The sequence below is a fragment of the Bradyrhizobium sp. AC87j1 genome, from assembly GCF_002936975.1.
Classification (GTDB): Bacteria; Pseudomonadota; Alphaproteobacteria; order Rhizobiales; family Xanthobacteraceae; genus Bradyrhizobium; species Bradyrhizobium shewense.
Window position 1 is genome coordinate 228,349 of record NZ_PTFE01000001.1, and the last position, 57,671, is coordinate 286,019.

At 59.7% G+C, this 57,671-nt stretch carries 46 protein-coding genes (2 of these 46 only partly in view); 35 read left to right on the plus strand and 11 right to left on the minus strand.

Features of this window, described 5'->3' with window-relative positions; genetic code table 11:
* Nucleotides 1-1,065: the 5' portion of a 4Fe-4S binding protein gene (locus CV770_RS01035; protein WP_104461031.1), read on the minus strand. 906 nt of this gene lie to the left of the window's left edge; only the first 1,065 of its 1,971 coding nucleotides appear in the window; the start codon lies at nucleotides 1,063-1,065; its stop codon lies beyond the left edge, outside the window.
* 158 nt (nucleotides 1,066-1,223) lie between these two features.
* Between CV770_RS01035 and CV770_RS01040 the strand changes: the two genes are divergently transcribed.
* From CV770_RS01040 to CV770_RS01090, 10 genes are all read left to right on the plus strand, one after another.
* A complete protein-coding gene (locus tag CV770_RS01040; RefSeq protein ID WP_502693581.1) occupies nucleotides 1,224-1,970 on the plus strand; it encodes a biotin/lipoate--protein ligase family protein in 747 nt (248 codons plus the stop codon).
* Nucleotides 1,967-2,506: a DUF6505 family protein gene (locus tag CV770_RS01045; protein WP_104461032.1), complete on the plus strand. Its 540-nt coding sequence runs from the start codon at nucleotides 1,967-1,969 to the stop codon at nucleotides 2,504-2,506. The genes CV770_RS01040 and CV770_RS01045 overlap by 4 nt, the downstream gene beginning before the upstream one ends.
* Nucleotides 2,503-3,510: a DUF6352 family protein gene (locus CV770_RS01050; RefSeq protein WP_104461033.1), complete on the plus strand. Its 1,008-nt coding sequence runs from the start codon at nucleotides 2,503-2,505 to the stop codon at nucleotides 3,508-3,510. The genes CV770_RS01045 and CV770_RS01050 overlap by 4 nt, the downstream gene beginning before the upstream one ends.
* Nucleotides 3,507-4,022, plus strand: a complete 516-nt coding sequence (locus tag CV770_RS01055; protein ID WP_104461034.1) for a DUF3305 domain-containing protein — start codon at nucleotides 3,507-3,509, stop codon at nucleotides 4,020-4,022. The genes CV770_RS01050 and CV770_RS01055 overlap by 4 nt, the downstream gene beginning before the upstream one ends.
* The gene (locus CV770_RS01060) at nucleotides 4,019-4,630 is read left to right on the plus strand and encodes a DUF3306 domain-containing protein (RefSeq protein WP_104461035.1); all 612 of its coding nucleotides are present in this window, start codon (nucleotides 4,019-4,021) and stop codon (nucleotides 4,628-4,630) included. Before CV770_RS01055 ends, CV770_RS01060 begins: the two co-directional genes overlap by 4 nt.
* A 136-nt stretch (nucleotides 4,631-4,766) precedes the next feature.
* Nucleotides 4,767-5,546, plus strand: coding sequence for a molecular chaperone TorD family protein (locus CV770_RS01065; protein ID WP_104461036.1), 780 nt, complete (start codon nucleotides 4,767-4,769; stop codon nucleotides 5,544-5,546).
* Nucleotides 5,547-5,575: 29 nt separating this feature from the next.
* The gene (locus CV770_RS01070) at nucleotides 5,576-5,785 is read left to right on the plus strand and encodes a twin-arginine translocation signal domain-containing protein (RefSeq protein ID WP_091952442.1); all 210 of its coding nucleotides are present in this window, start codon (nucleotides 5,576-5,578) and stop codon (nucleotides 5,783-5,785) included.
* A 14-nt stretch (nucleotides 5,786-5,799) separates the two neighbouring features.
* Nucleotides 5,800-8,742, plus strand: a complete 2,943-nt coding sequence (locus tag CV770_RS42370; protein ID WP_201759644.1) for a formate dehydrogenase subunit alpha — start codon at nucleotides 5,800-5,802, stop codon at nucleotides 8,740-8,742.
* Nucleotides 8,743-8,754: 12 nt separating this feature from the next.
* A complete protein-coding gene (fdh3B, locus tag CV770_RS01085) occupies nucleotides 8,755-9,351 on the plus strand; it encodes a formate dehydrogenase FDH3 subunit beta (protein ID WP_007592757.1) in 597 nt (198 codons plus the stop codon).
* 39 nt (nucleotides 9,352-9,390) lie between these two features.
* A complete protein-coding gene (locus CV770_RS01090; protein WP_091952440.1) occupies nucleotides 9,391-10,392 on the plus strand; it encodes a formate dehydrogenase subunit gamma in 1,002 nt (333 codons plus the stop codon).
* A gap of 30 nt (nucleotides 10,393-10,422) precedes the next feature.
* Here the strand turns inward: CV770_RS01090 and CV770_RS01095 are convergent, their stop codons facing one another.
* Together CV770_RS01095 and CV770_RS01100 are read right to left on the minus strand one after the other, a co-directional pair.
* Nucleotides 10,423-10,626, minus strand: a complete 204-nt coding sequence (locus tag CV770_RS01095) for a hypothetical protein (protein WP_245323125.1) — start codon at nucleotides 10,624-10,626, stop codon at nucleotides 10,423-10,425.
* Between the two features lie 860 nt (nucleotides 10,627-11,486).
* Entirely contained in the window at nucleotides 11,487-11,702 is a 216-nt protein-coding gene (locus CV770_RS01100) for a hypothetical protein (RefSeq protein ID WP_091952435.1), read from the minus strand.
* A 939-nt stretch (nucleotides 11,703-12,641) separates the two neighbouring features.
* Here CV770_RS01100 and CV770_RS01110 point away from each other — a divergent pair.
* On the plus strand, nucleotides 12,642-13,937 hold the full coding sequence (locus CV770_RS01110) for a PqqD family peptide modification chaperone (RefSeq protein WP_245453638.1): 1,296 nt from the start codon (nucleotides 12,642-12,644) through the stop codon (nucleotides 13,935-13,937).
* Complete coding sequence (locus CV770_RS01115; RefSeq protein WP_245323122.1) at nucleotides 13,924-15,000, plus strand: nucleotidyltransferase family protein; 1,077 nt, start codon at nucleotides 13,924-13,926, stop codon at nucleotides 14,998-15,000. The genes CV770_RS01110 and CV770_RS01115 overlap by 14 nt, the downstream gene beginning before the upstream one ends.
* Nucleotides 15,001-15,135: 135 nt before the next feature.
* On the opposite strand, the gene CV770_RS01120 is transcribed toward CV770_RS01115, so the two are convergent.
* Nucleotides 15,136-15,519, minus strand: a complete 384-nt coding sequence (locus CV770_RS01120) for an H-NS histone family protein (protein WP_028143632.1) — start codon at nucleotides 15,517-15,519, stop codon at nucleotides 15,136-15,138.
* A gap of 697 nt (nucleotides 15,520-16,216) precedes the next feature.
* On the opposite strand from CV770_RS01120, the gene CV770_RS01125 reads away from it, so the two are divergent.
* Nucleotides 16,217-16,582: an H-NS histone family protein gene (locus CV770_RS01125; RefSeq protein ID WP_028143633.1), complete on the plus strand. Its 366-nt coding sequence runs from the start codon at nucleotides 16,217-16,219 to the stop codon at nucleotides 16,580-16,582.
* Nucleotides 16,583-16,637: 55 nt separating this feature from the next.
* Here CV770_RS01125 and CV770_RS01130 read toward each other — a convergent pair whose 3' ends face one another.
* The 3 genes from CV770_RS01130 to CV770_RS01140 form a co-directional block, all read right to left on the minus strand.
* Complete coding sequence (locus tag CV770_RS01130; protein ID WP_245453639.1) at nucleotides 16,638-18,107, minus strand: exopolysaccharide biosynthesis polyprenyl glycosylphosphotransferase; 1,470 nt, start codon at nucleotides 18,105-18,107, stop codon at nucleotides 16,638-16,640.
* Between the two features lie 107 nt (nucleotides 18,108-18,214).
* Entirely contained in the window at nucleotides 18,215-20,227 is a 2,013-nt protein-coding gene (locus CV770_RS01135; protein WP_104461039.1) for a hypothetical protein, read from the minus strand.
* A gap of 75 nt (nucleotides 20,228-20,302) precedes the next feature.
* Nucleotides 20,303-22,642: an AAA family ATPase gene (locus CV770_RS01140; protein WP_104461072.1), complete on the minus strand. Its 2,340-nt coding sequence runs from the start codon at nucleotides 22,640-22,642 to the stop codon at nucleotides 20,303-20,305.
* Between the two features lie 344 nt (nucleotides 22,643-22,986).
* On the opposite strand from CV770_RS01140, the gene rfbC reads away from it, so the two are divergent.
* The 9 genes from rfbC (at nucleotide 22,987) to CV770_RS01185 (ending at nucleotide 38,570) form a co-directional block, all read left to right on the plus strand.
* Nucleotides 22,987-23,544: a dTDP-4-dehydrorhamnose 3,5-epimerase gene (gene rfbC, locus CV770_RS01145; RefSeq protein ID WP_104461040.1), complete on the plus strand. Its 558-nt coding sequence runs from the start codon at nucleotides 22,987-22,989 to the stop codon at nucleotides 23,542-23,544.
* 14 nt (nucleotides 23,545-23,558) lie between these two features.
* Complete coding sequence (gene rfbB / locus CV770_RS01150; RefSeq protein ID WP_104461041.1) at nucleotides 23,559-24,617, plus strand: dTDP-glucose 4,6-dehydratase; 1,059 nt, start codon at nucleotides 23,559-23,561, stop codon at nucleotides 24,615-24,617.
* 7 nt (nucleotides 24,618-24,624) lie between these two features.
* Nucleotides 24,625-25,614 (plus strand): dTDP-4-dehydrorhamnose reductase, encoded by a 990-nt coding sequence (gene rfbD / locus CV770_RS01155; protein ID WP_104461073.1) that lies wholly within the window; start codon nucleotides 24,625-24,627, stop codon nucleotides 25,612-25,614.
* Nucleotides 25,523-26,410, plus strand: a complete 888-nt coding sequence (gene rfbA, locus CV770_RS01160; RefSeq protein WP_038948917.1) for a glucose-1-phosphate thymidylyltransferase RfbA — start codon at nucleotides 25,523-25,525, stop codon at nucleotides 26,408-26,410. The genes rfbD and rfbA overlap by 92 nt, the downstream gene beginning before the upstream one ends.
* A 113-nt stretch (nucleotides 26,411-26,523) precedes the next feature.
* Nucleotides 26,524-33,420 (plus strand): DUF4082 domain-containing protein, encoded by a 6,897-nt coding sequence (locus tag CV770_RS01165; RefSeq protein WP_245453640.1) that lies wholly within the window; start codon nucleotides 26,524-26,526, stop codon nucleotides 33,418-33,420.
* An 11-nt stretch (nucleotides 33,421-33,431) separates the two neighbouring features.
* On the plus strand, nucleotides 33,432-33,752 hold the full coding sequence (locus tag CV770_RS01170) for a hypothetical protein (RefSeq protein ID WP_038948915.1): 321 nt from the start codon (nucleotides 33,432-33,434) through the stop codon (nucleotides 33,750-33,752).
* Nucleotide 33,753: 1 nt separating this feature from the next.
* A complete protein-coding gene (locus CV770_RS01175; protein ID WP_502693580.1) occupies nucleotides 33,754-35,949 on the plus strand; it encodes a peptidase domain-containing ABC transporter in 2,196 nt (731 codons plus the stop codon).
* Nucleotides 35,946-37,373, plus strand: a complete 1,428-nt coding sequence (locus tag CV770_RS01180) for an HlyD family type I secretion periplasmic adaptor subunit (RefSeq protein WP_244429136.1) — start codon at nucleotides 35,946-35,948, stop codon at nucleotides 37,371-37,373. Before CV770_RS01175 ends, CV770_RS01180 begins: the two co-directional genes overlap by 4 nt.
* Before the next feature lie 24 nt (nucleotides 37,374-37,397).
* Nucleotides 37,398-38,570: a hypothetical protein gene (locus tag CV770_RS01185; RefSeq protein ID WP_245453647.1), complete on the plus strand. Its 1,173-nt coding sequence runs from the start codon at nucleotides 37,398-37,400 to the stop codon at nucleotides 38,568-38,570.
* A gap of 16 nt (nucleotides 38,571-38,586) precedes the next feature.
* Here CV770_RS01185 and CV770_RS01190 read toward each other — a convergent pair whose 3' ends face one another.
* Nucleotides 38,587-39,474 (minus strand): glycosyltransferase family 2 protein, encoded by an 888-nt coding sequence (locus tag CV770_RS01190; protein WP_049806586.1) that lies wholly within the window; start codon nucleotides 39,472-39,474, stop codon nucleotides 38,587-38,589.
* Nucleotides 39,475-39,667: 193 nt separating this feature from the next.
* On the opposite strand from CV770_RS01190, the gene CV770_RS01195 reads away from it, so the two are divergent.
* From CV770_RS01195 to CV770_RS01245, 11 genes are all read left to right on the plus strand, one after another.
* The gene (locus CV770_RS01195; protein WP_104461043.1) at nucleotides 39,668-40,462 is read left to right on the plus strand and encodes a WecB/TagA/CpsF family glycosyltransferase; all 795 of its coding nucleotides are present in this window, start codon (nucleotides 39,668-39,670) and stop codon (nucleotides 40,460-40,462) included.
* Between the two features lie 3 nt (nucleotides 40,463-40,465).
* Nucleotides 40,466-41,590, plus strand: coding sequence for a non-hydrolyzing UDP-N-acetylglucosamine 2-epimerase (wecB, locus tag CV770_RS01200; RefSeq protein ID WP_038948908.1), 1,125 nt, complete (start codon nucleotides 40,466-40,468; stop codon nucleotides 41,588-41,590).
* A complete protein-coding gene (gene wecC / locus CV770_RS01205) occupies nucleotides 41,583-42,845 on the plus strand; it encodes a UDP-N-acetyl-D-mannosamine dehydrogenase (protein ID WP_038948907.1) in 1,263 nt (420 codons plus the stop codon). Before wecB ends, wecC begins: the two co-directional genes overlap by 8 nt.
* Nucleotides 42,846-42,885: 40 nt before the next feature.
* A complete protein-coding gene (locus CV770_RS01210; RefSeq protein WP_038948905.1) occupies nucleotides 42,886-43,950 on the plus strand; it encodes a Gfo/Idh/MocA family protein in 1,065 nt (354 codons plus the stop codon).
* A gap of 52 nt (nucleotides 43,951-44,002) precedes the next feature.
* Nucleotides 44,003-45,478 carry an oligosaccharide flippase family protein gene (locus CV770_RS01215; protein WP_201759645.1) on the plus strand — a complete coding sequence of 492 codons (1,476 nt, stop codon included), beginning with the start codon at nucleotides 44,003-44,005 and terminating at the stop codon, nucleotides 45,476-45,478.
* A 35-nt stretch (nucleotides 45,479-45,513) separates the two neighbouring features.
* Nucleotides 45,514-46,032 (plus strand): acyltransferase, encoded by a 519-nt coding sequence (locus tag CV770_RS01220; RefSeq protein WP_038948903.1) that lies wholly within the window; start codon nucleotides 45,514-45,516, stop codon nucleotides 46,030-46,032.
* A gap of 98 nt (nucleotides 46,033-46,130) precedes the next feature.
* Nucleotides 46,131-47,309, plus strand: a complete 1,179-nt coding sequence (locus CV770_RS01225) for a DegT/DnrJ/EryC1/StrS family aminotransferase (RefSeq protein ID WP_104461044.1) — start codon at nucleotides 46,131-46,133, stop codon at nucleotides 47,307-47,309.
* Nucleotides 47,282-48,307 carry an NAD-dependent epimerase/dehydratase family protein gene (locus CV770_RS01230; RefSeq protein WP_179731099.1) on the plus strand — a complete coding sequence of 342 codons (1,026 nt, stop codon included), beginning with the start codon at nucleotides 47,282-47,284 and terminating at the stop codon, nucleotides 48,305-48,307. Before CV770_RS01225 ends, CV770_RS01230 begins: the two co-directional genes overlap by 28 nt.
* Nucleotides 48,247-49,443, plus strand: coding sequence for a DegT/DnrJ/EryC1/StrS family aminotransferase (locus tag CV770_RS01235; RefSeq protein ID WP_104461045.1), 1,197 nt, complete (start codon nucleotides 48,247-48,249; stop codon nucleotides 49,441-49,443). The genes CV770_RS01230 and CV770_RS01235 overlap by 61 nt, the downstream gene beginning before the upstream one ends.
* The gene (locus CV770_RS01240; protein ID WP_104461046.1) at nucleotides 49,440-50,930 is read left to right on the plus strand and encodes a class I SAM-dependent methyltransferase; all 1,491 of its coding nucleotides are present in this window, start codon (nucleotides 49,440-49,442) and stop codon (nucleotides 50,928-50,930) included. The genes CV770_RS01235 and CV770_RS01240 overlap by 4 nt, the downstream gene beginning before the upstream one ends.
* Nucleotides 50,927-51,682, plus strand: a complete 756-nt coding sequence (locus CV770_RS01245; RefSeq protein ID WP_245453641.1) for a class I SAM-dependent methyltransferase — start codon at nucleotides 50,927-50,929, stop codon at nucleotides 51,680-51,682. Before CV770_RS01240 ends, CV770_RS01245 begins: the two co-directional genes overlap by 4 nt.
* Before the next feature lie 56 nt (nucleotides 51,683-51,738).
* Here the strand turns inward: CV770_RS01245 and CV770_RS01250 are convergent, their stop codons facing one another.
* Complete coding sequence (locus CV770_RS01250; protein WP_245453642.1) at nucleotides 51,739-53,034, minus strand: glycosyltransferase family 4 protein; 1,296 nt, start codon at nucleotides 53,032-53,034, stop codon at nucleotides 51,739-51,741.
* 436 nt (nucleotides 53,035-53,470) lie between these two features.
* Here CV770_RS01250 and CV770_RS01255 point away from each other — a divergent pair, with 436 nt between their 5' ends.
* Complete coding sequence (locus tag CV770_RS01255) at nucleotides 53,471-54,448, plus strand: glycosyltransferase (protein ID WP_049806583.1); 978 nt, start codon at nucleotides 53,471-53,473, stop codon at nucleotides 54,446-54,448.
* Between the two features lie 76 nt (nucleotides 54,449-54,524).
* Here the strand turns inward: CV770_RS01255 and CV770_RS01260 are convergent, their stop codons facing one another.
* Complete coding sequence (locus CV770_RS01260) at nucleotides 54,525-55,796, minus strand: hypothetical protein (protein WP_038948893.1); 1,272 nt, start codon at nucleotides 55,794-55,796, stop codon at nucleotides 54,525-54,527.
* Entirely contained in the window at nucleotides 55,793-56,584 is a 792-nt protein-coding gene (locus CV770_RS01265; RefSeq protein ID WP_104461048.1) for an FkbM family methyltransferase, read from the minus strand. The genes CV770_RS01260 and CV770_RS01265 overlap by 4 nt, the downstream gene beginning before the upstream one ends.
* Before the next feature lie 136 nt (nucleotides 56,585-56,720).
* Here CV770_RS01265 and CV770_RS01270 point away from each other — a divergent pair, with 136 nt between their 5' ends.
* Nucleotides 56,721-57,671 carry the 5' portion of a glycosyltransferase family 2 protein gene (locus tag CV770_RS01270; protein WP_038948891.1) on the plus strand. Its footprint extends 123 nt past the window's final position, so the window shows 951 of its 1,074 coding nt (coding positions 1-951); its start codon is at nucleotides 56,721-56,723; the stop codon falls past the right edge of the window.

Sequence of the window (57,671 nt, forward strand, 5' to 3'; positions counted from 1 at the left end):
CAGGGCATCGATCAACGGGGTGCCGTGCGGGCTGTCATGAAAGAGCAGTACTGCATTCGTGCCACCGGCCTTGTGGTACGTGAGCAGCATGGCTCGAATTCTCTGTAGCTGCGTATCGGCGGGCGGAAGCGCATAGGATGCCGCGCCGGTCGGGCAGGCGGCAGCGCATTGGCCGCAGCCCGCGCAGATGTTCGGATCAATTTCGACGTGATTGCCGGCGGGCGTGATCGCCCCGGTCGGGCAGAGATCGAGGCAGCGATGGCACCCCGTGCGGTTCGAGCGCGAATGGGCGCAAAGACCGGGCGTAACGTCAACATATCTCGGCTTGTCGAAGCTGCCGACGAGATCACGCGCGGTCAGCACGGCGCGAAGCACCGCGGCGGGATCGTTGGGATCTGCGCGAAGATAGCCGTCGCGCAGCTCGTGGGCAGGAAACAGCGGCATTCCGCCGGAAAGGTCGAGCACGATGTCGCAGCGCGAGGTGACCCCGCTTCGCGGTGCGTCCAGCACGAAGCGATCGCGCGAAGAGGGGCGGGGACGCGCATAATCGTCGATCGCAAGCTCGAAGGCGCCGAAATGTCCCTTCGCGGAGCGGATCGTGCCCTTCACGATCGGGAAGACCGTTGCAGCGGGTGGCACCATCTCATCGAGTTGCTTCAGCATCACCGTGACGTCGAGGTGATCCGCAAGCAGGCGGCCTGCCTCGATCGCAGCCTCATCGCGCCCGTAGACCAGGACCACGCCCTCGCTCGACAAGGTGACGAGCGGATAATCCGGGCCCGGAATGGAGGCGGATGCGAGCAGGGCGGCCATTTTCGCACCGGCCCGTACGCCGTCTCGCGACCATCCGGCCGTTTCGCGAATGTTGACGAAGCTGATCGCATCAGGCCGTTCGCCGGCCTCCTCGGCAAACTGCGCCGCCTGCTGCGTGCAAGCCACCGTCAGCGCGCCGCCAGCGGCGGCCGCGTTACGGAAGTGATCGAGCTCGGCGCCGCAGAGATGGCGAAAGCCTTTGATCTCGCTGTTGGGGCATCCTCGCCGGATCGTGGCCACGTCGAGACGCATCGTGTCTTCGCACGAGCAGATCAGGACGGTCTTCGATGGCTGTTCCAGGTCGACCCCTCCGCCATTCGGACGCCGACGACGGACTCGCGCCGGCCCTTCGCCTCGTATAGACATTATCCACCGGGAAGAAAAGGAAAGCGGAGGACGGCCTGCCGTCGATCCCAGTGAGCCACGTTTCCCTGGCGGAACCGATCGACCTCCCGCCGCCGTTCACATTGGTGCGGTTGCGCGAGAGTGGCGACGCTTTTGCCCACGCATGCCGCATTGCACCGGAGAGTGGCGCCGGCACGCTCGTCTATGTCGGGCGCTTTGACCTGGCGGAGTTCGCCGTGGTGCTCGAGCCGGCCGAGCCGCTGCGGAGCGCGCGGCGCGCGCTCTACGCCGGCATGGTTGCGCTCACCGATGCCCTGCGCGCCTACGCGCCGCCGAGCCAGCCGATCGCGATCGGCTGGCCGGACGCCGTCAGGATCAACGGAGGCCTGGTCGGCGGCGGCCGCATGGGATGGCCTTCCGCGGCCATCGAGGAGGAGCCGCCCCCATGGCTGGTGTTCGGCGCGATGATCCGGACGGTCGCCATGAATGACGACGAGCCGGGCGTTCATCCCCTCGCTTCGGCACTCGACCAGGAAGGTTTTGGGGAGGCCGGCGCGGCGCAGATCACGGAGAGCTTTGCCCGGCACCTGATGCTGGCATTCGATGGCTGGCAGGCGGACGGTTTTGACGGCGTCGCGCGCGAATATCTTTCCCGCATGCCCCGTGAACGGCAGACCGTTCAGCGCATCGACGATCGCGGCGATCTGCTGACGCGCCGGATTGGGGCGGGCGCGATCGAACGTGGCGACCTCGTGCAAGCGCTCGCGGCACCATCCTGGCTCGATCCGGTACGCGGAGGGCCGCGGCTGTGAAGCTCCTGCGTACCATCGCGCTCGATCCCTCCGACACCTTCGTGTTCGACGTGGCGGCGGAGCCGGGTGAATGGGCCGTCTCCGGCGCTTTCCGCTTCTGGGATCGCGGTGGCGGAAAGCTCGAAGGCAAGGAGCGCGCGGCGTTTCGCGGCGGTTTCCTCGGGGTGCAATCCTGGGGCTGGTCGACGCTGGCCCAGATCGTTCCGGCGACCGAGGAGGATTACCGCAGCCTGGTCGACCTCCTCGCCAGGCAACTCGTCGATCGTCTCGGAGCGCCGGACGTGGCGACCGCGAAGACGGCCGCGGAAGAGGAGGTGGCGTTTTCGCAGTCGCTCTGCAGCCATCCGATCAGCTCCCTTGTTGCGGTGCACCGGGCCGTAAGCGACGGCGAGGTTCGCGAGTCCTTCCGCCGACTGCAACTGCGCGAAGGGCAGGGGCACGGCAAGGCGTTCTCGTTCATGGAAATGGAGGACGACATCGAGCCTGACGGCAATCTCAAGCTTGTGGATCTGGGCCGGAGGCCAACCGCCAGATGAACGATTTCTGGATTGCCTGCGGCCATCATCTGCTCGATCGCGACGAGGGCGGTGGGCTCCGCGTTACCGACGAATTCCTCAAGGCCTATTTTGCCCGTCCCGAGCTGATGCCGCCGGAGGATGCGTGTCCGGTCGAACGCCGGCTGCACCGGGAATTGCTCTCCGATCCGCGCCAACCGGTCAGCGCCGGCGAAATCGCCGGTATTGCCGATCCCGACGCCCGGGAGAACTGGCAGTTCGTGCTGGCCTTTCGCGATCTCCTGTTGCGGCATCCGACGCTCGAAGCCGCTTATCTTGCAACGGTGCGCGCAGGCGCGAACGATCTGCCGCCGCTGTTCGTCAATCAGCTCGTGCACGTTATCCTGCGCAATGCGCTCGACGGTTGCGACGATCCGTTCGTGCTGCGCGCGGCCGAACTGTTCTTCCGGGCCCAGCGGATTCTGCCGCATGAGCAGGCCCTGCTGCTCGGCGACGAGGAGATCGTCGGCGGAATTAGCCCAACTCCGGTGCTCTCGCTGATGTCGATGCTGGGCGCCACGACCGATGCGGTGGTCGACGTGTTGAGCGAGGAGAATGTCGGGGCCTATTGGCAGCGCAGCGACCAGTTCGACATGGCCCTTGACCTCACGGCCGGCGGACGCGGACCAGCCGCGCTGGCGCAGGCGATGACGCGCTGGATCTCCCATCTGCTTGGCATCGACGTCGTGATCGAGCCGCTGCGCGCGTTGCAGGATGCGAAGCTTAGCTGGTATGTCGGGCTTGATGCCGACGCCACCAGGCTCGGCGACGGCCTCTGGCATGGCGAGAAACTCGATCAGCCCAGCGCCGATCGATTACTCGCATTGTTCCGGCTGACCTTTGCGGATTCAAGCCGCGCGCTCGACGATGTCAGGGACGAGCCGGTCTACCTGATTTTGTCGATGACGGCGGATCAGAAGCTGCGGTTGAAGCCGCAGAATCTGCTGACCGGGTTACCGGTGAAACGCCTGGAGATGGTGACATGAGCCCGGCAGCGCTGCCATTGTTGTCCATTACCATCGGCGTCGTGGTCGAGCGGCGCAAGGCTGACTCGCCCTGGGTCGATTTCGTCTGGCGTGGGATCGCCGTCCTGCCGGACGAGCCGGCCACAAGACCCTGGAGCGTGCTTCGCGAGCAGGACGGCACGACGCTGTTCTATGCCGGAAGCGCGACCATCGATCTCTATCCGTCCGAGACGGCGCGCTATCGCGACAATCTCGCCTCCGGCAGTCCGAGCATCTGGATTGTGCTGTCGCCCACGGAAGGCGCCTGGCCCTATGCCATCACCGCGATTACCGCCGATCCCGCGGAGGGCGAGGGGTTTACCGAAGCCGCCGACAATCTCGTCGAGGCCGTGCCGATGCCGGAGGTGCTGCGCGAAGTCATTGAAAGGTTCGTGGCCGAGCACCATGTGGAGCGGGAATTCGTCAAACGCGAGCGGCGTCGCGCCGACCCGGAGGCGCTGGCGCGCCGCGAACATGAAGGCGGACAGGAATGAGCGACGAGGAGTTCCTTGCACGCTGGTCACGCCGCAAGCGTGAGTCGCAGGCGGAACCGGCGAAGCCTGTCGGGGCGCAGCCCACGCTAGGGTCCGAGGCCAAGGACGACGAGAGCGAGGTCGATCTCTCGAGCCTGCCGTCGATCGACGAGATCAACGCTGCGACCGACGTCACCGCCTTCCTGAGCAAGGGTATTCCGCAGGAGTTGAGCCGTGCGGCCCTTCGCCGCGCCTGGGCGGCCGATCCCGCCATTCGCGACTTCATCGGGCTCGCGGAGAATGCGTGGGACTTCAACGATCCGACCGCGATGCCGGGTTTTGGGCCGCTCGATTGCTCCTCGGAGGAACTGGCCGCACTCGTCGATCGCATCGTCGGCGGGGTGCGCGAGGCAGTCCGGTCTCTCCCCGAGGCGTCGATTGAAACCGCGGATTCTTCAGCGCAATTGCATCAAGCCGATACGACAGCCGTATCCGACGTCGTCGAGCCGCCGGTCGAGACGGAATGCCCGGTGATCCCTGTTGCAACGCAAGCGACGGTGGCGGAGAGATCTGCGGAGTTTGCCGAGCCCGTCAGGCCGCGTACGCACGGTGGTGCACTGCCGCACTGAGTAGCGCGACCAAAGACTATAGGCTTGGGCTATGGCGGGCGATTGACGGTTCGTGGAACCGGGATTACGCTTCTCCTTAGTGCTTTGTTAGAAAAGCGAAAATCAAGCAGACGGGACTCTTGGATGGGAGGTCCACGTGCGTGATGACGGGCTTGATCGCGCGATCGATGCCGCAGGCGGCATCGCCCAGCTTGCGCGCAAAATCGGCATCAGTCAGCCGTCCGTCTCGAACTGGACTCGCGTGCCCGCACAACGGGTGATTGCGGTCGAAACCGCCACCGGCGTTCCTCGCAACGATCTGCGGCCCGATCTCTACAGCGAACAAGCCGTTTCCTCAGAGCTCGTCGATCCCGTCGATGCTGCGCGTGCGCGGGAGTACGCGCTGCTGGCAATGCTGCTGTCCGCGCCGCCGTCGAAACCTTTGCTCGACCAGCTCGCCGCATTGACCGGTGACGCGACGCCGCTCGGGCGCGCGCACGCGATGCTGGCCGACGCCGCCTCGAGCGCCGTCGCAGCGAAGGTCGAGCGCGAATATTTCGATCTGTTCGTGGGGCTCGGTCGCGGCGAATTGCTGCCTTACGCCTCCTATTATCTCACCGGTTTCCTCAATGAACGGCCATTGTCGCGCCTGCGTGCGGACCTGGCGGGGCTCGGCATCGAGCGGGTTGCCAACAATTCCGAACCCGAGGATTCCGCCGCCATCCTGTGCGAGATCATGTCGGGCCTTGCCGACGGACAGTTCGGCGTCTCGCCCGATGCCCAGCGCGCCTTCTTCGAAAAACATGTGTCGCCCTGGATGGGGCGGCTGTTCGCCGACATCGAGAGCGCCGGGAACGCCCGTTTCTATCGGACGGTCGGCGCGCTCGGTCGCACCTTCATCGGGATCGAGACGGAAGCATTCACATTCGCCAACTGATCGACGCGCGTCGGTCCGGGAGAAACGCGATGAGTGAGGAAACCAAAGCCAGGGTCGGACGCCGCGATTTCTTGCGCAAGGTCGGCATCGGCACGGTCGGCGCCGGCGCGACGCTCGCGACGCCGCTGGTCGGCTCCGCGCAAGCGGACAGCGAGAACGACGATGAGAAGCGCAAGGCGCGCTACAAGGAATCCGACCACGTGAAGGCCTATTACCGCGTCAATCGCTACCCGGCTTGAGAGGGAGGCCGCCCGTGCTTATCAAGCGAACTCACCAGCGTTCCGATCGCCGCGGCTCCGTCGCGAACACCCTGGCAAGCCAGACTATCGGTCTCGATCGCCGCGCCTTCCTCCGCCGGTCCGGTCTTGCGGGTGGCGCGCTCGCAGCACTTGGCACCCTGCCGGTTTCAGGCGTGCGCAAGGCGGAAGCGGCCGTGGCGGGTCCGCTGACCGCCGGCGCCGCCGTCAAGAAGAGCATCTGCACGCATTGCTCGGTCGGATGCACCGTGACCGCGGAGGTATTGAACGGGGTCTGGATCGGCCAGGAGCCGACCTGGGAGTCCCCCATCAATCGCGGATCTCATTGCGCGAAGGGCGCTTCCGTGCGCGAGCTGGTGCACAGCGAGCGGCGTCTGCGCTATCCGATGAAGCTCGTGAACGGGCAATGGACGCGCGTCTCCTGGGACACCGCGATCAACGAGATCGGCGACAAGATCCTCGAGGTTCGCGAAAAATCCGGACCGGATTCCGTCTATTGGCTCGGCTCGGCCAAGATGACCAATGAAGGCTCGTATCTGTTCCGCAAGCTCGGGGCGTTCTGGGGCACCAATAACACCGACCATCAGGCACGAATCTGCCATTCCACCACCGTCACCGGCGTCGCCAACACCTGGGGCTACGGCGCGATGACCAATAGCTACAACGATATTCGCAATGCCAAGACCCAGATGATCATGGGTGGCAATCCGGCCGAGGCGCATCCGGTTTCGTTGCAGCACCTGCTCGAGGGCAAGGAGCTGCAAAAGGCCAACTTCATCGTCATCGATCCGCGCATGACGCGCACCGCCGCGCACGCGACGGAATTCGTGCGGATGCGTCCGGGCACCGACATTCCGGTGCTCTATGGCATCATGTGGCACATCCTCCAGAACGGCTGGGAGGACAAGGAATTCATCAAGCAGCGCGTCTACGGCTTCGACGATCTCCGCAAGGAGGTGGAGAAATGGAATCCGCAAGAGGTCGAGCGCGTCACCGGCATTCCCGGCGAACAGCTCAAGCGGGTGGCCAAGATGTTCGCCACCGAGAAGCCGTCGACGCTGATCTGGGCCATGGGCCAGACCCAGAAGACCGTCGGCACCGCCAATGTGCGGGCGAGCTGCATCCTGCTGCTCATGACCGGCAATGTCGGCGGGCAGGGCATGGGCGCCAACATCTTCCGCGGCCACGACAATGTGCAGGGCGCGACCGACGTCGGGCTCGATATTGTGACGTTGCCGTTCTACTACGGCCTTGCCGAGGGCGCCTGGAAGCACTGGTCGCGGGTCTGGGAGGTCGACTACGAGTTCCTGAAGTCGCGCTTTGATTCCAAGCAGATCATGGAAACTCCCGGCATTCCGCTGACTCGCTGGTTCGAGGCGGTCACGCTGCCGAAAGATCAAATCGCTCAGAAGGACAACGTGCGGGCCGTGTTCGTTCAGGGACACGCCAGCAACAGCATCACGCGCATTCCGGAGTCTCTCAAGGGCCTGAAGGCGCTGGATCTGCTTGTCATTGCCGACCCGCATCCCACGACCTGGGCGTCGCTGGCGGTGGAGGCTGGCCGCAAGGATGGCATCTACATTCTTCCGGTGGCCACGCAATTCGAGTGCAAGGGATCGCGCGTCGCCTCGAACCGCTCGCTGCAATGGGGCGAGCAGATCGTGAAGCCGATCTTCGAATCCAAGGACGACCTCGAGGTCATCTATCTGGTGGCCAGGAAGCTCGGCTTCGCCGACCAGATGTTCAAGAAGATCAAGGTCGAGAACAACCTGCCTGAAGCAGAAGATGTGCTGCGCGAGATGAACCGCGGCAGCTGGTCGACCGGCTATTGCGGCCAGTCGCCGGAGCGGCTCAAGGCGCACATGAAGAACCAGGCGAAGTTCGACATGCTGACGATGCGCGCGCCCAAGGACGATCCCGAGGTCGGCGGCGATTATTACGGCCTGCCGTGGCCGTGCTGGGGCTCGCCGGAAGTCAGGCATCCCGGCACGCCGCTGCTCTACAACACCAATCTCGCGGTGATGGACGGCGGCGGCACGTTCCGACCACGCTTCGGTATCGAGCGCGAGGAGAAGCTGCCGGACGGAACCACGCGCAAGGTCAGCATGCTGGCCGAAAAATCCTATTCCAAGGATTCCGAGATCCAGGACGGCTATCCCGAATTTACGCTGGCGAGCTTGAAGAAGCTCGGCTGGGACAGCGATCTCACCGAAGCGGAGATGGCCACGATCATGAAGGTCAATCCGACCACTCCGGATTCGGTGTCGTGGTCGCTCGATCTTTCGGGCGGCATCCAGCGGGTTGCGCTCAAGCATGGCTGCGTGCCTTATGGCAACGGCAAGGCTCGCATGAACGCCTTCGGCCTGCCTGATCCGATTCCGGTCCATCGCGAGCCGATCTACACGCCACGCGTCGACCTTGTCGAGAAATATCCGACGCTGCCCGATGCCAAGCAGTTCCGCATGCCCAATATCGGCTTCTCGGTGCAGAAGGCTGCCGTGGAGAAGGGGATTGCCAAGCAGTTCCCGCTCATCCTCTCCTCGGGCCGTCTGGTCGAGTATGAGGGCGGTGGCGAGGAGACGCGTACCAATCCGTGGCTTGCCGAACTGCAGCAGGACATGTTCATCGAGATCAATCCGGCCGATGCTGCCGATCGCGGCGTCAAGGACGGCGGCTGGGTCTGGGTCACGGGCGCGGAGAACAATTCCAGGGCGAGGATGAAGGCGCTCGTCACCGAGCGCGTCGGCAAGGGCGTCGCCTGGATGCCTTTCCATTTCGGCGGCTGGCTGGGAGGCAAGGATCTTCGCAGCGCCTACCCGAAGGGGACCGATCCGATCGTTCTTGGCGAAAGCGCGAACACCATCACCACCTACGGATACGATCCCGCGACCGGTATGCAGGAGCCCAAGGTCACGCTTTGCCAGATCGCGGCGGCATAAGGAGCAACGACGATGGCACGTATGAAATTCCTCTGCGACGCCGACCGTTGCATCGAATGCAACGCCTGCGTCACTGCTTGCAAGAACGAGCATGAGGTGCCCTGGGGCATCAACCGGCGCCGCGTGGTCACCATCAATGACGGCAAGCCGGGCGAGCGCTCGATCTCGATGGCCTGCATGCATTGCACCGACGCGCCCTGCGCGGCGGTGTGCCCGGTGAACTGCTTCTACACCACCGCCGATGGCGTGGTGCTGCATTCCAAGGATCTGTGCATCGGCTGCGGGTATTGCTTCTACGCCTGTCCGTTCGGCGCGCCGCAATATCCGAAGGTCGGAAACTTCGGCTCGCGCGGCAAGATGGACAAATGCACCTACTGCGCCGGCGGCCCGGAGGCCGACGGAAGCAAGGAGGAATACGAGAAGTACGGCGCCAATCGCCTCGCCGAGGGCAAGCTGCCGCTGTGTGCCGAAATGTGCTCGACCAAGTCGTTACTTGCGGGCGACGGCGAGATCATTGCCCAGATCTACAAGGAGCGCGTCATGAAGCGCGGCTACGGCTCGGGCGCGTGGGGCTGGAAGACCGCGTATCGCGAGACAATCGAGTCCTGAAATGGACAGCCGAAGGGCGCACAACACCGGGAGGACGTGATGGCGTCATTTGAAAGGATCATTCGCCTGGCTTTCAGCGCGTGCGCGCTGCTCCTCTTGGTCATGGCGGCGCCCGCAAGTGCTCAGCAGGTCAATCCGACCGCGAGTGCGGTCAAGGAGCAGCAGCTTTTGCAGGAGCTCAACCGGATCCAGGGTCGCGTCAGCATTCCCGATCAGCGGTCGGGCGTTCTCGAGCAACCGCAGGGGCGGGAATGGCGTGAGTTCCGCAACGTGACATTGCGCTGGGTCGGGGGCATTGCCATCCTTGGCATGATCGCGATCATTGTGATCTTCTATCTCACCGTCGGGATGGTACGTCTCCAAGCCGGACGGTCGGGCCGCACCATCGTGCGCTTCAACATGTTTGAACGCTTCGTGCACTGGATGACTGCGAGTTGCTTCATTGTCCTGGCTATTTCCGGGCTGAACATCACGTTCGGCCGGCCATTGCTGCTGCCGCTGATCGGCTTCGAAGCTTTCTCCGAATGGTCGCAATGGGCAAAGTACGCCCACAACTATCTGAGCTTCCCGTTCACCATCGGCGTCGTCCTGATCTTCCTGATGTGGATCGGCGGCAATATCCCGAACAAGGTGGATGTCGATTGGGCCAGGCGCGGCGGCGGCCTGATCGGTCACGATCATCCGCCGGCCTATCGCTTCAATGCCGGCCAGAAGATGATCTACTGGATCGTCGTGATCGGCGGCGGTCTGGTTGCAATCACGGGGTACGCGCTGATGTTCCCGTTCTATATGACCGGGATTGAGGCCATGCAGATGGCCCAGATCGTCCACTCCATCGTGGCCGTATTGTTTGTCGCGGCGATGATCGGGCACATCTATATTGGCACCATCGGAATGGAAGGTGCGTTCGAGGCGATGGGCTCAGGCGAGGTCGACGTCAACTGGGCGCGCGAACACCACAGCCTCTGGCTCGACGAGGAGAAGGCGCGAACCGGACCGAACGACGGACGGCCGCAACCCGCAACCGCGGCGGCCGAGTAAAACGGGACAGCTGAGAGCGGACGGTGCGCTCTACTGAGCCGGTTCTTTCGCAAACAGGACAGAGCGGTCCTGCATCTCCTGTTCGGGGAGCTTGCCCGCCTGAGCCGTCTGCATTTCCTGGATGGATGGCATGCCTCTCTGACCGAAATGGAACAGTGCGTGCGATCTGAGCACGCCAGTGGCCGTACCGGCGAGAACCAAGGCTGCAATGAGCGAGAGCATGAGGCGTTTCATGCGCATCTCCGTCTGCCATGTCCACCCAGCACGACGGATACACGTATATTGCCCTGCGCAATGTGAGCCACTTCACAGCCAGCGGTTCCAAAGTCGTCGATGTGTTCCGTCCAACGAAGCCGGAAGTATGAAGCGAGGAAACTGGAAAGCTCGATCGGACTCGCGCTAACGCGCTCTGCGCCGACTGTTGTGATGCGGCTTTAGTCGTGATGAAAGCCGGAATCAGGGTTCAAGCCTGCGATGTATGCCGCTGTGCAAGTGGCGCGTATGGCCTCCGCTCTCGTGGGCGCGATGTGTGCGCCGGTAGATCAAAGAAAGTCCATCGAAGGCAAGTGGAGCCGGCGCCTGTCGAAAGCGGGCTAGAGAGGACACGGCACGCTTGCGGTGAATAGGCCTTGCGCATCCATGCTGGGCTTTGATTCAGCCAGCATGGCGATCAGAATTGCACTGACTTGGGAATCGTTCGCGTGCGATATCTCGTTGCTCGGGGCCTTCGTGCACGCGACGCCGATTGCCGTCTGTCTCCCGAGCGCCGTGCTTCCGCCCCTCGTACTCTCTCCCGGAGCCGCCTCAATTGAGCGAGCAGGTTAACGAGCTCGATCGCTGTATGATGCAGAACAGCCAGGCTGCAAACCCCACTACTCACTATAACACCCCAACAGGCCTTGCCGAATCCGTGACGGGAAGATCGAATTTGTGACGACGTGCCAATAACTTTTAAGCAATGGATCCCGGAGCCGTCCGTTCGCTTTACGACGATACGCAGAAATATTTTCGAGCACTCTAGTGCATTGCACCAAAATGCTCGCATCGGAAAAGGGAATTTGGACGCGCTCTATGAAACGGCCTTGGCATTTGCATCAGCGCGAAGGAGCCGCACGAAGGATATCCACCGTCCGGACGATTGACTCTTCGACCCAGGCCTCGCGGGCGAACCAGTTATGATTGGCCTCACAGATTGGGCAACGGGTATTGCCGAAAAACACAATGCTCCGCAGGAAAGTCTCGCGATCGGATTTGATGCCGGTAGGAATCGCGCGACCCGTTTGCGGACACTCGACCATGACCATACCCATGTGAGCCTCCCAGAAACATACTGCTGAAAAAGGGGCCGGTCGGCTGGAGTGCGCTCTCGTCGGTGCGGGTTTACTTGGGGGGCATCGCACCCGGGGTCGTTGTCGAGCAAAGGGCGGCTTGCTCGTGACGACGCTTCTCCAACCGACCGGATTCCTGCTTGGCGAATTCTCGAGATACCGCCGGCTTTGATTCCGGCAGGCCTATGAAATGAGGCTTCGGCTTCAACCGAAGGCTTCTGGGAGGCCCCTCACAATTAGCATGTCCAAATCCCTGCGGCTTCGTGCCAAATATTCTGCTCGCAACGAAGCCAATATCTTCCTCTTGACGGACAGATCAGCCAACCGGATCACTGGTCTCACTCCCCCCTCACGCAATTCGTTAACATTATCTTTTTACATTTATTGCGCAATTAAATTCGTGTTGTCGGTCCGGTTTGCGACTCTAGACCGATTTATTTTGCGGGCTGTCGCGGCGGGATGTCGTCATCGAAAAGGTCGGGCCCTTCGCACGATCAGCCCATCCCTCGCCACCTGCCATCAGTTCGGTGCGCGCCGCCATTTAGCTTTCGTAACGGGTGGCTAGGTTCGGTTCAAATATGAAATAAATTTTGATTATATGGTACTGCTGTAAATATCGTTGTTAATTGCCGCCGATCACGTAAGCTAAGCTCGTCCAGGTTTCGTTCGGCTGGAGGAGACAATGTGGGATTTAACTCTTAGCGAGTACGATTTCGCCCCCGATGCGCCGCAGTTGGCCCAGATGCGTGCCGAATTGGTAGGTATTGGCGAGAAGGAGCGCATTCTGCGAGAACGCAGTGCCGATCGCGAAGCCTATCGGTACCTCCTGGATGCTCATCGGTCGAGCGCGAGCGCGCTTTCTTTGAGAGCAGGTGTTGAACATTTCTCCGGAGGGAGGGGGTAGGGGCGGCCAGCTGTGGCATGCCGGACCGGATTGTCTTTCGAAACGAGACCGATTGGGTCACTTGCGCCCGGCAGACGGGAATTGCCGCGCCGCGGACGGTTCAGATTGAACTTCGTGGCTCCGCGACGCTAGCATCCCGGGCGCTGTCGTCGCCTCGTCGCAACGAGGCAGATTTCTTCACATTGGTTGGAGCCGTGCTGGAAAGATCGTCGGCAGAGATGGTGTTGAGACCAGCTTCGGATGCAGTGTTCGCGCTGCTGGACGGTCGATCAATGCTCTTCAGCGAAGCAGGGCAGAAGATCTTTGAACTGGACCGAGTAGGGGCATTCATCTGGTGTAAGCTGGCGCAAGGCGCCTCTCTTGAAGACACTTGTAAGGGGCTTGAGACGCTAGGTATTGACGAGCAGACCGCGCGCCAGTTCACCCGACAGGTCGTAGATGTCTGGATCGATCGAGCGTTGCTCGAGGTCGACTGGCGAATGCCGACCGATTTTGCCTTCTCAGCGATACTAGGCCGGCACCGAATAGGGGTCCGGGCTGCAAATCGGGATCTCTTGAGGCGGCTGTGTTCGCTGTTTTGTGTTTCGGACCAGAACGCCGGCGGCGACGACGACATTGCGATCGAGGCAATGATGCTGGACGAGCAAGTGCTCTTGCGCGGAGAGGATTCCAGCATCTCCAGATGTCAAGTCGAAGCGCTTGCCCCAACGATCAAAGCTCACATCACCGAGCGGCTTATTCGAAGCGATCGCTGGACCTTCTCCCTTCATGCCGCTTCTCTTGTGAAGGACGGTATGGGCCTATTGTTGTGCGGCCAACCGGGAGCTGGAAAGTCTACCCTCACATTGCAGCTGGTGGATGCCGGACTTCGGTACGCCGGCGATGACGTTGCGCTGGTGGGCGCTGACGGAGCGATCTGCGGCATCCCGTTTGCTCTCACCCTCAAGGAGGGATCGTGGGACTTGCTCTCGCGACTACATGGCGGCCGGTACGACGCGACGCATTGCCGCTCCGACGGTGTTCTGGTGCGATACGTACCCATTGCGGATGCGTACCACCAAAGCTTTTCCGCAAGCTGGATCATCTTCTTGAACCGTGTCGCGAGTGGTCCGGCCGAACTAACCGCGATAGATCAACTGGATTCGATGAAGCGGCTCATCGACAACGGATTTGCTGCTGACGGGAGACTTTCGCAGGCCGGCTTTTTCGCTTTGAAGCGGATCGTCGCGGGCGCGCCATCGCTTCAACTCACCTATTGCGAGGCCGTGGACGCTCGCCGCGTGCTTATGGATCTATGCAATGGCAAGGCATAGCGCGGCGCTGACGAGCCTTTGCAATTGCCTGCAAGGCATGCCACCTGTCGATGTCGAATGGACGTCCGTAATCGGGCTCGCAAATCAGACTCTGACGACACCGGCGCTCATCGATTTTGTCGACAAATTTGCACCGATCCTGTCGGAGGACGTCTGCGGGTATATTCGCCAGATCCACGGCCGAAACGTGCTGCGCAACAATCGGCTCGTCGCTCAACTCGAAGAAGCCGTCGTTGCGATGAACGACCTGGGAATTACGCCAATCATGCTCAAGGGGGCATCGACGCTGGTGACCGCACCTGAAGAGCGACGAGGCGTTCGGCTAATGTCCGACCTGGACATTATGGTTATGCCGGACGAAGCCAGAATGGCAGTCTCCGCTCTATGCGCAATTGGCTACGATGTTGACTATGAGACCCCTCCCGAAAGCCACAGATGGCATGTCGAGCTGAATCGCTCGCAGGATGTCGGGACCATCGACCTGCAGCGGGCAGCTCCAGGTCCTGCGTACCTCTACCGGAGCTTCGGGCACCCGCTGAACCATTGTGTGCCCGCGCCGCTGGGGCGCGGACGCGTGTATATCCCCGCGCCTACCTACCGGGCGCTCATGTTGATCATCCATGATCAATTTCAAGACTACGGTTATTGGCTGGGCGACCTCGACCTGCGGCACCTTGTTGAATTGCGCGATATGAGCAATTCTGCCGAGGGCCTGGATTGGAAAGAGCTTGCCTCTCTTGTTTCGGGCGAATTGATGAAGAACGCGGTTGAAACCCAGCTGTTTGCTCTTGCTGAGTTGCTTGGCGTCGAGATTCCGCAAGAGTTGCGCTCTCGGCTGATTCCCCGTCTGCAGTTCATGCGACAGTTGATGCAAGCACGATTTCCGGCCACACGCGTGCCCTTCCTCGCAATGATGATGCTGGATCTCGGAAACTACCGGAAGGTGGCGAATGACCCCATCCAACCCACTGCGCGCCGGCGTGGATTGTGGTCCCTGCCGAGGATGGGAACCCTGCAGTTTCTGTTGAAGGCGGCCGTCGCGGTGCGCACAGGGAAGGCCTAAAATCACAAGCTCCTCCGTTAGGGAGGCGGCTCCGAAGCGAACGCTTTCAATTGGCCGCGTTCCGAGCGAGTGCCAGCTTCCGGATCCGTGAATCTAACGATTTCGCGCATGCGGGGATTTGCAGTGGCAAGGCTATCAATGCCCCTGACCACCAGCATTCTGGTTGGAGGCTTCACCGTTCTCGTGAATCCTGAACTCCTCCAATGTGTGTCCTGATTGTAGCGCGGCGACCAGCCAGCGCGGCTGTTTGCCACGCCCAGACCAAGTCTCTGTCGGTTTGAGCGGGTTGAAGTATTTCGGAACGACCTTTGGATATTTGCGGCGGGGAGGCTGGCCTAGGCCCATCTCTGCCGCCCCGCTTTCGGGCCCACCGACCTGTTCCGGTTGATTGAGTTGCGCCAGGCGCTTCTCCAGCTCCCGCTTTTCGGCCGTGATCTTTTCAGCAAGAATCTTTGTTAGCTCCTCGTGGAGGAGCCATAGTTCTTCAAAATCCATGGCTTCGAGATCTTGCCTGCGCATAGCATTCTCGTCACCGTTCAACCCACGCTCCCGACTACCTTGTCACTCCAGGCCGAGTATCGTTTTCGAGCGGCAAATACGGATAGGTCCAAGGCTGGTCTTTCAAATTGGCGTGACAATAAATAATAATATATTATTTAATTATTTATTGCGAGGATTATTTTTATTAGTTTTTAATGCGGTCCGGCGAGAAACATTTAGATGTTATCGATTGCCCTCTGGGGCGCCTTCAGGAAGCGATCAGCCGGTTCATCGCTCCCGCGGCAAGATCGATTGATATCCAGGCTTTAAAGCCGCAAATCCGGCTGCGATGGCTCGCGCTGAGGGTATCGCAGTCGTAAGCTCCAGGTTGCCGAGGGTTCATGGTCGTATTTTACTAAGAACGAAGCAGTGCGGCCTCGCGTGCCGTTCATATTTGTCGAAAGTGCGGCATGGCAGATTGATCCCAGGCCCGGCTTAGCGTGTCGTTCTTCACTTGAGTCGGGGCATCGGTGCACGTAAGGCGCGTAATGTTACTTTGGTCGCTATTAAATTGAGCGGATAAGTTCATTTTTTTGTCTTGATTAGAACCGGCGGCGCAGTTATGTGGAGCACGAACTTGCCGTTCGGTTCCACATATTTTTGTTTAAGCTGACTACTTGGTTCTTGATTAGCCGACCGGGACAATATTAAATGGGCGCAACTACAGGATGCTAGCATGTCGACCAAGAAGCTCGAACTAGAAGCGATGTCTCTGGACGATCTATGGTCGCTTCATGAGGAAATTAGCGGCATTTTGTCGGATCGGATTAAGGCGGAAAAGCAGGAACTGGAGAAGCGCCTGGCGGTTCTCGGAGGGGGAATGGCCGTGTTCGAAACAGGCGGGCCGGCCGTCTCCCCGACCGGCAAGCAGAGGCGCAAATATCCGCGCGTGCTGCCTAAATATCGCAACCCCCAGACTTCTGAAACCTGGTCAGGACGTGGCAAGCGGCCGCGGTGGTTGGTTGCTGCCATGAAATCCGGCCGACGGATCGAGGAGTTTCGCATAGGGGCAGCGACTCCGAAGCTTCGGCAGCGGGCGTGAAGCGTCGCCGCGCCAGCGGGCTGGCGCACCTTGGCGCTTTGAGCGGGGATCGCGCCTAGTAGGCGTTGCGGCCCCGCAAGACCTCCATCGGAGTCTGCAACACGATTGCGAGATCCAGCCGAAGACTCCAATTGTCGATGTACCAGAGATCGTATTGTACACGTGCTTCGATCATGGACGCTGTGGGTGTTGCACCGCGGCAGCCGTGGATCTGGGCCCATCCGGTCAGTCCTGGCCTGACCCTGCGGCGAAACGCGTAGTTTCGCACGAGCTTGTCAAATTCCCCGTCGTGGGCCAAGGCATGGGGACGCGGACCCACCAGCGACATGCTGCCGTCAAGAACATTTAGCAACTGTGGCAGTTCATCGAAGCTTGACCGCCGCAACCATTTGCCGACGCGGGTGACACGTCGATCGGCGTGGTGAGCCTGAAGGATCACGGGCCCGTCCTCGAGCACATGCATGGTCCGGAACTTGCGGATCAAGAAGGTCCGGCCGTTGAAGCCACAGCGTTTCTGCCGAAAGAATATGGGGCCTGGAGAATCCAGTTTGATCGCGACCGCGGCCAACGCAAGCAGCGGCGCAAGTATCGCCAACCCGAGTCCCGCGCCAATAATATCAATCATCCGCTTCGTCGCGCATTCCAGCCGTGTGAGGGGGCCGGGCTGAAGTTCTACACAAACGGCGCTTCCAAGACTTCGCGTATGATGTCGAAGCAATTCGGATGGTGTGCCGACCGGCACAAACATGATCGGGAACGGCAATACCCGTAAATCGGCAATGAGGGCCCGAAGTTCGTGCCATCGTTCCGGCTTAGCTTCCACCACCACCTGCTCAAGCTGGCAACTGCGAATGTAATCGATCACGCGGGCGGTGAGCCGCCTTCGACAGACAGGACCAAAGCCCATTGGAGGCAAGCTGAACCGTCCCTTGACGCAATAACCGTGCATGGCGAGCGCTTCAGATAACCCCGCGTTCTTCGATAGTGGTTGATCGCTGATCAGAACAATATTTGTCTCGGCGAACTTTCTGCCGCTGAGTCCCCTTCCGAGAAGCGCCTTGACTCCCCACCGCTCGGCCATAAGCAAGCCGAGGCCCAAGACGGCGAAAAGCGGGGCTGCTTGCTGAGAAGACTCCGGGCGAACCGCAAAGCCGGACACGGCCCAAATGAAGAGCAGCAACGACGTCCAAGCCATACAGACGGCGCGTATTTGGTTTCGGAGGGCGAGGAGCTCAACTGGCTGATAAAGGCCCTGGGCCTTCAGCACGCAAACGAGATAAGCCGCGCTGACCAGCGCCAAGCCAGTTGCAGCGCTCAAGTCGCCTGCGGCTTGTCCATTTTTAGCCTGATGCAGCAATGTAGAAGCGACGCTCGCAAACAAAATGGTCGCAATATCCGCGCAGAGCGCCACGTATTCAACCGAGTCATAACGGAGAGGCCATTTCTGATGGCGGGACACTGCCGGCCCGGGACTGACCCGATCCGTAACCCCCCGATCGGGGAAATGTCGGTTCACGAAGTTCATTCTCGGACACCAGTGAGTTAATATTTAATATATTATTAATTAACTGAATTTATCAAGAAAAAAATCCCGGCCTTGGCTATCTAACGTTCCGTGACGCTCAGAGGAATTTACCGAGATCCCTGTCGGGAGTTCCGCGCGTGTATCTTGTCGAGGTACGAGGGATCCAGCTCTGAAATCAGGCTCTCGAGATAGACCTTCCCGTCGGCCGAAGCCGACCGGTATGCGGCCGCAAGCACTGGGCTCACGATAGGCTGATGCGTAACGACGAGGAGGACGTCTCGTTTGATCAAGTCACGGAACTCGAAGTCCCGTAGCACTGCATCTGTAGCAAGCGCGACGGACAGCCTCAACGGAAGCAGATCCAACTCATTGGGCGCGGTGTACCACGACATCTTGAGCATCGCTGCCGTGCTAGACTGAGCCAAATTGTGCTTCGATGCGGCTGCGAGCAAGAGCCAAATGTCGCCGCGGAGCGGCGAAGAGCGCAATGCACGAGCAAACGCTTTTGAAGCCGCTGGAGAATCCGTCTTTTGTTCGTCCGCAGCTGGTGCCGAATCCAAGCTGGATCTCACTTCTCCCCGGAGAGATAAATCTTCACGTGCTGCCGCAACTGAAACCGGTTTCGAGATCCCGTACGGCCGTGGTGCTATTGTCGATAGGGCTGTCGACAAAGACGATTGACCACCGAGATACCACTCGGGAGGGACCATCCATACTGCCTGCATGATCAGCGCGATTCCAAGCAGCATCAGGGCAGCGCGGGGCCAAATGGCGGTTAATGATGACGCGAACTTTGGAGGCGACGCCGGAGCCGGACCTGCCATCCGCTCCGAAGGCGCCTTCCATTCCGCGGACATGGCGTCTCGGCCCGCGCCGGGGAGGCTTTGAGCGAACGCCAGTCCAAAAAGCGCAGCGACCAAAAGCGACGCGCCCAAACCCAGAATTCCGTGGTCGGCAAACGCTAGCATCGTCAGCGCCATCGTAGCGCCGGCGCCCAGGGCCGGGTACACGTAATCGTGAGCTCGAGAAAGGGAACGCCTGACCAGAATGCAGGCGCCGAGCATTGCTATAATTACGAGACCGCAAAGGAAGGCCCAGCCCATATCTATAACGATGGCTGCGGCGGCGGTTGGCCGTTCTCGCGTGGCGCCGGTTCCAACGTCGCGATAAATCGGCAAGAGGACCGCCGAAGCGCCCGCACCGGATCCTGCCGGCGCGACGTCCTGCAGCATCCGTTCTGTCGCGATCTGGCTGCTCGTTGACAAGGCGATTGTCAGATCGGTGTTCGTTCTGAACGGAATGACCGTGACGCTGGCAATAGAGAATATTGCGGCTGTTGCGAAAATGCCGGCGGTACCCCACAAGCCCAAGAACCACCTGCGAATAGCGAATACCGATAGCAAGATTCCTGATCCGAGGAGGGCAGAAACGACGGCGGTGGAGTTGGCCCGGCTGAGCAGCGCGGCCAGGCAGACGATCATTGCGATGATGGCCGCGAACAGAGCAGGGAGCGGGGCTGGCGCGATTGTTCCGGGCCGACTGTGCCGTCGTAGCTGATCGACCGCTCGTATTGCCGTCGCCCAGGAGAGCAAAACGCCGAGCACAGCGACGGTTGAGCCATCGGGCCCGGCGATACCAGTTGTTTCCTTACCGAACCACATAGCAGTGGCTATCGTGGCTATCGACAGGAGAATATGAAGGACTTGCGCCGCGCGGTATCGATCAAGCGCGATGACCGCGGTGAGGAGGGCCGCGGCGAGCACTGCACAATACTGCGAGAGCGAGACCATAGTAGCCCTGGTATCGACTGTGACTATTTCGGCGAGCGACTCGTTCAGGGCGGCCGATGCAGTGGCCCAAATGGGATTGCCGAATGTGCCCATGGGCATCGGCACTGCCTGTAATGCCATCCAGAGCGCCGGAGCCACGAGTACAACGACGAGACCGGGCCGGAGCAGCTTGGAGAGCCCGAGGGAGGTGGACGATGGAAAGATCGCTACAACTAGTGCGGCCGTTGCAAGTACGAAGGATGCCAACACCCAGCTTTGCAGGCTTTCCGGCATCGCGAGCGCCGCGGTAATCGCCACTAACTCGGCCAACATGACAAGGCGGATAATCATGTGAACCTCATCGTGTAGTGCGGCCACTCCGCCGATCCACTGGCCGGAGAACGCGGAGGCCGCTACGAGACGCCCTCAAGAGCCGGAAAGTCCATAACGGATGTAGTGGCTGTCATGATAATAGTAGCTCCGATGACCGTCATATCGAGCCATTGCCTTGGTATCGGTTTTGCTGAGTACTGCCCCAATCAGCGACTCGTGAATGTTGGGTGCTGTGTGCAGTGCGTGCTGCACGACATCTATTTTGGTACGGCCCCATTCAACAACCAGAATGTAGCAGTCAATGAGAGATGAAGTGGCTCGGACATCAACCAACGGGGTCAGGGGAGGAAGGTCGACGATGACGTAGTCATAGTCAGCTCGCAAACGGTCGAACAGCTTGCTTATCGCGTCCGCGCAGAGAATTTCGCTGGTGTGAAGCAGGGGTCCCCGCCGCACAGCGGGCAGAAATGCAAGGTTGGTTGTCGGATCCCGCCAAATGGCGTCCGCGAGGGACCGGGTTCCGTTTGCAACTTCGATGATTCCGCTGACAGCCTTGGGCGCAAAGGTAGCTGTTAGTGAGGGATTCCTAAGGTCGCAGTCGACGATGATGGCTCTCTTGCCGGTGTGCCCGATCAATTGCGCGAGCGAGGCCGCAATCGTAGTCTTCCCCTCATTCGGGAGGGCCGAGGTAATGCCGATGACCTGGGAGCAGATTTTCGCTGGATTGTGGTCGATGGCCAGCTTGATAGAACGAATTGCCTCCGTATATCGAGATAGCGGCATCCCGACTACGGTCCGGTGAATTGCGGTTGGAGACGAAACTATCCGCTGCTGGTTATCATCATCGGTTTTCAGGAGTCGAACTGACGGCTTCGGAGACTTGCGGGCCGGTAACAACGGGACCAAAGATAGGCAAGGCAATTCCAACACAGTTTCCAGCTGGGAGGAGGTACGAAAGACGCGGTCCATGAGGTCTCTGAGGAGCGCCAAGCCGATGCCCACTCCAAGACCGCCAAGGATGCCCAGCGCCAGTACCAGCCTTGTCTTTGGCTTGCTTTTGCTTGGCGGCGGCGAAGCGGGAAAAAGGAGCCGCGTTTCTGAGACAGGAAATGTCTCCTGCTGTGCGGAGCCCATGTAACGCTGCAAGAAGGTCTCGTACAGGCTACGCAAGCCCTTCGCCCGGCTATCTAGATCCTTGATAGTCAACTCGGCAGAATTGACTGAACGAGACTGCGAAACGGCCTTGGACAGCTGCTTTTCGACTTCTTCCTGGCGCTGTTTGGCGAGTTCGAATTCGCTTCGGCTGACTTCGGCAAGTCTCCTGACTTCGTCGAAAATGGAGACACGAAATTCTCGCGCGCGGTTCCGGACATTGACGACTGCCAGGTGGTCGCGACCGACCCTGGCGGACAACTCGGCCTCGCGTCTCATGAGTTCTAGATACTGCTGGCGCAGCCCCGTGATGATCTGACTGTTCAGCGCATCGGCCCCGACGGCATCCAGATTGGCCATCGAGGCCGGATTTTTCGGATCGGACGAAGTAAGGAGAGTTTGATAGCGAGCCAATTTGGCCGTGGCCTCAGAGGTCTGGGCGCGTGCGGCAGCCAATCGATTGTTGATCTCCGTGATCTGTTGCTCGTCGATGGGCTTTCCATCCAGAGAAACAATATTGTTCTGGGCCTTGTAGACGTCGACGGCCCGTTGTGCAGTGAGGGCCTGGTCACCAAGGTCGCGCAGCCTCTCCTGCAGCCAGCTTGTTGCCCTGCGATTTGCGTCGAACTTTGCGTTGAGCTGGTCCGCAACATAGGCCTTGGCTACGGCGTTGACGATCTCCGCGGCCCGAACCGCGTTGCTCGAATTGAAACTGATCTCAATTATGTTGCTGTACCCGATACGTCCCGCTGAAAGCCGGCTGAGAAATGCGTCTACTATAGAGTCCGATGGTTCGCCCTGCGTATCCGAGGGCCCTTCCTTCTTCGGTCCATTCGAGGCGAATGATCGGATTCGCTGCCAGAGCGACTGTAGAGATGGCCCCGACGCCTTAAAGTCCGGATCGTCCGTCAGTTTCAACTGGTCGATTACCGCAACCGCAATTGCCCTTGATCTCAGGAGCTGAAGCTGGGTCTCGATCTGACTGAGATCGAATGCCGGCTCGGCGACGAGCGATTGCTGCTGGACAAACTGGGGCCTTGGATTGGCTAACAGGATCTGAACCTGCGCCGTATAGGTTGGAGATACCAGCCGGAGATAGAGCACGCTGGCCGCAGTGATGAGCCCAGCAGTGACAAGGATCACGAGATATTGGCGTCGCAGAAGCCCGATAGCGAAATTGATGACGTCGTTGATCCCTCCGCTGTCTGCCTGGACGGGTTGAGCAAGCCCGTTCACCGCCAGCCGCAGTTTATCCGTGTGTTGAAGATTGTTCTGGAGCATCACGTACCTATCCGACTGAGCCACGTTGAGGCCGCCCGCCCGCAGACCAGCGTTTAAAGGACGTACGGGCGGCGAGGGATTATATACCTTATAAAAATCTTCTTGCCAAATTAAATGAATCATATATTAATTGAAAGGAGAGTGAAAATAAATTAGCGCGTCAGTTTTGGTCGAATGCGGGAAAACAGTAAGGTATTTCAATTGCTTGCGGTCTATCCAGTGTTTTATCAAAAATAATGCGATGGTTAGAGGCGGGCCGGCCTGGCAAAGAATTAATTCCATCGGGGATTATGCGCCCCGCATGGAAAATCCGATTCTGAAGTGAGGGCCGGCAGGAGTACCTAATGCTGGAACTGCGATCCTTGGCGATCCCTGATGTCAAAGTAGTTCGAACAGATCGGTTTGCCGACGGCCGCGGCTACTTCTGTGAGACATTCCAGCGATCAGCTTTTGCCGAAAAGGGTATCCTCCACGACTTCCTGCAGGACAATCAGTCCAGCTCAGACCGGATCGGCACGGTGCGTGGCCTGCACTTCCAGCGACCGCCCTTCGCCCAGGCGAAACTCATACGGGTGTTGAACGGGGCCATTCTCGATATTGCCGTCGATCTCCGGCGGTCATCGCCCAACTTCGGCAAGCATATCGCCATCCAGTTGGATAGTGAAAGCGGTGAGCAGGTGTTCATTCCGAAGGGGTTCGCGCATGGCTTCTGTACGCTGCAACCCAAGACCGTCGTCTTGTACAAGGTCGACCAGGTCTACGCCCCGAGCTACGACGGCGGCGTCTATTGGGCTGATCCGACGCTAGCGATCAAGTGGCCCGTGACAATCTCTCAGGCTCAGGTGTCGCCAAAGGACCAAACCCTTCCTGCGTTTAATCAGCTTGGTTTCGCTTTTGAGTAGTGGAGACGAGTAGAATGCGTATCCTGGTGACCGGCGGAGCGGGCTTTATCGGTTCTGCGGTGTGTCGCCGTCTGGTGTTGCAGACTGGTGCCGCAGTCATCAACGTCGACAAGTTGACATACGCAGCCAACCCAGCCGCGCTGGCGAGCATCGAGACGCGGGAATCTTATGCGTTCCTGCAGTCCGACATCTGCGATCGCGAGGTTATGGATCTCGCATTCGCCGATTACGAGCCGGATGCGGTTATACATCTGGCCGCAGAAAGCCACGTCGACCGTTCGATCACCCGGCCCGACGCCTTCGTCAACACCAATATAGTTGGCACCTACACGCTGTTGGAGGCCGCCAGGACCTATTACGAGCACCTGCCGCTTCTGAGACGCAAGAAATTCCGCTTCATCCATGTATCGACGGACGAAGTCTACGGTTCACTAGGGCCCGACGACTTGTTTCGCGAGGACACGCCCTACAGGCCCAGTTCGCCGTATTCGGCCAGCAAGGCCGCCTCGGACCACCTCGCGCTCGCGTGGTTTCGAACCTACGGTCTGCCGGTCATCGTATCGAATTGCTCGAACAACTACGGGCCGTACCAGTTCCCGGAAAAGCTCATTCCGCTGACAATCCTCAATGCGATCGACCGGAAGCCTCTACCAGTCTATGGCGACGGCAGAAATATTCGCGACTGGCTTCACGTCGATGATCATGCCACCGGCTTGATAAGACTGCTGTACGATGGGAAACCGGGCGAGAAGTACAATCTTGGAGGAGATAGCCAGCGATCCAACTTGGAGGTCGTCACCCAGATTTGCGACGTGCTGGATCGATTGTCGCCGGGCGCGGGAGCGAGACGATCTCTTGTTACGTTCGTGCCGGATCGTCCGGGACACGATGCGCGCTATGCGATCGACGCGTCGAAGGCACATCGCGAACTTGGCTGGGAACCGACGAGAACCTTTGAAGAGGGGCTGGCCGAAACCGTCGGATGGTATCTCAAGAATCGCGCATGGTGGGAGCGTGCGCGCTGCGGTGTCTATGACGGCGCGCGTCTGGGTCTCCTGGCTGCCCAACACTGAGGTGAAGATGACAGATCGACCCATCCTCATCGCCGGACGGAATGGTCAGTTGGCAAGGTGTCTTCTTGATCTCGGTGCAATGCGCGGTCTGCCTGTGGTGGCCCTCGGGCGTCGAGAGCTCGATCTGGAGGACCGCGAGGGGATCGACAAGCTCATCGCGTCGGTCGGGCCGACTGCGATCATCAATACGGCAGCCTACACCGCGGTAGATCAGGCCGAATCCGAAGCAGCGAAAGCGTTCAGCATCAACCGCGACGGCGCGGCGGCGCTGGCAGATGTCGCGTGGCAGATGAACATTCCACTCATCCATCTCTCGACCGACTATGTGTTCGACGGTGCGAAACCGGATGCCTACGACGAAAGTGACATTCCCGCGCCGTTGAATGTCTACGGCGCGTCGAAGCTCGCCGGCGAGGCTGCTGTTTTGGCCGCGCACCCGCTCGCAACCGTGATCAGGAGCTCGTGGATTTACTCTCCCCATGGCAGCAACTTCGTTCGAACGATGCTGCGGCTATGTGAGAGCCAGCCCATTGTGAGGGTTGTTCGGGACCAACATGGAAATCCGACCTATGCATTCGACCTCGCGGAGGCCGTGCTTCGGATCGCAGAACGGTCAGTAACGGACGATCGCAGGGCGACGGCCGGCATCTTCCACCTTGCTGGCGGAGGCGAGACGAACTGGTATGACTTTGCGCAGGCGATCTTCGACGCGCGCTCCCGTCGCGGAGAGCGGATTCCGGCGCTCGAGGCGATCTCGACGGAAGAGTTTCCGACCGCTGCGCGTCGGCCTCGAAACTCGCGCCTCGACTCATCCAAGGCCGAACGCGTGTTCGGGATTCGATTGGCGCCCTGGCGCCATTCGCTCGAAGCCTGTCTCGATCAGCTAGCCGGAGAAGGAGAAACCAATGCTGAAGGGAATCGTGCTTGCTGGCGGCAGCGGAACGCGCCTCTATCCGATCACGCGCGTCGTCAGCAAGCAGTTGCTCCCGATCTATGACAAGCCCATGATCTATTATCCCCTGTCGACTCTGATGTTGGCAGGGATCCGCGAAATTCTGATTATCACCACGCCGTCCGACCGGTGTCAGTTCGAGCGGTTGCTGGGCGACGGGAGCCAATGGGGCATTCGGCTCAGCTACGCCGAACAAGCCCGTCCCGCCGGTCTCGCGGACGCCTTCATCGTTGGTGCCGATTTCATCGGAAGCGATCGTGTGGCGATGGTGCTTGGGGACAATATCTTCTTCGGCGATGGCCTGAGTGAACTGCTTGCCAAGGCGGCGGGACGTGAAGAAGGAGCCACGGTTTTCGCTTATCACGTGCGAGACCCAGAACGATATGGCGTGGTCGCGTTTGATGAGGCGGACCGCCCTGTCTCGATCGAGGAGAAACCCAAACGACCGGCTTCGAACTGGGCAATTACGGGGCTCTATTTTTTCGACAACCGGGTTGTCCGCTACGCTCGTCGCGTCGAGCCATCGCCCCGCGGAGAGCTCGAGATTACCGATCTTCAGATGCGCTACCTTTCGGCCAGCGCGCTGCACGTCGAGCGCATGGGGCGGGGGTTTGCCTGGCTGGATACCGGCACGTTCGAGTCTCTCGTCGACGCAGGGATGTTCGTGCAAACCCTAGAAAAGCGGCAGGGAATGAAGATTGCTTGCCTCGAGGAGGTCGCCTTCAGACTCGGCTTCATCAATCGTGATCAGGTGCTAGCGCTCGCGCAGCCGCTGGAGAAGAGCGGTTATGGCAAATATCTGAACGAAATCACTCGGCTGCCGCATTACGCTTCGCAATAATAGCGGTACCAAGCCGATAATTATAAATCACCTGAATGATGTGCACATTGAATTGACGGACGGTTTAAAATAGAATTAAATCGATAAGGTTCGTTTAATTAATCGGTTTAGCCATGCTTGTGCAAAAGGCGAACGTCTTTGGTCGGGGAGCCCGGGCCGTTTTCCCAGGGGAACTTACCCCCGCCTTTTGGCCAGAATCGGCGTTCTGGAATGCGTTCGATGGCCCCGATCCATCCGTCCTCTGGAGCCAACCGTTTGCTGATCCCTCGGCGAGCGAGGATTCGCGTCTGCCGCTTCCAGTTGGGGACGCCGGTTTCGCCCGCGCGTCGTCTGGGGCCCGCTCGGGCGATCTGCCAGACTTGCGCGGCGCCTTGCCCCGTCTCTTCCCATCTTTCCAGTCGCGATTGTCTGCTCTGCTGTCTTCGACGTCTTTGACGAGCCGCCATCAGGGCTTGGTCCCGACGATCTCAACTGTGGAAAATGAGCGGACGCCGCCGACATCATCATCGGTTTCGACGCCGAGCTCCACCCACTGGACCAATTCGAGCGACGGGGTCTGGAATGCCGCTACGAACTGGAGCGCCGGCGTCCCAGGGGTCATTGACTCCGCGGTGCTCGATGCGGCGGGAGCGTATGTCGTCACCAGCACTGCCCGTGTTGATATTGGGAGCCTGGTCGTTGATGCAGGCGCGACGCTTTCGATCGGTGCCGGGTCGCCCTTTGTCGTCGAAGGCGATGTACTGAACAACGGGACTGTCGAAGTTGGGGCGTTCCTTGGCAATCGCATTGCTACAGGGGACTTTAAGGGCGACGTCAAAGGCACGGGATCTTTCGAAATTGCAGACAAGGCGATCCTGGAGATCGGAGCTTCGGTTTCGGGGCAGTTCTTGAATGGATCGTTCTCCGGCATAACCGTGTCGTTCGACACGGAAGCTGGCACGCTGGTCCTCGATCAGTCGGCCAGGTTCCACGGGTTGATCGCAGGTTCGTCCCCGGGGGCGCCGCTTTCGCCGGGGAACCTCATCGACCTGAAGGATCTACCCTTCACATCCTCGATGTCGGCAACCGTCCACTACGACAACAGTTCGAATATCAGCGTGGTCGATTTCAGCAACGGTGCCGCAAGTGCCACCTTGCTGTTTTCGGGGATGGACCTGAATTGGAATTTCAAGAGCGATGGGCAGGGAGGCACTATTGTCTCCGATCCACCCACGAATCCCACCGTACTGGAAAACCAGAAGCCAGGCACGCCGAGAAGTGTCTGGGAGATCCAGCCAGGCGATAATTCGACCCTGACCCAGGGATTTGCGACAGCAATCAGCACCAATGTCGGCGGGACGGTCCAATTCAAGATCAACAATCTGACGGGCAACCCGAACTATCACGTCGATGTTTACCGGCTAGGCTATTACGGCGGCGATGGTGCCAGGCTGGTTACGAGCCTGCAGCATCAGGCCGGAGCCGCGGTCGTCCAACCCGCTGCACTACGTGATCCGTCGACCGGTCTCGTCGATGCCGGCAACTGGAGCGTAACCGATTCCTGGAGCGTGCCAACCGATGCGGCCTCGGGCGTCTACATCGCCAACGTCATCAACGGCACCGAGATATTCCAGATCCCGTTCATCATACGGAACGACGCGTCGCACAGCGATATCGTTCTGCAGACGAGTGATGAGGACTGGCAAGCCTACAACGGTTGGGGAGGGGCCAACCTTTATTTCGGAAACGGACCGGGCGTCAACGGATCGGCCTACGCGGTCAGTTACAATCGCCCGCTGGTGACGCGTGACGGCACTGGAACCTTCTCCGAGGGGGGAGACTCTCCGTTCACGGCTGAGATTGCGGCCATCTATTGGCTCGAGCAGAACGGTTACGATGTTTCTTACATTTCCGGAATCGATGCTGCGACAAACGGCTCGTTGTTGCTCAATCACAAAGTCTTCATGGACGCGGGGCATGACGAGTACTGGACCGAAGCTCAGCGCGCCAACGTAGAGGCCGCAGCGCACGCTGGTGTGAACCTTGCGTTTCTCACAGCCAACGAAATTTTCTGGAAAACAAGATTGGCACCCAGCATCGATGGCAGTGGAACAGCCAACCGCACGCTCATCAGCTACAAGGATACGCACGCAAATGCGCTGATTGATCCATCAGGACAGGCGACCGGCAACTACTCTGACCCGCGGTTCGGTGCTCCTCTTCCCTCGAATGAATTGACCGGTACATTGTTTGCGGTCAACGCATTCCGGTACGATACGATCACGATACCGTACTCGATGACCCAGTTGCGCTTCTGGCGCAATACGGCCGTCGCGCAAACCTCACCCGGACAGACCGCCTCGCTCGTACCCGGCCTATTGGGCGTTGAATGGGACGTCGCGCCGGACAACGGATTCCGTCCGGCGGGGTTGGTCAGTGTCTCGTCTTCGACAGTCAATGTGGACGGAAAGTATCTGCTTGATTACGGCAACACGTTCGGAGCAGGCACGGCGACCCACAATCTCGTGCTGCATCGGGATCCCGTTAGTGGCGCACTGATATTCTCAGCCGGTTCAATCAACTGGCCGTGGGCGCTTGCCAGCGACCACGACGGACCTGCGACTCCAGTGGACCCAAATGTCCAGCAGGCGATGGTCAACCTCTTCGCCGACATGGGGGTTCAGCCGGCGACGCTGCAGGCGAACCTGGTGGCCGCGATCCGGTCCACAGACACTACGGCGCCGACCTCTGCGATCAGCAATCTCTCGGCTACCAGCGTTGTCGAAGGGCAATCGATCACGGTGACGGGTACGGCTGCTGACGCGGCTGGAAAGATTGCCGGCGTCGAAATCTCCACGGATGGTGGAACAACCTGGCATCCAACCAACAGCAACGTCGGCGCGGCGAACGTGACGTGGTCATATACGTTCATCACAGGCGCCCAGGGGACATATAGTCTCAAGACCAGGGCGATCGACGACAGCCTGAACCTGCAAACACCTGGTACGGGCACGACCTACACGGTCACGCCGTCTTCCAGCCTGTCGCTCTTCAGTCCGACCGACACGCCTGCGGTGATTTCAAACGGCGATTCCGGCGCAGTTGAAGTCGGCCTCAAATTCGTTCCTACCGCGTCGGGCAAGATCACCGGCATTCGGTTCTACAAGGCGCCTGATAATACCGGCACCCACATCGGCGATCTCTGGACCACCAACGGCACGCTACTCGCGAGCGCCACCTTTAGCAACGAAACAGCGAGCGGCTGGCAGCAGGTTGATTTCGCGACGCCTGTCAATGTTCAAGCGGGCGTCACGTATGTCGCCTCCTATCACACCAACACCGGCCACTATTCCTCGACGGACTTCTATTTCATCGACTATGACGGCATTACGAAAGGTGCGCTCACCGCGCCCGGTAGCAGCCTCAACGGCGTCTATGCCTACGGCAGTAGCCCGACTTTCCCCAGCAACGTCTCCTCTATCGACGCCGCGAATTACTGGGTGGACGTCGTCTTCAGCGATTCAGGCCAGACGTCGCCGCAAGCTCGTGACGACGGTGGTTTCACGGTCAGCCAAAATGGTGTGCTGAACATTGCGGCATCAACGCTGCTCGCGAACGACACCAACCCGTCCGGGCTGACTTTCTCGATTTCCAGCGTCGGTAACGCGGCCAACGGAAGCGTAAGCTACAATTCGCAGAACCAGACCGTGACCTTCACGCCCACCGCTGGCTATGCCGGGGCGGGGAGTTTCACCTACACGATCACGGACACGAGCGGCCAAACCGGCACCGGCCAGGTGTCGCTCAAGGTTAATTATCCGGCCTCGGCGCAGAGCCTGTTTGGCACCAATGATGCGCCGAGCGTCCCCAATGGCGGCGATACCAGTCCCATCGAAGTCGGCGTCAAGTTTACCGCATCCGTGAACGGGACGATCACCGGCCTGCGCTTCTACAAGGGATCGTCGAATACGGGTCCCCATATTGCTGATCTCTGGAGCTCGACCGGAACCCTGCTTGCAACCGCCACGTTCACGGGCGAGACCGCCAGCGGCTGGCAGCAGGTCAACTTCTCCACCCCCGTCGCGATCACAGCAGGCACCACCTACGTCGCGTCCTATCACACCAACGGCAATTATTCCGGTACCCAGAACTATTTCACGACATCGCTTGCCAACGGCCAGTTGACGGCTCCGGCCGGCAGCAACGGGGTCTATGCCTACGGATCCGGAAGCGCGTTCCCGACAAATACCTTCAAATCCTCGAACTATTGGGTCGATGTCGTCTTCAACGGCTCCGCCGCAACCAGCGCGCCGCAAGCGAATGCCGACAGCGGCTTCACGGTTAGCCAAAATGGCGTGCTGAATATTGCGGCATCGACGCTGCTCGCGAACGATACCAACGCGTCCGGATTGGCTTTCTCGCTCACCAGCGTCAGCAACGCGGCCAATGGAAGCGTAAGCTACAATTCCCAGAACCAGACCGTGACCTTCACGCCCACCGCCGGCTATGCCGGGGCGGCGAGTTTCAGCTACACGATCACGGACACGAGCGGCCAAAGCGGGTCCGGCCAGGTGTCGCTCAAGGTCAATTATCCGGCCTCCGCGCAGAGCCTGTTCGGCACGAGCGATGCGCCGAGCGTTCCCAATTCCGGTGATAGCAGCCCGGTCGAAGTCGGCGTCAAGTTTACCGCATCGGTGAACGGGACGATCACGGGCCTGCGCTTCTACAAGGGATCGCTCAATACCGGTTCCCATATTGCGGATCTCTGGAGCTCGACCGGAACGCTGCTTGCAACCGCCACGTTTACGGGCGAGACCGCCAGCGGCTGGCAACAGGTCAACTTCTCCTCCCCTGTGGCGATCACGGCAGGCACCACCTACGTCGCGTCCTACCACACCAACGGCAACTATTCCGGTACCCAGAACTATTTCGCGACGTCGCTTACCAACGGCCAGTTGACGGCACCGGCCGGCAGCAACGGAGTCTATATTTACGGAGCCGGAAGCGCGTTCCCGACGAACAGCTTCAAATCTTCCAACTATTGGGTCGATGTTGTCTTCAACGGTTCCACCGCCGCCAATAATACGCCGCCAACCGCGGTTGCTGACGGCGCGGATGCGACCGAGAAGGGCGGCGCGAACAACAGCACTGGCGGTTCGCCCGCCATCGGCAACGTGCTGACCAACGATATCGATCCCGATTCCGGCGACACCAAGACCGTCACTGCATTCAGCTTCGGCTCGACCAACGGGATATTCAATACGCCTCTCGCGGGCGCACACGGCACGCTCTTGCTCAGTGCCTCAGGTGCCTTCACCTATACGGTGAACGAGAACGATGCGGCCGTGCAGGCCCTGCGGCAGTCGAGCAATACGCTGAGCGATGTCTTCAACTATACGATGCGGGACGCCGCCGGCGTCGCATCGTCGACCACCCTTAGTGTCACCATTCACGGCGCCAACGACGCGCCGGTGCTGGCGATCCAGACCGGAAGCCAGGCTGCGACCGTGGGCTCCGTGTTCTCTCTGACGCTGCCCGCCGGCACTTTCACCGATGTCGATGCCGGCGACACGCTCACCTACGCCGCAACTTCGGCCCTTCCCGCCTGGCTCACGTTCAATGCTCAGACCCGTACCTTTAGCGGCACGCCGACGTCTGCGAACGTTGGCACGCTCAGCGTTACGGTCTCTGCTGCCGATCTGGGCAATCTCACGAGCAGTGAGACATTTAATATCGCAGTGTCGGCAGTTCCGTCAACGGTGAGCCTGTTCTCGAGTTCGGACACCCCCGCACTGCGATCCAATGGGGACACATCTCAGGTCAATCTCGGCGTGCAATTCACATCCTCCGTGGCAGGCACGATTACCGGCATCAAGTACTTCAAGAGTGCAAATGACCTCGGCACTCATACGGGATCGTTGTGGAGCAGCACCGGCGCGCTGCTGGCGACCGCGACTTTCACGAACGAGGGCAGCAGCGGCTGGCAGACCGTCACGTTCAGCAGTCCCGTAACCATCACGGCCGGCGCCACCTATGTCGCGAGCTATCACAGCAACGGCCACTATGCCTCCACCACCAGCTACTTCACCACCGCCCGCACCAACGGTCCGCTCACGGCTCCTGCGAGCGTCAATGGCCTCTACACTTACGGAACAAGTAATCTGATGCCGACCAGCAGCTATAGCGCAAGCAACTACTGGGTCGATGTGGTGTTCAACAGCTCGAGCGGCGGCGCCAACCAGTCGCCCGTCGCTGCGAACGACAGCGGTTTGGACGCCACGCAGAACGTCCCCTTTGCGATTCCGGCCTCGGTACTGCTTGCCAACGACACCGATCCGGACGGCAATACGCTCACGATCACGGGTGCGAGCGGCGGTACGAACGGGGTCGCCAGCTTCAACGCCCAAAGCAACAGCGTGATCTTCACTCCTACGGCCGGCTACACGGGATCGGCGTCCTTCAACTACAGCATCTCCGACGGCCATAGTGGTACCGCCAGCGCACTCGTCTCTCTCGATGTGAACGCTGCGTCTTCGACGACTGTGCGCCTGTTCAGCGCAAGTGATGAGCCCAGCATTGTGGCGGCCAATGATCCACAGTCGGTGGAACTTGGCGTCAAGTTTCAGGCGTCCACCCCGGGCGATATTGTCGGCATTCGCTTTTACAAGGGTCCATCCAACACGGGCAGCCACGTCGCGGATCTCTGGAGCAGCACCGGGACTTTGCTGGCAACGGCGACCTTTACCAGCGAAACGGCCGACGGCTGGCAACAGGTCAATTTTGCCACGCCCGTGACGATCATGCCGGGAACGACTTACGTCGCGTCCTATCACACCTCCGGGAATTACGCGGCCGATCCGGGCCTGCTCGCAAACGCGATTACCAACGGACCGCTGACGGCCCCATCGTCGTCATCGATCGGCGGCAACGGTGTGTTTGCGTACGGGACGGACAGCCTATTCCCGACCAACACCTACAACTCAACGAGCTATGGCGTTGACGTAGTTTTCAGGCCGCAGCTGGCAGCATAGGAGACGTAAAGATGCACGCCGAACTTTATACCGATGGAATCGAAGAAATTACCGTCAGCGGCACCATCGTTCGTGTCGATCTGGTCAGTCTTTCTCCGACGGAGCGCGACGCAAACAATGCCCCCAAGCGAGTGTTTTCGCAGCGATTGATTTTTTCGGTCGAATCCTTCGCCAATTCGGTCGATGTGATGCAGAAGGCGCTTCAGGGCCTAGTTGACGCGGGCGTGGTCCGGAAGAATCCGTCAGTTCAGTCGCACAACGGTGCGTCGGGAATACATGATGCGCTGGCGCCCAACACACGGTCTCTGAATGTCTCTTCGAATTTCCGCTGAAATGGACGTCGCTGGCGGCGCGAAGGACCAGGTCGCGGATACGCCCGCGCCTGGATTGTCAATGCAGACGGCATTGGAATGCCTGTCCAAGGTCTCCGGTCACCATGGCATAGATCTGCCAGTCGAGCGCTTAAAGCGTGCCTACGCGGTAGCCGCCCCGATCTCGTTGAATCTTCTGTTGCGCATGGCGAAGGATGCGGGCTTGCGCGCGAGAAGCACGGAACTGGATTGGGGCGCGCTGATTCGTCTCGGAGAAGCCTATCCGGCGCTGGCGAGGCTCGCCAATGGCAACTGGATCGTTGTCCTTGGCGCGGGACGGCGAGCTGACGGCGCCGAGGTCGTCAGCATCTTCGACCCCCTAGCCGACCGCAAGCACGAGGTCTTGGTTGTTGATCGCGACCGCTTCTGTGCCCAGTGGGCTGGCGACACGATCCTGATCAAGCGCGAGCCGTTGACACAAGATGGTCGGAGGAGTTTCGGCCTCCGGTGGTTCGTACCGGAATTGCTTCTTCAATGGCGACTGTTCAGGGACGTCGCCATTGCCGCCATCCTGCTCTACGCGTTGGGCCTCGTCGTCCCGATCTTTTTCCAGCTCGTCATCGACAAGGTTCTGGTTCACGAGAGCTTCACCACTCTTTATGTACTCGCGGCAGGAGCAGGCGTAGCGCTCGTCTTCGACGCCATATTCGGCTTTCTGCGGCGCTACTTGCTGCTGTATGCGACCAACAGGGTCGACATTCGCGTTGCGACGAAGACGTTCGGTCATCTCCTCGGGCTGCCAGTCACCTTCTTCGAGCACATGGCCGCGGGGGTACTGGTCAAGCACATGCAACAAGCGGCGCGGATCCGCGAGTTTCTGACCGGGCGACTATTCTTGACGACCCTCGACGCGCTCTCGTTGTTCGTCTTCCTGCCGGTCCTTGCGCTCTACAGTGTCAAATTGACTTTGATGGTCCTGGCCTTCACCGCCGCGAGCGGCGCTGTTGTCGGCCTGCTCATGGGCCCTTTCCGGCGACGTCTTTACGATCTCTACCAGGCGGAAGGTGCGCGGCAGGCTCTCCTCGTCGAAACAGTCCATGGTATGCGCACGGTGAAGACGCTGGGCATGGAGCCAGCGCAGAGCAGGGTTTGGGATAGCCGATGTGCGCAGTCCGTGACCATGCGATTCGGTGTCGAGAAGATTTCCGCAGGCGCCCAGGCGCTCACCGGATTTCTCGAGAAGATCATGACGCTTGGAATCATCTCTGTCGGAGCACTCGATGTCTTCGCCGGAGAAATGACAATCGGCGCGCTGGTCGCTTTCAACATGTTGGCCGGCAGGGTCTCCGGACCACTGGTCCAGCTCGTGACCATGGTGCACGAATACCAGGAAGTGGCGCTTGCCGTGAAAATGCTCGGCGAGGTCATGAATCAGAAGCCTGAACGTGACGGTCGGAAAGATGGGCTGCGGCCCGACCTCGCCGGCAAAATCGAGTTCGACAGTGTCTCTTTCCGCTACGGAGCCGAGGGAGCGCCGGCGCTTGACGATGTCTCCTTCACCATCGAGCCAGGCTCGATCTTCGGGATCGTGGGCCGAAGCGGCTCCGGCAAGACGACGCTCACAAGGCTGATTTCGGGCATGTATCCGGTGCAGCAGGGGCTGCTGCGTATCGACGGATATGATTCGAGAGAGTTAGACCTCGCACATCTGCGCCGAAACCTCGGAATCGTCCTACAGGACAACTTCCTGTTTCGCGGGACGGTTCGCGACAATATCGCCTGCGTGAAACGTGACGCGACCTTTGCCGAGGTCGTCGCTGCCGCGCAGCTCGCTGGCGCCGACGAATTCATCGAGAGGTTGCCCCGTGGCTTCGACACCATGCTCGAGGAAGACGCCTCGAACCTGTCCGGCGGGCAGAAGCAGCGACTCGCGATCGCGAGGGCTCTGATTGTCAATCCACGAATCTTGATTTTCGATGAAGCGACGAGTGCCCTCGACTCCGAAAGCGAAATGATCATCCGGCGCAATCTCCGCCGTTTGGCAGCAGGGCGTACCGTCATCATCGTCTCGCATCGGCTGTCGATGCTGACCGAGGCAAGTCAGATCCTGGTGATGGACCGCGGCCGAATCGTCGACGTGGATCGCCACGACCATCTCCTGTCGAAATGCACCATCTACAGACACTTGTGGAACCAACAGATGAAGCAGATTGCATGAAGGAGACGAGGCCATCACGCGCAGATGCGAAGCCGATCGGCCTGGTCCCGGCCAGGCCGGTCGAGCGACGGCGAAAGCTATTCAGGTCATCGCCGAGGCGAGCGCCAGTCATCGCCGAATTCCAGTCCGATGCCACCGAGGTCGAGCAGCAAGCGCCGCCGCGGCTCGCGCGTCTCACCCTCTACGGCATACTTGCGCTGATCGTCTTCGCGATTACCTGGGCATCCGTTTCGCAAGTGGAGATGATCGTCACGGCGCAGGGAAAATTGACCACGACACGTCCCAATATCGTCGTGCAGCCCTTGGAAACGTCGGTCATACGCGCGATCCACGTCAAGGCCGGTGATCGCGTCAACCGCGGCGACGTTCTCGCTACGCTCGATCCGACCTTCTCGCAGGCGGATTTCGACCAATTGCGTGGCAGAGTGGCTGGTTTCGATGCGTCGATCGATCGCCTTGGCGCCGAATTGAATGGAACCGAGTATGCGGTCAAGGAGCTGATAAATGCGGACCAGGTCCTGCAGGGTAAGTTGTTCTTGCAGAGGAAGGCCGCCTACGAGGCGCAGATCCAGAACTACGACGCGCAGATCGCGTCCGCTCGAGCCAATCTCAAGACAGCGCAGGATGAAGAGGCGGTTCTGCTTCAGCGGCTCGACACGATGCGTTCGATTGAAGCGATGCGCACCACGCTGATGGACAAGGAGGTCGGTTCGAGGCTGAACTTCCTGCTGTCTCGCGATGCACGGCTCGAGGTCGAGAGCAATCTGGCGCGTGTCCGTGGCAGTATCGCCGATACCACCCATCGGCTGGAAAAGGCCCGAGCCGATCAGAAGGTATTCGCCGAGGAGTTTCGTCGCACGACTTATCAGGAACTTGTGGAGACGTTGCCAAAGCGCAATGGCGCAGTAGAGGAATTGAAGAAGGCCGAACTTCGCCGGCAGCTGATCGTCCTGCAGGCGCCGGCAGATGCCGTGGTGCTGGATATCGCAAACCGGACAGTTGGCTCGGTGGTTCGCGAAGCGGAAACGCTGTTCGTCCTTGTTCCGCGTGACGTCCCCCTTCAGGCGGAGGTTAACGTCGAGGGTCGGGACATCGGCCAGATCGCGCTTGGACAAGCGGTCCGGATCAAGTTCGAAGCATTTCCGTTCCAGAAGTATGGAACTGCATCTGGCGAAGTCCGCGTCATCAGTCAGGACACGTTCTCGCCTGATACGAAGGCCGAAGGTGCGCGCCGCGCGCCAGCTCCCTATTACCGCGTACTGGTCGATTTGTCGGACACGCACCTTCGGCTGCCGGCTGAGCGCATTCAACTGATTCCGGGTATGGCGGTGACGGCCGAATTGAAAGTCGGCAAGCGCACCGTGATCTCCTATTTCCTCTATCCGTTGCTACGCGGATTGGATGAAAGCATCCGTGAATATTAACCCGGCTTGGGATGGCGATTGACCATGATCATTAGTCCGAATTTTGGGATGAAGCTCGTAGTGCCCACGGCGGCGAGTAAGCTCTCGCGGAATTCGCCGCTGGTGAACTATGCGCTCAACGGGCTGGAACGCTGTTGGGTGCCTGAACATCGCCGGTGGTCGCACATCTATCATCTCGATGGACGTTCTTCGCCAAACGAGTCGGTACCGAACAGCGACGTATTCTATACGCTCAATGTCTTACTCGGAATGTCGCGCGTCGCTGGAATTCCAAGTGGTCTTGATCTGCCTGAAATATTCAGCCGTAACACTTCGCTACTCACGAGGCTTCCGGTGCGCAAGTACGCCTTCGGTATGGCGCTGTGGAGCGCCGCCGAACTCGGCTTCGAAATGCCCGAGCCGGTCAAATGCGAGCTGACAGCCATTCTCGCCGATGAGTCCAGGTGGAAGAGCTTTCGCGCGCAGGATATTGGCATGCTGCTCACAGGAGTCGTGGCTCAGGCGAGGGCAGGCGAGAGCGAGTGGTGGCGCTACGCCAGGCCGCTTTTTCGTTTCCTGAAGGAACGCTTCCACAGCGAATCGGGATTGTTCTTCGATGCACCGTTCGGGTTTCGCCGCCGCTTCTCGTCATTTGCGACGCAAACTTATCTCTCGATCGCCTGCTATCAATATGGCGAATTTGCCGGAGACGCGTCCGCGCTTGTCATGGCCGATACTTGCGTGCGCAATCTGATAGCGCTTCAAGGCCCACAAGGTGAATGGCCCTGGTTTTTCGACGCGATGAGCGGCCGCGTCCTTGATTTCTATGAGGTCTATTCGGTTCATCAGTATGGAATGGCCCCGGCGCTGCTGGAATGGGCGGAGCGCTTTGGGCAGAAGGGATCGCGGGACGCCCTGGTGAAGGGATTCAACTGGGTACTTGGCCAGAACCAGCTGGGCCGGGCCATGCTCGTGCCTGAACTGAGCCTGACCCTCCGCTCGCAGGTTCGCAAAGGCGAATTGACAACGAAGGCGCCGCGCGTATTGCGCGCAGTCAAGAACGCCTGGCTCGGAAACGGGCAGCGACTGATCGACGGCACTGACGTGGAAGTTCGGCTCGAGTGCCGTAGCTACGAGCTCGGCTGGATTCTGTGGTCATTCGGCCGGCGCACCGACTTGCCGGGGCTGACCAACAACTGTGCCTTCGGCGGCGCCTGACAGAATTGCCTTCGCACTAACGATTCCAAGCGACTGCTCGCCGGCCCCGCAGGTGCGAGATCATCGTCATGGCGCGGTGCGCCCGGACGGCACACAATACGGCAATAGCTTTGAGGCGGACGCCGCTACCATGGAGGCGGTCGCTGGTCAGCACAGTCACAGCGTTTGGCGCGAGAGATGCGAAGACCAGCAACGCCTGCGCGAGCCAGCGCAATTGCCAAACAGGCTTGCCTTCCGCCATGTTGCGATAGTGCGCGATGTGTCGATCCCATTTGGCGTAGAGCTCCCGAAGGGAGCTCCGGGCGGGATGGAAGACGATCATCTCGGGAGTGTATCGAAATCGAAGTCCCGCGCGCAGCGCACGCTCTCCCCACTCCATGTCTTCGGCGATCTCAATGCCGGCAAAAGGGCCGACGCGATCGAAATCGCGGCGAAACACCGCCATATTGCCGGTGCCGGAATATCCGTGGCGCTCGATATAGAGCTTGAAGCGATAAGCGAAGACGCTCTCGTATGCCGCAATGGCGTCGAGCTCCGCATTTTCCGGGTGCCAAATGCGTACGTCGCCCCCGAGAACTGTGCCAGCCGGCGACAAGTTGAACCATTTCATCACGCTGCTCAGCCAATCCGGATGGGCCCTGCAATCGGCATCGATGAAAGCGAGGATCTCGCCGTTGGCCGCAGCGACGCCCGCATTTCGCGCCGGACCGGGACCCGGATGCGGTTCGTGCTGCAGCCGTACACGAGGATGGCCGCCAACGATGTCTGTTGGGGGCGTTGCCGAGCCGTTGTCCACCACGATGACCTCGAACGCGTGCCGAGGCAGGGTCTGCGCGTCCAGGCTTCGCAAGCAGGATTCCAGCGCGTCAGGCTGGTTGAGATGCGGAATAACGACCGAAATCATCAGTTAAATCCTCTATTTAATTGACGTTGGATCTGCTGCCCGCCTCTTGCGTGTAGGGCCTGATATTCCGCTGTCTGGCGCCAAATTCTATCCTATTTAAACCTTGCTATTAAATATCCGGTGCGTATTATCTAGATAATAATCTTAAATGCAAACTTAAACAGACCGTATTTTTTCTGGGAGGTAGGTTCCAATGCGCGCCTCATTTCTGGGATGTCCCGTTGACCTGCTGACAATGGCAGAAACCGTCGATCTGGCGCGCGGGGCTATGCACAACCGGCGAAGGCTGCAACATGTGGCGCTGAACGTCGCCAAATTCGTCAATATGAGGTCTGATGCCGTGCTCGCGGCCGATGTCGCCAACAGCGATGTCGTCGGCCTCGACGGCATGGGGATCGTTTGGGGCGCTCGAGCGCTGGGACTTCCGGCCACGTCGCGCGTCGCGGGCGTGGATCTCCTCGCCGAGTTGCTCGCGGTATGCGCGCATGAAGGCTTCAAGCCTTATTTCCTGGGAGCGACCCCCGGCGTGCTGCACCAGGCGATGCAGAGCGCGCGCGAGAGGCATCCCTCGCTTGTCTTTGCGGGCTGGCACGACGGCTACTTCAAGCGCGAGCAGGAGAAGGACGTCGTACGGGACATCCAGTCCAGCGGGGCCGATTGCCTCTTCATCGGCATGCCGACGCCCCGGAAGGAGCGCTTTCTCGCCGCTCACCGCGATGATCTCGGCGTGCCTTTTATCATGGGTGTGGGTGGTTCATTCGATGTTCTGGCAGGTACCGTTCGGCGCGCGCCAGTACGGCTTCAGAAGCTCGGCCTCGAGTGGCTGTACCGCATCTATCAGGAGCCCGGGCGGATGTGGTGGCGATACGCCAGGACGAACGCGCTGTTTGCGGGCGTGCTGGCGCAAGCGCTCTTCAGGCAGGCGCTTCGGCACCCGCTCGGTGCGCCCGGCGCCGTTCCCCCTGGTCCGAGCCGGATCGGGGGTTGAAGCGTGCGCAAGCATTTTTTCATCCTTCTGGGAACCCGGCCGGAAGCAATCAAGCTGTTTCCGGTCATCAACCGACTCAAGGCTGAGAATCGCAAGGACATCGCCGTAACGATATGTGCGACCGCACAGCACCGGCAGCTGCTTGATCAGGTCCTCAAATTGGCCAACGTGGTCCCGGATTTTGATCTCAACGTCATGACGACAAACCAGACGCTGGATCATCTGACCGCCCGGCTGCTCGGACAAATCGGCGAACTCCTCGAAAAGGTGAAGCCCACCAGGGTGATTGTCCAGGGCGATACGGCGACTGCCATGACGGGTGCACTGGCATCCTATTATCACCGTATACCGGTCTCGCACATCGAGGCCGGACTGCGCAGCGGCGACATCTTCGCTCCGTGGCCCGAGGAGGTGAACCGCAAGATCGTCGGCTCGATCGCCGATCAACATTTTGCCCCGACGGAGCGCGCGGCCCGCGCCTTGCGTTCTGAAAACGTGGCTGATGACCGCATTCACGTGACCGGAAACACGGTGGTGGACGCTCTCATCCTCGCGAAAGCCATGGTCGAGTCCGATCCGGGACTGGCGTGTCGCTGGGACGGCATCAAGAAGCGTCACGGCAATCGGCGCATCATCCTGGTGACTTGCCACCGCAGGGAGAATTTCGGTGGCGGCGTCACCAATATCGTTAACGCGCTTGAGACCATCCTGCAGCGGGAAGATGTCGCCGTGGTGCTCCCTGTGCACCCGAATCCGAATGTCCGCGACCTGTTTGCGTCTCGGTTGTCGGATCACCCGCGGGTCGTCCTCATTTCTCCTCAGGAATACACTGATTTCGTCAGCCTGCTCTCGATGTCGTATCTGGTCCTGACAGATTCAGGCGGTGTCCAGGAGGAGGCCCCCACTTTCGGGAAGCCGGTCCTGGTAATGCGCGATACGACCGAGCGTCCCGAAGGCGTGGAAGCCGGAACGGCGCGCCTGGTCGGCGCCAACTACGACAGGATCGTTGGCGAGACGTTTCGCCTGCTCGACGATGACGAGACTTATGCTGCCATGGCGCGTTCGCACAATCCGTTCGGTGACGGGCACGCGAGCGAGCGTATCGTGAAGGTGCTTCTCGATGCCTGAATTCCAAAAGATAAATGTCATTGGGCTTGGCTATATCGGGCTGCCGACCGCGGCGTTGATTGCGAGCCGTGGGCTGCAGGTGGTCGGCATCGATACAAACGAACGCATCGTCGACACCGTTGCATCCGGCAAAATTCACATCGCCGAGCCCGATCTGGACGGTCTCGTCTCCAAGGTCGTGTCGAGCGGTGCGCTCACGACGTCGAGGAAGCCGCAGCCGGCGGACGTGTTCATCATCGCGGTGCCGACCCCGATCGACCACGATAACCGTCCAGACCTGGCAAGCGTTCACGCCGCGGTCGACAACATCGTGGACCTTCTCGCGCCAGGCAATCTTGTCATTCTTGAATCGACATCGCCGATCGGGACAACCGAAGCCATCGCAAAGCGCATCGTTGAACGCAGGCCGGAGCTGCACATTGGCGTCAACGGCCGGGAGGATGGAGCGATCTACGTCGCATACTGTCCCGAACGCGTGTTGCCAGGGCGGATCTTGACCGAGCTTATCAACAATGACAGGTGTATCGGCGGGATTACGCCAACCTGCACGCGGCGTGCCCAACGCTTCTACAAGATGTTTGTTCGCGGCGCCTGCGTCGGCACTACGGCGCGCGCGGCCGAGTTGGTCAAGCTGACGGAAAACGCCTTCCGCGACACCAACATAGCGTTTGCCAACGAACTCTCGCTGATCTGCGACAGGTTCGATATCAACGTCTGGGAGGTGATCGATATCGCCAACCGTCACCCTCGCGTAAACGTACTGCGGCCGGGCCCGGGCGTGGGCGGGCACTGCATTGCGGTCGACCCCTGGTTCATCATCGACTCTGCGCCCGATCTCGCGCGAGTGATGCGAACAAGCCGCGAGGTGAATAACGCCAAGACCCGGAAGATCATCGAGAACGCAGAGGCACTGATCGACGATCATCCCTATGCGAACGTTGCCTGTTGCGGATTGACGTTCAAGGCGAATGTCGACGACGTGCGTGAAAGCCCCGCCTTGGAGATTGCCACGCATCTCGCGGCCAAATACGGCGAACGGATCAAGGTCGTCGAACCGAATCTGCGCCGTCTGCCGTCTCAGTTGGCCGATTATCGCGTCGCGTTCGTGACCATCGATGAGGCCCTCCGGAGCTGCGAAATTGCGGTTCTTCTCGTCGATCATGACGAATTCAAAATGGTGCCGTTGGCGGAGCGCCGGCACCTCGACGTCATCGATACGCGAGGCATATGGCAGGATATGCCCGCGCGAACCTAACGTGCAGAATCGTAGTTTCCCCGAATGGATCGAGGTCAGTATGCGAGATAGTCAGCTGGGAATCGGGGTCGTGGGATACGGCTATTGGGGGCCCAATCTCGTTCGCAATTTCTCGATCAATCCCGCCGCCCGCGTCGTCAGCGTGAGCGACCTTGATCCAGGCAGGCTTGCCGCCATCAGGCAGCAGTACCCGGGGGTCGCGACCACCGCGCGATATGACGACCTGCTGAAGGACGCCTCGATCGATGCAATCGCCATCGCCACGCCGGTGCACACGCATTACGAGCTGGCAATGGCGGCGTTGAGAGCTGGCAAGCACGTGTTGGTCGAAAAGCCCCTTGCGCCGAGTTCAGAGCAGGTGATGCGCCTGATCGACGAGGCGGATCGGCGCGGACTGATTTTGATGGTCGATCACACCTTTCTCTATACCCCGGCGGTTCAGAAGATTCGTGAGCTGTTGCTGAAGAGCGAGCTCGGAGACGTCTACTACTACGATAGCACACGCTCGAGCCTCGGATTGTTCCAGAAAGACGTAAATGTGATCTGGGATCTGGCAGTGCATGACATCTCGATCATTCATCACATCTTCGATGAGGAGCCGATTGCGGTATCGGCAACGGGATCGTGCCATGTCGTCGGTTCGCCGGAAAACATGGCGCATATCACATTGTTCTTTGCCAACGCATGTGTGGCCCATGTCAGCGTCAACTGGCTCTCGCCTGTCAAAGTCCGCCAGACTTTCATTGGCGGCAGCAAGAAGATGATCGTCTATGACGATCTCGAACCGACCGAAAAGATCAAGGTCTATGACAAGGGAATTACGCTCGACAGGCCTCCCGAGAGTGCCCATCAATTCCGGATTGGATATCGCGCTGGTGACATGTGGGCTCCGCATATCTCGCCTAAGGAGGCACTGCAAACGGAGGTCGAGCACTTTATCGACTGTGTGCGCACCGGGACGCGGCCGATCTCCAGCGGCATGTCCGGGCTGAGGGTGATCGAGGTGCTCGAGGCAGCTTCTCGATCAATCGCGAAGCAGGGCAAACCAATCCCGATAAGGCAACTGCCGCGGATGCTACCGGAGCGGGCCCGGGCGACGGCTTGATGGGCGGCTTGGCCGTGGCTGTTGGCCAGATGAGCCCCGGGACGGAGTCTCGATGAATTCAGTGCATCGTTCAGTCCTGTTTTCCGGGGTGGACCGCTATGCCGCCCTTGTGCTGTTCCTTGTCTCGACCGCAGTTCTGTCGCGTCTGCTGACGCCGGGCGAGTTCGGGGTCTTTGCGGTCGTCAATGCACTTACCGCCGTGATCGCCGCCGCCTTTCAGGAGTTTGGAGGGGCAAACTATCTGATTCAGAAGCATGAGTTGTCGCGCGGGACCATTCGCACGGCGTTTACTATCACCTGTATCATCTCGCTGGCAGTTGCGCTAATCCTGTCAGCTGGGGCCGACGTCGTATCGCAACTCTTTGGGCAGGACAGCCTAAGGCAAGGTATCCAGGTTTCTGCGCTGAACCTTCTCCTTCTACCGGTCTCAGGAACGTTGGCTGCCCTGTTTCGTCGTGACATGCAGTTTGGGACGCTCGCGATCTGCAATCTTGCAAGCAACATGACGGTCGCGCTGGTTTCGATCGGGCTGGCGCTCCTGAACTTCAGCTACATGGCTCCGATCTGGGGTGGTGTGGCAGGGAGCATGGTTCTTACGGCCTTGCTGCTGAGTTCGTACCGGGATTTCGGCGTGTTGCGCCCTTCGCTGTCCGAATACCGCGAGGTCCTCAGATTCGGTCTCTATTCCAGCGGTGTCAGCGTCATCAATATCTTCTACAACCTCGCACCCCAGCTCTTTCTCGCGAAGATTCTCGATTTTACGGCTGTGGGTCTCTATAGCCGGGCGATCAACCTGACTCAGGTATTCGACAGGCTCGTCACGCAGGTGCTGAACCCCATCATCATGCCGGCGATCGTGTCGAGGCGTGCAGCCGGGGCAGATCTAAAGGGCGTGTATCTGGACGCGGTCCAACTGCTTTCCGCGGTGCAGTGGCCATTTCTCACCTTCGTAGCGATCATGGCAAAGCCGATCGTGTTGATCTGGCTTGGCGGAGCCTGGTTGGAGGTCGTGCCGTTGGTGCGGATTCTCTGCCTTGCAAATCTGGCGCTATTCGCTGCGTGCCTGACATATCCCGTGTTCCTGGCGGTTGGACGCGTGCGCGACGCGCTTGTCTCGTCCTTCATCTCGTTGCCACCGTCGCTCCTTGCCCTTTTGGGCGCATCCTTTTTGGGCGTGGAGGCGGTCGCAGCGTGCGCATTGCTGACGTTGCCGTTCCAGGCGGTAGTGGCGATATACTATCTCAGTCGGCATCTTGCGCTGCGGCCAAGCGAGTTTGGCCGTGCCGTTCTCAAGAGCGGTGTCGTCACGATGGCGACCGCCGCCGGCGTAGGCGCCTGCGCGCTGTTGATCGAGGCAGGAATTCTCAATTTCGTTGTAGGCCTTATATCAGCGTTTGTGGTCGCCGCCTTCTGCTGGTGGTGGGGATTGATCGTAACAGGGCATCCTCTGCTGCAGCACCTTCGTCAAGCTGCGACGGGTCTCGTCGAGATGGCGCCCAAGCTGCGCCCGTCACGCTCGGTACTGTAGTGGTTTTGCTGGATTTTAGAGACAGGGAAACTAACATGCCAATAAAGGATACCCAGCTTGGTCGCGATGTTCGCATCCTGCATCCGGACCTGGTCAACCTGTATGGCTGCACCGTCGGCGACGAGAGCAGAATCGGAACTTTCGTCGAGATCCAGGCGGGAGCGGAGATAGGTGCGCGTTGCAAGATATCGTCGCACAGCTTCATTTGCGAGGGCGTCACGATCGAGGATGAGGTGTTCGTCGGTCATGGCGTGATGTTCACGAACGACAAATATCCGAAGGCAACAACCGCGGACGGTCGTCCTCAGCAGGCTTCGGACTGGACGCTGCAGCGCACCCGGGTCGGTCGGGGAGCTTCGATCGGCTCGAACGCCACCATCCTGTGCGGTGTGACGATCGGAGAGGGCGCCTCCGTAGGTGCCGGTGCGGTGGTCACTAAGGATGTTCCGCCCGGCGCCATCGTCGCAGGAGTGCCCGCTCGGGTCCTGCCCGCAGCTGAAAACACGCTCCTGCGCGATCGTCGCTCTGCAGAGCTACTCCATAAACCATTTTAAAGCGCGATATATATGCGTTACAATTTAATGCTTGATTTAATGCGATTATGAGAGTTAATATTTTATTATAATGTTTGGTCCAACCAAGGTCTTGAATCTTGATACCCTTCCTGGATCTGAAAGCCCAATATTACCAGATCAAGCCGGAAATCGACGCCGCGGTGGCTAGGGTCATCGGGAGCGGGCACTTTGTGCTCGGGCCGGAGGTGACCGCCTTCGAGGGACGCTTTGCGGGTTATTGCCGGACTGCCCATTGCCGCGCGGTGAACACCGGCACTTCGGCGCTTCACCTTGCCTTGCTTACGGCAGGTGTCGGACCCGGTGACGAGGTCATCACCGTGTCCATGACGTTCGTCGCGACGACCGCGGCCATTATCTACAGCGGTGCCAAGCCGGTGTTTGTCGACGTTGACCCTGTAACGTGGACGATGGATCCCGGCTTGATTGAAGCTGCGATAACACCACGAACCAAGGCGATCTTGCCGGTTCACCTCCACGGGCTGATGGCCGACATGGATCCGATAATGGCCATCGCGCGTCGTCACGGCCTGGTCGTCATCGAGGACGCCGCGCAGGCGCATGGCGCCGAATACCGGGGACGTCGAGCAGGCTCGATTGGCGATCTAGGATGCTTCAGCTTTTATCCTGGCAAGAATCTGGGGGCGTTCGGCGAGGGTGGAGCCGTCGTAACTCATAGGCCTGAATTCGCGCACCGCGTGTCACTGCTGCGAGATTGGGGGCAGGAGGCGAAGTACGACCACGCCATCCCCGGATATAACTATCGTATGGACGAAATTCAGAGCGCGATATTGAACGTCAAGCTGGACTACATTGAGACTTGGACGGAAGCGCGCCGGTCGGCGGCTGAGCAATACAATGCACTGCTGTCTGAGCTCCCATTCGCGCGTCCCCAGCCGCCAGGGCACGCCCGTCACGTGTATCACGTCTATGCGGTCAGATTGGAGGAGCGCGATCACGCACTGTCGCTGTTGCGTGATGCCGGAATAGGCGCCGGGATTCACTATCCCGTTCCGGTGCATCTGCAAAGAGCCTACGCAGAACTCGGCTACCGCGCCGGTGACCTCCCCGTCACCGAGATGCTGGCGAACGACTTCCTCTCTCTTCCCATTTATCCGGAGCTGCTGCCGGAACAGGCGGCCGAAGTTGTCGCCACATTGAGGAACGCAGCGATGCTGCGGCCCAGTGAAGCGGTTGGCGCCCGAGCGGAGCATCCACAAAGCGTCATGACATGGTCCCACAACAGGAGAGCGTCTTGATTGATCTCAAGGGAAAGCGCGTTCTGGTCACCGGCGGCGCAGGCTTCATCGGGTCCCACATCGTTGATCTGCTCTGCGACGAGGGCTGCATTGAAATTGTTGCTCTCGACAACATGGTCAGAGGCCGACCGGAAAATCTTCGGCGCGCGCTCGGGCGCGGACCGGTGAGATTGGTTCACGGCGACATACGCGATCGCAAGCTGATGGAAGCATTGGTCAAGGCGGCCGATATCGTCTTCCACCAGGCCGCACTTCGCATCACTCATTGTGCGGCCGAACCACGCCTCGCCAAGGAGGTTATGGTCGACGCCACCTACGACCTGCTGGAGCTGTGCATCAAGCACGACATTCAGAAGATCATCGCGGCGTCTTCGGCATCGGTATATGGCATGGCCGAGGAATTTCCGACGACGGAGCGGCAGAATCCGTACAACAACCGAACTCTCTATGGAGCCGCCAAGGCGTTTAACGAAGGCCTTCTGCGGGCCTTCAACGATGTATGCGGCCTCGACTATGTGGCATTCCGGTACTTCAACGTCTACGGCAGCCGGATGGACATCCACGGACGGTACACCGAGGTCTTGATCCGCTGGATGGAGCGGCTGGAGGCCGGATTGCCTCCCGTCATCTTTGGTGACGGCCGTCAGTCTATGGATTTCGTTCACGTCCGCGACATCGCGCGCGCCAACATCCTTGCGGCCAGGTCAAAGATCACCGATGAGGTCTTTAACGTTGGAAGCGGCACCGAAACCAGCCTGACGGAGCTGGCTACGGCGCTTGCGTCCGTGATGGGACGCCGGGGCCTGACGCCTGAATTCGCGCCGGAGCGCTCGGTCAATCCGGTGCCGCGCCGACTGGCATCGACGGGCAAGGCGGAGCGTCTGCTGGGTTTCCGCACCACGGTTTCGTTGGAGCAGGGGCTCGCCGACCTCGTGAAATGGTGGCGATCCGAACGCGAGCTTGCTTCGGACCACCAGCGGCAGGCGGCAGCATCGTGATTCCGATCGCTTTGCCGCTGCTAGCGGACGAAGAGGCTGACGCGGCGCGCGCAGTCGTGCTGTCGGGCTGGGTATCGCAAGGTCCGCAGGTGGCCGCATTCGAGCGCGAGTTCGCTGCACTTGTCGGCGCACCGCACGCCTGTGCCGTCTCGAATTGCACGACCGCGCTCCAGCTCGCCTTGGCGGGGCTGGACATCGGCATCGGCGACGAGGTGATCACGGTCAGCCATTCCTTCATCGCGACCGCAAACGTCATCCGACATCAGGGAGCCACTCCGGTTTTCGTCGATATCGAGCCGGAGACATATAATCTTGATTGCGCCCGGTTGGCCGAAGCCATCACCGAGCGCACGCGTGCGATCATCGTCGTCCATCAGATGGGCATGCCGTGCGATATGGCCGCTCTTCTGGCCATAGCGCGCCGCCACGGGATCGCCTTGATCGAGGACGCGGCCTGTGCTGCCGGATCGCAGATCCGGATGAACGGGGAATGGGAGTCGATCGGCAAGCCACATGGCGACATTGCCTGCTTCTCCTTCCATCCGCGAAAGGTGATCACGACGGGTGAGGGGGGAATGCTCACCACCGCGAATGCCGAGCTTGATCGCAAATTCAAGCTCCTGCGCCAGCACGGCATGAGCGTTCCGGACACGGTGCGGCACAATTCGTCGTCCGTGATCTTCGAGGAATACGTCGTTGTGGGCTACAACTACCGAATGACGGACATGCAGGCCGCCATTGGGCGCAAACAGCTCGAGCGGCTCCCGGAACTGATTGCGCGCCGGCGAGCCGTCGCCGCAAATTATGCCGAACAGCTCGGCAATTTGGAAGGGTTGCGGTTACCGACTGAACCAGCGTGGGCCAGATCCAACTGGCAGAGCTATTGCGTACGTCTTCCAGACCGCCTCGACCAGCGCATCGTGATGCAACATCTCCTCGATAAGGGCATCGCGACCCGCCGCGGTATCATGTGCGCCCATCGTGAGCAGCCTTATTCGGCCCTTGTCCAGACACAGGATCTGCGTCAATCCGAGCTCGCCCAGGATCGGTCGATCTTGCTCCCCATCTATGCACAGATGAGCGCCGAGGAGACCTCGAGGGTGAGTGCTGCGGTGCGGGCAGAGTTGGAACGATGATCCCGGGAATCGCCGACCAAAAGGCATTGCGACTTTTGGTCGTGATCGCGAGCTATGGGACTGCCAATAATGCCCACCTGGATCGAGTGATCAAGGAATACCGGTCCATGTCGTTCGACGTGGATATCGTCATCATCTCCAACATCGACAAGAAGCCGGCTGCAGACATCGAGTGTGTCGTTGGCCTTCCCAACAAGAATCCCTGGTCGCTTCCCTTCGCGCACAAAGAGTTGTTTGCAGCGCGGGCTGATCAGTATGATATGTTCATTTATTCCGAAGACGATATCCTGATCACTGAAAGAAATATTCGAGCGCTTCTCGACGTGACCTCAGTGTTGAATGAGGGCGAGGTTGCCGGATGGATGCTCGTCGAGAGAGCGTCGAACAGCGAATTGAATTATCCGCAGGCCCACGGTTCCTTCCACTGGGATTGTACGTCGGTCAAGACCAGGGGAAATTACCATCTTGCTCATTTTACCAACGAGCATGCTGCCAGCTATATGCTCACCCGGCAGCAGCTTGCCAGAGCAATTGCGTCCGGCGGCTTTTTGGTCGGGCCTCACGAAGGCAAGTACGACCTGCCTTGCACCGCTGCAACCGATCCATTCACCCAGTGTGGCTTCCGGAAGCTGATACCAATTTCCCATATCGACGATTTCTCGGCGCACCATTTACCGAACAAATATATCAACCGGCTCGGCGTCGATCGCCGGCAATTGGACGCACAACTATCCGTCCTGATGCAGATCGCGCGTGAGGGAAACGATGCCGTTCCGCTGTTCAGCGCCGAGACCAGGCTCTGGCACGGCATGTATTCGAAAGACTACTACGAGCCGGCCAGGGACGAGGTGTTGTCCGCTGTACCGCAAAGCGCGGCCGTATTGTCGATCGGGTCCTGCTCGGCTGCAAACGAACGCCGATTGCTGGAGAGAGGAAACCGAGTGGTGACTATTCCCCTCGACCCCGTTGTGGGTAGCGGCTTGGCCCAGCTTGGGGCTGAGGTGGTGTTAGGGGACGTCATAACGGCGAGATCAAAAATTGCAGCGGAGCGGTTTGACCGACTGCTGTTCGTTGATGTCTTGCAATTCATTCGTGATCCGGCGCATCTCCTCAAGCTGTTTGCCGATCTCCTGGCTCCGGACGGGCGAGTGATCATTTGCGCGCCAAACCGCCCCTCTCTTCGGTATGCCTGGGAATGCGCGAAATCCAGCAGCGTCTTTCGACGCTGGGGGAGCTTCGATGCTGTGGGGATCCACGACACGACGAGCGGAAAAATTCAGAGGTGGTGTGCGCAAGCCGGTCTGGCGATCGAGAAGATTGAGAGGCGCGCTCCGCATCGCGCCGGTCTGAGGTTGAAATTCCTGTCTTCTGTGCTTGCACCCGACCTTGTTGCGACCGCCACCAGGCGTGAATCGCTAAGGCCGTTCCTTCGCAAGGATCACGGCATTGAGCAGATGGAGGTTTCCAGAAGGAGCGTCGTTCAATGAGCTTGGAGGCTGCCAGAAGAATCCAGATCGACGACATGCAGGGACGCGCCGGTGCTGCGCAGGACACGGCTGCGCAAAACTACTACATCCGCTCTCGCCGCGAGATACGGTCGTTACTGCCAAGCCGCGCCTCCCGGATCCTCGAAGTGGGACCTGGCGCAGGCTTCACTCTTGCCTGGCTCAAGTCGATCTACTCTGCCGCCACGACATTCGGAGTCGAGCTCAATCAAGAACTTGAAGCCGACCTGAAACTGAACGCCGATGTCGCGATGATCGGAGACATCGACGATTTGATATTACGAGTCGGTAGCAAGTTTGACCTGATCTTGTTGCTTGATGTCCTTGAACATGTTCCGGATCCAACGCGAACTCTTCAGGCCATCACCAGAAACCTTCTCATGGATGGTGGGCGCGTAATCGTTTCTGTTCCGAACATCGCGCATCTGAGCGTGACGCTTCCGCTGCTCTTCCAGCGTCGATTTGAATACACAGATTCGGGGATTCTTGACCGCACCCATTTGAAGTTCTTTGTCGAAGGCACCGCCGTCAGGCTTCTGAACGATTCGGGCCTGGTCGTTAAGGATGGTCTGGTCACGGGCATTGAAGGTCCAAGATCGAAGATGTTGGACAGACTTACCTTCGGCGGCCTGACCCATCACCTGGCAAAGCAATATATTATGGCGGGTGAGCTCACCACTGCATCGACCGCGCAGCCGAAAATCAACTGGAAGAAGAACCGGCTGATCAGCTAGCAGCGATAGCCGTCAGGCGGACCGCTCCAATTCCCGAAGAGGCGCACTCGGGCGCGTCAACTACGAGCGGGACAATCCCCAAATTCACCTTCGAGCATAGATCGTGAAATCGCCCCAAGCAGGACCTCGGCATGCCGTTTGGAGCATATGACGGGATCAAAGCGGCCTTTTGAATCTGCCGACAGTTGTTCGCGCACCCTGGACCAATAGTCGCGATGAGCGACGACTGACCTCATGGCGGAGACGAGTTCATCCATATTCTTCTGCGGCTGAAATCGCATAAGGCTCGAACTATGCCAATTTGCGCTTTCGGGATCGCCAACCGGGTTCGCCACAACGAAGCCTCGGCTACCGTCCAGACCGATCTGCTCACGCGCGCCGCCGACATCACTCACGATTGTAGGTAATCCCGCGCTTAGCGCTTCCATGGAGGCCAATGACCATCCCTCAAAAAATGAGTTCAGAACAAAGCAATCGGCGGCGGCCAGCAGGATGGATGGATCTGGAAACGAATGCCGCAGGTGGATCCGGTCCTTGCAAGGCATCTTGTCGCGAAGCGTACGGACTTGACGCGTGTACACAGCATCGTCCAGGCGGCCGGCGATCAGCAGATGGACCTTGTGATCATCTTCTGCGACGTCTGAGAATGCCCGCACCAGGCCGTATGCATTCTTCTGGACCGTGTGACGACCGAGCGAGAGAAAGAGAAACTCGTCATTGAGGCCCAGCCAGGCCCGGGCCTTCGACCGGTTCACCGACGGGCGATGTGTCTGGTTGAATGCATTGGGGATGGTGATGACCGCACGATCGGAATAGGCCGGATTGCCCGACAGGTACTGACGCCGCACGAGCTCGCTTACCGCGACAAAGCAGGTGACGAGTTCCGATCTCTGACGCTCCTCCATCCAATTGGTGCTTATGGGGGTCGGAATGCCGTGGAGCGTCTCCACGACCGGAACGCGGGCATCTTTGGCCGCCTGCAAGAGCCAACCCGGCGGATCGTGCGCGCTGATAACGTCAGGACGGTTCGTTTTCATCCAGAGACAAGCGTCGCCTGGCGAGGCGGCAACAACCGCCGTGCCTTCCCTCTGCAAGATCGTGAACAATTGTCCGACGGGCGCCGACGATGAATGTGCGCACATAACCGTCACACGAAGCCCGAAATGGGGGAGGCGTCGCGCAAGAAAGGCGACAAATTCATCTAGCCCGCCGGCGTCGAGCACCGGAGTGACGATGAGGCAATGGACACTTCCCGGCGACACGAGAAAATCGTCCGGATTCGACACGCTGCTGGTCGGAATAGAGGCGGGCGCCGCCGGGGCATGCGGCGCGACCATGGCATCATATGGCATGAGCGGCTTCGACCAGTCGTCAACGAGACTGTCGTCTCCGGACGCCAACCGGCTGCCAATGAACAGTTTCTTCCCGATACGTCGCACGCTTCGCGGCAGGCGCCAAGAGTTTCGTTGTGCCCAAAGCGTCGCACGCCCTCGCAAGGAAAGGTCGTTCTGCCTGAAACCCGTCATGAGTTCAAATGCCGTCGGCCTCGATTTCCGGATACCGATATACAGCGTGCAAATTAAATATTAAACATATATTGCGGCGTGATAAAAATCCAATTAAACAGGTGGCATTATTCTTGCGGCCGTACTCAGGATGTACGATCTCATATGTCGCCTGGTGATTTGATGAACAGCCGGTCTGGATTGTGGGCAACCAATATTGGGATGCGGGCTCAAAAATCATGGAAGGCGCGTTCCGGAGGCCTTTGGCAGGAATGGATGCGCCGTGAGTTCCATTGATGCGATCATACCCTGTTATCAGTATGGGCATTTCCTTAGAGAATGCGCCGACAGCATATTGAGGCAGTGCGGACCCGAGTTGCGGCTGCTGATTATTGATGATGCCTCGGCGGACAATACAGCCCAGGTTGCGCAGGAACTGGTTCGTGCAGATCCTCGGGTCGAGTTTCGCAGGCATTCTGTCAATCACGGCCACATCGCCACCTTCAACGAGGGGATCGACTGGGCCGCTGCGGACTACATGATTCTGCTCTCCGCAGACGATTACCTGATGCCCGGTGCGATCGAGAGGGCTGCGAGGTTGATGGATGAGAATCCCTCCGTCGGCCTCACGTTTGGAGGCGCAGTCGCGCTTTGCCAGGAGCGCGAGGAGGTTGTGCCGCTGCCGCCGGAACTTGGACCTGGTACGAAGATACTGGCCGGCCGCGATTTCATCAAAATGGGGGGGTGCAGAAACATAGTCCTGGCGCCAAGCGTGATGGTGCGAACCAGCCTGCAGAAGAAGGTGGGGGGATATTTACCGGATTTGACGCACAGCGGCGATATGGAGATGTGGCTGCGGTTCGCCGCGCATGGACCCGTCGGCTTCATCGATGCGATCCAGGCCGTGTACCGGCGACATTCAACCAACATGTCAGGCGGATATTCGGCCGAGCAGGATTTCGTTCAACGCAAGCTGGCGTTGGAGCATTTCCTGGATAGCTGCGCTGGCGTGCTTCCGGACGTCGACGATCTCAGGTCCTGGTTGACGAGCCATCTGGCGCTCGACACGATCAGTTGTGCGAGCCGAGCTTTCAATGACGGAGACGTTGGGTTATCGGAGCGCCTTTCGGCGATAGCGGCAAAGCTGGACCCGGCGGTCACGAGATCGCGTCGTTGGTGGCTTCTCGCCAGCAAACGGCAGTTGGGGTCGCGCGGGTGGCAATTGCTGCGACCTGCTATCGAGCGGCTGAAGATGTTGTAATCGGCTCCGAGGCTCACGGGCTGCCACGCTGCAAGCCGCGTTTCGGCCCGACGGCGTGTTCCACCGCTGGATCGGGCTAGACCGGATACATCGCGGACTCCCGCAGCGATGCCCTGATGCCGATGCATACTCCCCAGAAGATCCAGAGGTAGTTCCAGTAGTGGACCGTCAGCCCGGTAAACATGAGCATGACGACTGCGACGGTGAATGCGATGCGCAGGCCCGACGCGCTGGGATCCTCCATGACGCCCTTGAAGCGTTTTTTTACCGGTAGAATGCTCGCAATGTTCGTCAGGATGAGCAGGAAAATCATAGGAAGTCCGAACCGTAGCGCGAACACCAGCCACACCGAGTCGATCGTGGTATCGAGAATGTCGTGATTGAGCAGGGCGAATGCGTATCCGGTGAAGGGAGAATACATGATCTTCTGTGTCGCTGCGTCCCAGATCAGCATCCGAAAGTAACCCGAAACCGGATCGAAGGTGAGGTGGGAGATGATCCAGCCTAGCGGGTGATTGGCCACGGCCAGGATCACGAGAACGATCGTAGCCAGACACACTTGCAGCGCGCGCCATCGTCCAGAAGTTTGCTTCAGTGCCGTATCATAGAGGTAAAGCATCAGGACGAGGAGACACGACAACAACGGCGCGGAGGACAACGACAGCAGGCAACCGAAAACGCACAGACCTGCCCAAAGCATCCTCGACAATGGCCGTTGCTCCGAAAACAGCAGGATGGCGCAAGCGACGGTGCAATAGGTGCCCAACAGAATTGGGTGGTCGAACGTCGAGGCGGCTCTTACCCAATACAGCCTGTAGTCGGGCGAGAGCGGCGCATAGCTGCCGAAGGCGGCAGAAAACATCTGCTGAACAATGAGCCGGCCAGAAAGATTATCGAAAAGGGCCAGCAGGACGATGTAGGCAGTCACGATCTTAAAGGGTTGAATGAAGCTTTGAATTGCCGCCGGCCCGAAGAAAAATCCGCGGGCGACGATGTAGCCGCCCAGAAACTCGAGGCTCTCGGCGGCGGTCGATGAGATCGCACTCGACCCGCTGGTGTAGGTGGCGGCTGCGAACATCCAGGCTGCGACGGCACATGCAAGATAGTCCGAGGCGAGGATGTGACGACCGGTCCTGAGCAGTCTTGCCGCTGCAGGTATTATGAGCAGCAGGATGCCGATCCGCCCGACCGTGAGTTTCGCATCGGCGAGATAAAGCTGGACTTGCGCCGCCGGCAGAATGAGCCCCATCAGCAGCAGCCAGGCCGGCAGCTTGCTGCACCGCTCAGCGGCTTGCGGCAAAGCCGTACTTGTCAGGCCGAATTCGCCGCCCGCAACCGTGACGCTCATGAGAGAACCGCCTTGCCCGGTGATCCCGCTTCGATTTGAACGCGGCGGCTGTTGTCGTCAGTCAAGTACCAAGTGAACGTGACCGAACGCGGCGCCAGTCCGCTCAGGAAATGTCCATTCTGAAAGACGTACGGCCGATAGCCGATGTCGGAAACGAATTCCGAGATCTCGTCCGATGCGAAGGCGCACATCAGGGCCGGCTTGTGCCGTCTCAGCGTGTGCTCCGACCCTCGCAGGATCTCCAGCTCGGCGCCCTGAGCGTGCACCTTGATCAGGGAGGGCGACATTGCAAAGGAATCGAGCGTGTGGCACTCGATCCTGTGTTCCTCCACGGTCAACTTGGACTGATCGAAACGGTACATGCGGCCGCCATCGTTCAGCCACTCGGTCGCCGCCTCCCGGGAGGTCGCGGCCATGCCATCGCAAGCCCACCGACCGTAAGAGGGGACGAAGAACGTAATGGTGCCCGGCTTGGCTCCGAGAGCGCAGGGGAAGATCGAGACGGACCGATCTCCGGAGAAACGGAGTTTGAGTCGCTCGGCCGAGAGCGGTTCGGGCTCGAAGGCCGCGATGCTCGATTGCGGCCTGAACCTCTTGAACGCCTGGATGCTTTGTCCGCGATTGGCCCCGATGTCGACGATCAGGCCATTGGCGCTGGAGGTCCAAGTCGCGCCCCTGTACTCGGGTTTTGCGAGGTAGGAGGCAGCCGCGTCCTTGAATGCGAATCGCGCCGCGGCAACGCCGGGGATGTTCGCATATGCGAAACGGGCAAAGGGCTTCAAGTTCATGACGATACGACCTTGCCCAAGCGCATGGATCGGCTATTAATCGCTCAGATTAAACAAAATAAATGCGATTGCAATATCGGTCATTTAAATATAGGGAATGTAGATAATTTATTAAATCGTGCAGCGAAAGTTCCCCATGGCGACCGCGTTGAAGGTTGGCGAAACCGATGCTTCGTATGGGCTGGCGGAGAGCCTCGTTTCCGAGGTCGCGGTGCTCATCGTCGGTTACCGGAACTCGGAGGACGTCGTTGATTGCCTGTTGGCATTGTCGCGTGCGACCACGTCGCCCACTTTCGACATCTTCATTTGCGAGAATGGCGGTCGTGATGCCTATCACCACCTTGTAAGCGCCCTGATCAGCGAAGGAGGGCCCTGCCGGCGGGGCCAATCGTTTGGAATCGCCCTAGATGACAACACCAGCCGGTTTACGAACGTTCAGCGCCTGTCTCTGCGCGGAAGATCGTCAAATGTCTGGGTGGGGTGCGCCTACGACAATTTGGGCTATGCCGGCGGGATTAACGCCTGGTTGCGTCCCCTCTCTGCGATACCCACCTGGTGCGCCATCTGGATCCTGAATCCCGATACTCAGCCGACCGAATCTGCCCTGGCGGCGCTGCACGAACGGGCACAATCCGGCCGAAAGGCGATGGTGGGCAGCACCATTCTGGACAGCCTCGACGCAGATCACGTGAGATTTCGCGGCGGGCTTTCCTGGCAGAGGCTGGCGGCGAGAGACGTTGCCATAGGCCTGGGAGAGCTTATCGACATGTCCTGCAACATCGCCGCCGTTGAAGACGCGATGGATAGCCCTTCGGGGGCATCGATGTACGTGACCCGTTGGTGCATCGAGCGGATCGGCCTCATGGATGAAAACTATTTTCTGTTTTACGAGGACATGGATTGGGGGCTTCGCGCAAGGCACTTGGGGCTCGGTTATGCGGCCGATTCGATCGTCATTCACAAGCGAGGTACGACGACGGGATCGGGCAGAGCTTCGGTGCTCTCCGTCTATCTCCAGCACCGCAATTGCGTTCGCTTCGTGCGACGGCATTTTCCGTGGTCGCTGCCTCTGAGAGTTGCGGTTTCG

What these genes read in the sequence shown, in the direction of transcription:
- CV770_RS01050 (WP_104461033.1), top strand. Translation starts at nt 2,503, where the DNA reads ATGAACGATTTCTGGATTGCCTGCGGCCATCATCTGCTCGATCGCGAC.
- CV770_RS01055 (WP_104461034.1), top strand. Translation starts at nt 3,507, where the DNA reads ATGAGCCCGGCAGCGCTGCCATTGTTGTCCATTACCATCGGCGTCGTG.
- CV770_RS01060 (WP_104461035.1), top strand. Translation starts at nt 4,019, where the DNA reads ATGAGCGACGAGGAGTTCCTTGCACGCTGGTCACGCCGCAAGCGTGAG.
- CV770_RS01070 (WP_091952442.1), top strand. Translation starts at nt 5,576, where the DNA reads ATGAGTGAGGAAACCAAAGCCAGGGTCGGACGCCGCGATTTCTTGCGC.
- fdh3B (WP_007592757.1), top strand. Translation starts at nt 8,755, where the DNA reads ATGGCACGTATGAAATTCCTCTGCGACGCCGACCGTTGCATCGAATGC.
- CV770_RS01090 (WP_091952440.1), top strand. Translation starts at nt 9,391, where the DNA reads ATGGCGTCATTTGAAAGGATCATTCGCCTGGCTTTCAGCGCGTGCGCG.
- CV770_RS01095 (WP_245323125.1), bottom strand. Translation starts at nt 10,626, where the DNA reads ATGAAACGCCTCATGCTCTCGCTCATTGCAGCCTTGGTTCTCGCCGGT.
- CV770_RS01100 (WP_091952435.1), bottom strand. Translation starts at nt 11,702, where the DNA reads ATGGGTATGGTCATGGTCGAGTGTCCGCAAACGGGTCGCGCGATTCCT.
- CV770_RS01110 (WP_245453638.1), top strand. Translation starts at nt 12,642, where the DNA reads ATGCCGGACCGGATTGTCTTTCGAAACGAGACCGATTGGGTCACTTGC.
- CV770_RS01115 (WP_245323122.1), top strand. Translation starts at nt 13,924, where the DNA reads ATGGCAAGGCATAGCGCGGCGCTGACGAGCCTTTGCAATTGCCTGCAA.
- CV770_RS01120 (WP_028143632.1), bottom strand. Translation starts at nt 15,519, where the DNA reads ATGCGCAGGCAAGATCTCGAAGCCATGGATTTTGAAGAACTATGGCTC.
- CV770_RS01125 (WP_028143633.1), top strand. Translation starts at nt 16,217, where the DNA reads ATGTCGACCAAGAAGCTCGAACTAGAAGCGATGTCTCTGGACGATCTA.
- CV770_RS01130 (WP_245453639.1), bottom strand. Translation starts at nt 18,107, where the DNA reads ATGAACTTCGTGAACCGACATTTCCCCGATCGGGGGGTTACGGATCGG.
- CV770_RS01135 (WP_104461039.1), bottom strand. Translation starts at nt 20,227, where the DNA reads ATGATTATCCGCCTTGTCATGTTGGCCGAGTTAGTGGCGATTACCGCG.
- CV770_RS01140 (WP_104461072.1), bottom strand. Translation starts at nt 22,642, where the DNA reads ATGCTCCAGAACAATCTTCAACACACGGATAAACTGCGGCTGGCGGTG.
- rfbC (WP_104461040.1), top strand. Translation starts at nt 22,987, where the DNA reads ATGCTGGAACTGCGATCCTTGGCGATCCCTGATGTCAAAGTAGTTCGA.
- rfbB (WP_104461041.1), top strand. Translation starts at nt 23,559, where the DNA reads ATGCGTATCCTGGTGACCGGCGGAGCGGGCTTTATCGGTTCTGCGGTG.
- rfbD (WP_104461073.1), top strand. Translation starts at nt 24,625, where the DNA reads ATGACAGATCGACCCATCCTCATCGCCGGACGGAATGGTCAGTTGGCA.
- rfbA (WP_038948917.1), top strand. Translation starts at nt 25,523, where the DNA reads ATGCTGAAGGGAATCGTGCTTGCTGGCGGCAGCGGAACGCGCCTCTAT.
- CV770_RS01165 (WP_245453640.1), top strand. Translation starts at nt 26,524, where the DNA reads ATGCTTGTGCAAAAGGCGAACGTCTTTGGTCGGGGAGCCCGGGCCGTT.
- CV770_RS01170 (WP_038948915.1), top strand. Translation starts at nt 33,432, where the DNA reads ATGCACGCCGAACTTTATACCGATGGAATCGAAGAAATTACCGTCAGC.
- CV770_RS01175 (WP_502693580.1), top strand. Translation starts at nt 33,754, where the DNA reads ATGGACGTCGCTGGCGGCGCGAAGGACCAGGTCGCGGATACGCCCGCG.
- CV770_RS01180 (WP_244429136.1), top strand. Translation starts at nt 35,946, where the DNA reads ATGAAGGAGACGAGGCCATCACGCGCAGATGCGAAGCCGATCGGCCTG.
- CV770_RS01185 (WP_245453647.1), top strand. Translation starts at nt 37,398, where the DNA reads ATGATCATTAGTCCGAATTTTGGGATGAAGCTCGTAGTGCCCACGGCG.
- CV770_RS01190 (WP_049806586.1), bottom strand. Translation starts at nt 39,474, where the DNA reads ATGATTTCGGTCGTTATTCCGCATCTCAACCAGCCTGACGCGCTGGAA.
- CV770_RS01195 (WP_104461043.1), top strand. Translation starts at nt 39,668, where the DNA reads ATGCGCGCCTCATTTCTGGGATGTCCCGTTGACCTGCTGACAATGGCA.
- wecC (WP_038948907.1), top strand. Translation starts at nt 41,583, where the DNA reads ATGCCTGAATTCCAAAAGATAAATGTCATTGGGCTTGGCTATATCGGG.
- CV770_RS01210 (WP_038948905.1), top strand. Translation starts at nt 42,886, where the DNA reads ATGCGAGATAGTCAGCTGGGAATCGGGGTCGTGGGATACGGCTATTGG.
- CV770_RS01215 (WP_201759645.1), top strand. Translation starts at nt 44,003, where the DNA reads ATGAATTCAGTGCATCGTTCAGTCCTGTTTTCCGGGGTGGACCGCTAT.
- CV770_RS01220 (WP_038948903.1), top strand. Translation starts at nt 45,514, where the DNA reads ATGCCAATAAAGGATACCCAGCTTGGTCGCGATGTTCGCATCCTGCAT.
- CV770_RS01230 (WP_179731099.1), top strand. Translation starts at nt 47,282, where the DNA reads ATGGTCCCACAACAGGAGAGCGTCTTGATTGATCTCAAGGGAAAGCGC.
- CV770_RS01235 (WP_104461045.1), top strand. Translation starts at nt 48,247, where the DNA reads ATGGTGGCGATCCGAACGCGAGCTTGCTTCGGACCACCAGCGGCAGGC.
- CV770_RS01240 (WP_104461046.1), top strand. Translation starts at nt 49,440, where the DNA reads ATGATCCCGGGAATCGCCGACCAAAAGGCATTGCGACTTTTGGTCGTG.
- CV770_RS01245 (WP_245453641.1), top strand. Translation starts at nt 50,927, where the DNA reads ATGAGCTTGGAGGCTGCCAGAAGAATCCAGATCGACGACATGCAGGGA.
- CV770_RS01250 (WP_245453642.1), bottom strand. Translation starts at nt 53,034, where the DNA reads ATGCCATATGATGCCATGGTCGCGCCGCATGCCCCGGCGGCGCCCGCC.
- CV770_RS01260 (WP_038948893.1), bottom strand. Translation starts at nt 55,796, where the DNA reads ATGAGCGTCACGGTTGCGGGCGGCGAATTCGGCCTGACAAGTACGGCT.
- CV770_RS01265 (WP_104461048.1), bottom strand. Translation starts at nt 56,584, where the DNA reads ATGAACTTGAAGCCCTTTGCCCGTTTCGCATATGCGAACATCCCCGGC.